45 protein-coding genes (2 of these 45 only partly in view) are annotated in these 57,671 nt (G+C 64.7%); 20 read left to right on the top strand and 25 right to left on the bottom strand.

The window, feature by feature from the left end; translation table 11 throughout:
- On the bottom strand, positions 1–1,132 hold the 5' portion of the coding sequence (locus BDD21_RS19615) for a Tex family protein (protein ID WP_120798596.1). Its footprint begins 1,250 nt before the window's first position; the window shows 1,132 of its 2,382 coding nt (coding positions 1–1,132); the start codon lies at positions 1,130–1,132; its stop codon lies off the left edge, out of view.
- A gap of 78 nt (positions 1,133–1,210) precedes the next feature.
- Positions 1,211–1,426, bottom strand: a complete 216-nt coding sequence (locus BDD21_RS19610; protein WP_120798595.1) for a hypothetical protein — start codon at positions 1,424–1,426, stop codon at positions 1,211–1,213.
- 139 nt (positions 1,427–1,565) lie between these two features.
- Between BDD21_RS19610 and BDD21_RS19605 the strand changes: the two genes are divergently transcribed.
- The 3 genes from BDD21_RS19605 (at position 1,566) to BDD21_RS19595 (ending at position 4,803) form a co-directional block, all read left to right on the top strand.
- Positions 1,566–2,297: a 4'-phosphopantetheinyl transferase family protein gene (locus BDD21_RS19605; RefSeq protein WP_120798594.1), complete on the top strand. Its 732-nt coding sequence runs from the start codon at positions 1,566–1,568 to the stop codon at positions 2,295–2,297.
- A gap of 235 nt (positions 2,298–2,532) precedes the next feature.
- A complete protein-coding gene (locus tag BDD21_RS19600) occupies positions 2,533–3,345 on the top strand; it encodes an undecaprenyl-diphosphate phosphatase (RefSeq protein WP_120798593.1) in 813 nt (270 codons plus the stop codon).
- A gap of 255 nt (positions 3,346–3,600) precedes the next feature.
- Positions 3,601–4,803 (top strand): alkaline phosphatase family protein, encoded by a 1,203-nt coding sequence (locus BDD21_RS19595; protein ID WP_120798592.1) that lies wholly within the window; start codon positions 3,601–3,603, stop codon positions 4,801–4,803.
- A gap of 196 nt (positions 4,804–4,999) precedes the next feature.
- On the opposite strand, the gene BDD21_RS19590 is transcribed toward BDD21_RS19595, so the two are convergent.
- From BDD21_RS19590 to sufB, 4 genes are all read right to left on the bottom strand, one after another.
- Positions 5,000–5,404 carry an SUF system Fe-S cluster assembly protein gene (locus BDD21_RS19590; RefSeq protein WP_120798591.1) on the bottom strand — a complete coding sequence of 135 codons (405 nt, stop codon included), beginning with the start codon at positions 5,402–5,404 and terminating at the stop codon, positions 5,000–5,002.
- Between the two features lie 109 nt (positions 5,405–5,513).
- Complete coding sequence (sufD, locus tag BDD21_RS19585) at positions 5,514–6,839, bottom strand: Fe-S cluster assembly protein SufD (RefSeq protein WP_120798590.1); 1,326 nt, start codon at positions 6,837–6,839, stop codon at positions 5,514–5,516.
- Complete coding sequence (gene sufC, locus BDD21_RS19580) at positions 6,836–7,591, bottom strand: Fe-S cluster assembly ATPase SufC (protein ID WP_120800025.1); 756 nt, start codon at positions 7,589–7,591, stop codon at positions 6,836–6,838. The genes sufD and sufC overlap by 4 nt, the downstream gene beginning before the upstream one ends.
- A gap of 227 nt (positions 7,592–7,818) precedes the next feature.
- Positions 7,819–9,264, bottom strand: a complete 1,446-nt coding sequence (gene sufB, locus BDD21_RS19575; protein WP_120798589.1) for a Fe-S cluster assembly protein SufB — start codon at positions 9,262–9,264, stop codon at positions 7,819–7,821.
- A 330-nt stretch (positions 9,265–9,594) separates the two neighbouring features.
- Here sufB and BDD21_RS19570 point away from each other — a divergent pair, with 330 nt between their 5' ends.
- The 7 genes from BDD21_RS19570 (at position 9,595) to BDD21_RS27535 (ending at position 15,670) form a co-directional block, all read left to right on the top strand.
- Positions 9,595–10,650: a Fe(3+) ABC transporter substrate-binding protein gene (locus BDD21_RS19570; RefSeq protein WP_120798588.1), complete on the top strand. Its 1,056-nt coding sequence runs from the start codon at positions 9,595–9,597 to the stop codon at positions 10,648–10,650.
- Positions 10,651–10,757: 107 nt separating this feature from the next.
- Entirely contained in the window at positions 10,758–12,398 is a 1,641-nt protein-coding gene (locus tag BDD21_RS19565) for an ABC transporter permease (RefSeq protein WP_120798587.1), read from the top strand.
- Entirely contained in the window at positions 12,382–13,506 is a 1,125-nt protein-coding gene (locus BDD21_RS19560; protein ID WP_120798586.1) for an ABC transporter ATP-binding protein, read from the top strand. Before BDD21_RS19565 ends, BDD21_RS19560 begins: the two co-directional genes overlap by 17 nt.
- A 281-nt stretch (positions 13,507–13,787) precedes the next feature.
- Positions 13,788–14,102 carry an SCO4225 family membrane protein gene (locus BDD21_RS19555; RefSeq protein ID WP_147431154.1) on the top strand — a complete coding sequence of 105 codons (315 nt, stop codon included), beginning with the start codon at positions 13,788–13,790 and terminating at the stop codon, positions 14,100–14,102.
- A 38-nt stretch (positions 14,103–14,140) separates the two neighbouring features.
- Positions 14,141–14,515, top strand: coding sequence for a hypothetical protein (locus BDD21_RS19550; RefSeq protein WP_120798584.1), 375 nt, complete (start codon positions 14,141–14,143; stop codon positions 14,513–14,515).
- 228 nt (positions 14,516–14,743) lie between these two features.
- A complete protein-coding gene (gene cysC / locus BDD21_RS19545; protein WP_120798583.1) occupies positions 14,744–15,403 on the top strand; it encodes an adenylyl-sulfate kinase in 660 nt (219 codons plus the stop codon).
- Between the two features lie 63 nt (positions 15,404–15,466).
- Entirely contained in the window at positions 15,467–15,670 is a 204-nt protein-coding gene (locus BDD21_RS27535; protein WP_147431152.1) for a hypothetical protein, read from the top strand.
- A 49-nt stretch (positions 15,671–15,719) separates the two neighbouring features.
- Here BDD21_RS27535 and BDD21_RS19540 read toward each other — a convergent pair whose 3' ends face one another.
- On the bottom strand, positions 15,720–16,784 hold the full coding sequence (locus BDD21_RS19540) for a DUF2333 family protein (protein WP_120798582.1): 1,065 nt from the start codon (positions 16,782–16,784) through the stop codon (positions 15,720–15,722).
- 156 nt (positions 16,785–16,940) lie between these two features.
- A complete protein-coding gene (locus BDD21_RS19535) occupies positions 16,941–18,494 on the bottom strand; it encodes a hypothetical protein (protein WP_120798581.1) in 1,554 nt (517 codons plus the stop codon).
- A 404-nt stretch (positions 18,495–18,898) separates the two neighbouring features.
- On the opposite strand from BDD21_RS19535, the gene cysZ reads away from it, so the two are divergent.
- From cysZ to BDD21_RS19520, 3 genes are all read left to right on the top strand, one after another.
- Positions 18,899–20,080: a sulfate transporter CysZ gene (gene cysZ / locus BDD21_RS19530; protein ID WP_120798580.1), complete on the top strand. Its 1,182-nt coding sequence runs from the start codon at positions 18,899–18,901 to the stop codon at positions 20,078–20,080.
- Positions 20,081–20,179: 99 nt separating this feature from the next.
- Positions 20,180–21,358, top strand: a complete 1,179-nt coding sequence (locus tag BDD21_RS19525) for an efflux RND transporter periplasmic adaptor subunit (protein WP_120798579.1) — start codon at positions 20,180–20,182, stop codon at positions 21,356–21,358.
- Positions 21,355–24,426 (top strand): efflux RND transporter permease subunit, encoded by a 3,072-nt coding sequence (locus BDD21_RS19520; protein ID WP_120798578.1) that lies wholly within the window; start codon positions 21,355–21,357, stop codon positions 24,424–24,426. Before BDD21_RS19525 ends, BDD21_RS19520 begins: the two co-directional genes overlap by 4 nt.
- 144 nt (positions 24,427–24,570) lie before the next feature.
- Here the strand turns inward: BDD21_RS19520 and BDD21_RS19515 are convergent, their stop codons facing one another.
- From BDD21_RS19515 to BDD21_RS19485, 7 genes are all read right to left on the bottom strand, one after another.
- On the bottom strand, positions 24,571–28,449 hold the full coding sequence (locus tag BDD21_RS19515) for a PAS domain-containing hybrid sensor histidine kinase/response regulator (protein WP_120798577.1): 3,879 nt from the start codon (positions 28,447–28,449) through the stop codon (positions 24,571–24,573).
- Positions 28,442–32,443 carry a CBS domain-containing protein gene (locus BDD21_RS19510; protein WP_120798576.1) on the bottom strand — a complete coding sequence of 1,334 codons (4,002 nt, stop codon included), beginning with the start codon at positions 32,441–32,443 and terminating at the stop codon, positions 28,442–28,444. The genes BDD21_RS19515 and BDD21_RS19510 overlap by 8 nt, the downstream gene beginning before the upstream one ends.
- Before the next feature lie 29 nt (positions 32,444–32,472).
- Positions 32,473–33,645: a response regulator gene (locus BDD21_RS19505; protein WP_211335103.1), complete on the bottom strand. Its 1,173-nt coding sequence runs from the start codon at positions 33,643–33,645 to the stop codon at positions 32,473–32,475.
- A gap of 77 nt (positions 33,646–33,722) precedes the next feature.
- Positions 33,723–34,367, bottom strand: coding sequence for a protein-methionine-sulfoxide reductase heme-binding subunit MsrQ (locus BDD21_RS19500; protein WP_120798575.1), 645 nt, complete (start codon positions 34,365–34,367; stop codon positions 33,723–33,725).
- A gap of 1 nt (position 34,368) precedes the next feature.
- Positions 34,369–35,328 (bottom strand): protein-methionine-sulfoxide reductase catalytic subunit MsrP, encoded by a 960-nt coding sequence (gene msrP / locus BDD21_RS19495; RefSeq protein ID WP_120800023.1) that lies wholly within the window; start codon positions 35,326–35,328, stop codon positions 34,369–34,371.
- Between the two features lie 227 nt (positions 35,329–35,555).
- Positions 35,556–36,461, bottom strand: a complete 906-nt coding sequence (locus BDD21_RS19490; RefSeq protein ID WP_120800022.1) for a bile acid:sodium symporter family protein — start codon at positions 36,459–36,461, stop codon at positions 35,556–35,558.
- 192 nt (positions 36,462–36,653) lie between these two features.
- Positions 36,654–37,931: an O-acetylhomoserine aminocarboxypropyltransferase/cysteine synthase family protein gene (locus tag BDD21_RS19485; RefSeq protein ID WP_120798574.1), complete on the bottom strand. Its 1,278-nt coding sequence runs from the start codon at positions 37,929–37,931 to the stop codon at positions 36,654–36,656.
- Between the two features lie 434 nt (positions 37,932–38,365).
- Here BDD21_RS19485 and BDD21_RS19480 point away from each other — a divergent pair, with 434 nt between their 5' ends.
- Genes BDD21_RS19480 through BDD21_RS19470 form a run of 3 tightly spaced genes read left to right on the top strand, consistent with a single transcriptional unit; the run spans position 38,366 to position 41,559 of the window.
- Entirely contained in the window at positions 38,366–39,220 is an 855-nt protein-coding gene (locus tag BDD21_RS19480; protein WP_120800021.1) for a pentapeptide repeat-containing protein, read from the top strand.
- Positions 39,221–39,223: 3 nt separating this feature from the next.
- Complete coding sequence (locus BDD21_RS19475) at positions 39,224–40,555, top strand: FAD-dependent oxidoreductase (protein WP_120798573.1); 1,332 nt, start codon at positions 39,224–39,226, stop codon at positions 40,553–40,555.
- Positions 40,552–41,559, top strand: a complete 1,008-nt coding sequence (locus tag BDD21_RS19470; protein WP_120798572.1) for a lysylphosphatidylglycerol synthase transmembrane domain-containing protein — start codon at positions 40,552–40,554, stop codon at positions 41,557–41,559. The genes BDD21_RS19475 and BDD21_RS19470 overlap by 4 nt, the downstream gene beginning before the upstream one ends.
- Before the next feature lie 244 nt (positions 41,560–41,803).
- Here BDD21_RS19470 and BDD21_RS19465 read toward each other — a convergent pair whose 3' ends face one another.
- Both BDD21_RS19465 and sat read right to left on the bottom strand, forming a co-directional pair.
- Positions 41,804–43,528 carry a hypothetical protein gene (locus BDD21_RS19465; RefSeq protein WP_120798571.1) on the bottom strand — a complete coding sequence of 575 codons (1,725 nt, stop codon included), beginning with the start codon at positions 43,526–43,528 and terminating at the stop codon, positions 41,804–41,806.
- A gap of 128 nt (positions 43,529–43,656) precedes the next feature.
- On the bottom strand, positions 43,657–44,844 hold the full coding sequence (gene sat / locus BDD21_RS19460) for a sulfate adenylyltransferase (protein WP_120798570.1): 1,188 nt from the start codon (positions 44,842–44,844) through the stop codon (positions 43,657–43,659).
- Between the two features lie 632 nt (positions 44,845–45,476).
- Between sat and BDD21_RS19455 the strand changes: the two genes are divergently transcribed.
- Positions 45,477–45,695 carry a hypothetical protein gene (locus BDD21_RS19455; protein ID WP_120798569.1) on the top strand — a complete coding sequence of 73 codons (219 nt, stop codon included), beginning with the start codon at positions 45,477–45,479 and terminating at the stop codon, positions 45,693–45,695.
- A gap of 171 nt (positions 45,696–45,866) precedes the next feature.
- Here the strand turns inward: BDD21_RS19455 and BDD21_RS19450 are convergent, their stop codons facing one another.
- The gene (locus tag BDD21_RS19450) at positions 45,867–46,562 is read right to left on the bottom strand and encodes a lytic transglycosylase domain-containing protein (protein ID WP_120798568.1); all 696 of its coding nucleotides are present in this window, start codon (positions 46,560–46,562) and stop codon (positions 45,867–45,869) included.
- Between the two features lie 461 nt (positions 46,563–47,023).
- Here BDD21_RS19450 and mepK point away from each other — a divergent pair, with 461 nt between their 5' ends.
- Positions 47,024–47,551 carry a peptidoglycan L,D-endopeptidase MepK gene (mepK, locus tag BDD21_RS19445; protein WP_120798567.1) on the top strand — a complete coding sequence of 176 codons (528 nt, stop codon included), beginning with the start codon at positions 47,024–47,026 and terminating at the stop codon, positions 47,549–47,551.
- A 107-nt stretch (positions 47,552–47,658) separates the two neighbouring features.
- On the opposite strand, the gene BDD21_RS19440 is transcribed toward mepK, so the two are convergent.
- Complete coding sequence (locus tag BDD21_RS19440) at positions 47,659–49,482, bottom strand: RNB domain-containing ribonuclease (RefSeq protein ID WP_120798566.1); 1,824 nt, start codon at positions 49,480–49,482, stop codon at positions 47,659–47,661.
- Positions 49,483–49,628: 146 nt separating this feature from the next.
- Here BDD21_RS19440 and ygfZ point away from each other — a divergent pair, with 146 nt between their 5' ends.
- Both ygfZ and BDD21_RS19430 read left to right on the top strand, forming a co-directional pair.
- Positions 49,629–50,666, top strand: coding sequence for a CAF17-like 4Fe-4S cluster assembly/insertion protein YgfZ (ygfZ, locus tag BDD21_RS19435; protein WP_120798565.1), 1,038 nt, complete (start codon positions 49,629–49,631; stop codon positions 50,664–50,666).
- Entirely contained in the window at positions 50,663–51,067 is a 405-nt protein-coding gene (locus BDD21_RS19430; protein WP_120798564.1) for a DUF1622 domain-containing protein, read from the top strand. The genes ygfZ and BDD21_RS19430 overlap by 4 nt, the downstream gene beginning before the upstream one ends.
- Before the next feature lie 253 nt (positions 51,068–51,320).
- On the opposite strand, the gene BDD21_RS19425 is transcribed toward BDD21_RS19430, so the two are convergent.
- The 6 genes from BDD21_RS19425 to BDD21_RS19400 all read right to left on the bottom strand — a co-directional run.
- On the bottom strand, positions 51,321–51,833 hold the full coding sequence (locus tag BDD21_RS19425) for a hypothetical protein (protein WP_120798563.1): 513 nt from the start codon (positions 51,831–51,833) through the stop codon (positions 51,321–51,323).
- Positions 51,834–51,860: 27 nt separating this feature from the next.
- Positions 51,861–52,595, bottom strand: a complete 735-nt coding sequence (locus tag BDD21_RS19420) for a YMGG-like glycine zipper-containing protein (protein WP_120798562.1) — start codon at positions 52,593–52,595, stop codon at positions 51,861–51,863.
- Positions 52,596–52,711: 116 nt separating this feature from the next.
- Entirely contained in the window at positions 52,712–54,313 is a 1,602-nt protein-coding gene (locus BDD21_RS19415; protein WP_170164827.1) for an SUMF1/EgtB/PvdO family nonheme iron enzyme, read from the bottom strand.
- Positions 54,314–54,548: 235 nt separating this feature from the next.
- Complete coding sequence (locus BDD21_RS19410) at positions 54,549–55,889, bottom strand: ABC transporter permease (protein ID WP_120798560.1); 1,341 nt, start codon at positions 55,887–55,889, stop codon at positions 54,549–54,551.
- 111 nt (positions 55,890–56,000) lie between these two features.
- Positions 56,001–56,741, bottom strand: coding sequence for an ABC transporter ATP-binding protein (locus BDD21_RS19405; protein WP_245969699.1), 741 nt, complete (start codon positions 56,739–56,741; stop codon positions 56,001–56,003).
- Between the two features lie 68 nt (positions 56,742–56,809).
- Positions 56,810–57,671 carry the 3' end of a vWA domain-containing protein gene (locus BDD21_RS19400; protein ID WP_120800020.1) on the bottom strand. The gene runs 1,175 nt beyond the window's last position, so only the last 862 of its 2,037 coding nucleotides appear in the window; the start codon falls outside the window, past its right edge; its stop codon occupies positions 56,810–56,812.

Here is a 57,671-nt window from a genome sequence, read left to right as displayed (position 1 = left end):
TCACCCCGTGCTCCTTCGCCAACTGGGCGAGACGCGCGATCGAGGCATCCCATTGGTTTTTGGGCACATGGGGATAGATGGTGTCGGTCGCCGCCACACGCCCGGTGCCGTCGACGATGGCGACCTTCACGCCGGTGCGCAGTCCGGGATCCAGCCCGAGGGTCGCAAGCCGACCCGCGGGGGCGGCCAGCAGGAGCGCCTTAAGGTTGAGCCCGAAGACGCGGATCGCCTCCTCTTCGGCCGCCTCCAGCATCCGCCCTTTGAGCTCCAGATCGAGACGTGTCAGCAGCTTGATCCGCCAGGCCTTGCGGACCGTCTCGATCAGCCAATCATCGGCGGGGCGCCCGGCTTGCCGCACCCCGAAGCGCGAGGCGATCAGACCGCGACAGACCGCATCCGGATCCTCGCCCTCCCCGGCCAGCAGCTCCAGGTGCAGGACGCCTTGGTTGCGCCCGCGGAACAAGGCCAGCGCACGGTGCGAGGGAATGCGCGCAAGCGGCTCGCGATAGTCGAAATAATCCGAGAACTTATTGCCCTCTTCTTCCTTGCCCGGCATCACCTTGGAGACCAGAATGCCCTTCTCCCAGAGGTGATCGCGCAGACGCCCGGTCAGCTCGGGATCCTCGGCGAAACGCTCCATCAGGATCTGACGGGCACCTTCCAAGGCCGCCGCGATGTCCGCCACACCCTTGGTCGAATCCACATAGGACGCCGCGCGCGACTCGGGCGCCTCGCCAGGATCGGCGAGCAGCACATCGGCGAGAGGCTCGAGCCCCGCCTCCCGAGCGATCTGGGCCTTTGTGCGCCGCTTGGGCTTAAACGGCAGGTAGAGATCTTCGAGGCGCTGCTTGGTCTCGGCGCCGACGATCTCGGCCTGGAGCTCCGGGGTCAACTTGCCCTGTTCCTCGATGCTCTTGAGCACGGTCGCGCGGCGCTCGTTCAAGTCGCGTAGATAAACCAGGCGCTCTTCGAGCAAGCGCAACTGGATATCGTCCAGCCCCCCGGTGGCCTCTTTGCGATAGCGTGCGATGAAGGGCACGGTCGCGCCCTCGTCGAGCAGTCGGATGGCGGCCTCGACCTGCTCGGGTCGAGCGGCAAGCTCTTGGCTGAGGGTCCGGGTGATGTCGGTCATGCGTGATGGATTCCGATGCGGCGGATCAGGATGGATGGCGGCGGCAGCATACACCCCCGACGGGAGGGGCGCAGGCGCTCAGGTCGACGGCAGCCGGCAGGCATCGCCGTAGACGGCCATGATCTGCTTGAGCTCGCGCAGCAGTGTGCCCCGCTCCTCCTCGCTCAGATCGCGCGTCTCGGGCAGCTGTGCTCCGGCCTCCAAGGCGGCGATGTCTTGCCTGACCTGGCTGCAACCCTTGCTGCACACCGCCTCGATGCGCGCATCCACACGACAGTGCTCGAGAGTCTGCAAGACCCTGACCTCCAGCGGTGAGCGAGATGGTCCGACACGCGCGCCTCGTCTCGATCGTCATCTTCCCGAACAAGATCGACGCACGCCATTTGTCGGGCGTTTGCCGATTATAGGAAGATGACGACGGAGGCCACAACGCATGTCGACGCAAAGACAGAATGATGAGGAGGCAATGACGGCCCCGCCGACGCTCGACTGGACCGCCGGTCCGAGCTGGTGCGAGATCCGATCGGGCGCCCTGCATCTGTGGCGGATCCGCACCGATTCAGCCGGAGCCGACCTCGCGCATGCCCTGAGTTTGCTCGGGGAGCGCCAGCGCACGCGCGCGGCGCGGATGCGCCATCAGCCCTATCGCGAGCGCTATGTGCGCGCCCATGCCGGACTGCGCGAGATCCTCTCGCGTTATCTCGAGGTACCGCCGGGGTCGCTGCGCTTCGACTACGGACCGGCCGGCAAACCCGCGCTTACCGGCGCAGCGCTGTCGCTGGGCTTTAATCTGACAACGACCGGCGATCTGGCCTTGGTCGCTGTTTGCGCCGGGGCCGGGCCGAGCACCGATGTCGGTGTGGACTGCGAGTGGATCCGACCGCGGCACAGCATCGAGGCGGTGGCGGAACGGATGTTCGCGCCCGAGGTGGTGCGAAAACTCGCATCGGCTCCCCAGGACGAGCGCCTCGCACGCTTCTACCGTGCCTGGACCGCACTGGAGGCAGATGCCAAGGCGGACGGCCGAGGACTCTTCCGGCCGCGACCCGACGGCGTGCAACCGCCTGCGGTTCTGCATTGCATCCCGGAGACGGGCTATATCGCTGCGGTCGCGCGCCCGACCCTGCCGCCGGTGTCGGACTGGTCGACATTCGATCTGCTCTAAACCGCGCCCGGTGCGATATGCGTGGTTTGTTGGATTGGCTTGGCCGCGCCGGCTCCGACAACTGTCGGAGCCGGCGCGGTTTAGGCGTGAAAAGCGCCTGCGAATGAAGAGCGTTGCCATCCTGCTCATAAGACCGTCGTTGATCACTCGGTAGGGCAGCGGAAGCACCGATCGCGGGGAAAAGGCCGGCACGCCGGGTATAATCCGGGCCTTTTATCCTGAGGAGCGCCGTTCGTTGGAAACCATTCAGATCGTCTTGCTCGCGTTCGTCCAGGGCCTTACCGAGTTCTTGCCGATCTCGAGCTCGGGACATCTCATCCTCACCCCGCTCCTGTTCGGTTACGAGCTGCAGAGTCTCGCCTTCGATGTCGCGCTGCATCTGGGCACGCTCGCTGCGGTGATGCTCTATTTCAGACGCGAGATCGCGACCATGACGATCGCGGTCCTGCAGTCGTTGCGAACGCGCCGATTCGACGCGCCCGATGCCCGCCTCGGCTGGATGATCATCCTCGCCACCCTGCCGGTGATCGTGCTGGGTCTGCCGCTGAAGTCCGTGCTCGAGGCCTTGCGCGACGACCCGACCCTGGTGGCCCTGGTGGTCGCGGCGACCAGCATCGGCTTCGGGCTGCTGCTGTGGTGGGCGGACTTCAGCGGAAAACGCGCCCGCGACGAGTACAGCCTCGGCTGGAAGGCGGCCCTCTTCGTCGGTGTCATGCAGGCGGTCGCCATCATCCCGGGGACCTCTCGATCGGGCATCACCATCACGGCGGCGCTCATGCTCGGGCTGACTCGTAAGGCGGCTTCGCGCTTTTCGTTTCTGCTTGCGATCCCGACCATCATCATGGCGGGCGGGCTCGAAACGCTCGATCTGCTGCAAGCCGGCGAGCCGGTCGACTGGATGTCGTTGTTGCTCGGAGCGGCCCTTTCGTTCGTCTTCGCCTACCTGACCATTCATTACTTTCTGAAATTCATCGAGCGCATCAGCATGCTACCCTTCGTCATCTACCGGGTGCTGCTGGGCGCCGTGATTCTGATGCTGGTGTGGTGACCATCCGTGAGGGTTGAAGGGGCTGCTCAATTTGGGTCGGCCCCTTCGGGTCCGGGGCCTACACCCTGAAGGAGGACTTCGAGCGCATCATCGACGTCATCGAGCCGCTCAGGACCGATGTCCTCGCCTTCTCGGCGGTCTTGATACTGGTGTTCATCGCGTTGCTGTTGCGCCGCAGATCGGCCAGCCAACGCGCGTGAGCCGCGTTCGCGCAGCCGCGTCCTGACCCAAGCACCAGTCAACGGGGGCGGAATCATGGTCAATTCCCAGCCACCGACCGCGCTCGCGATGGCGCGGCCGGACTATGACGGCGGCGGCATCGTCAATCTGATGAGCAGCATCATCCAGGCCCGCGGCGGGCGATCGGACGCCCCGAGCCTGCGCGATCTGCCGACGGAGGAGATGGCGCAAGCCACCAATCTCATCCTCCTCGTTATCGACGGCCTCGGCGCCGATTGGCTCGACAGGCAATCACCGGACGGGATCCTGAGTCGAGCCAGGCGCACGACCCTCACCTCGGTCTTCCCCTCGACAACGGCGGCCGCGATCCCGACCTTTCTCACCGGCGAAGCCCCGTCGGCACATGGGCTGACCGGTTGGCACACCTATTTCGGCGAGCTTGGATGCGTGATGACGGTGCTGCCGGGCACGCCGCGGTTCGGCGGCGTGCCCTATCGGAAGGCCGGGATCGATCCGATCAAGCTCTTCGGCACCACACCGATCGCCGATCGGATCGCCACCCGCAGCATTCTGGTCTCTCCGGCACACATCGCCCGATCCGACTTCAACCGCGCGCACCTCGGACGCGGCGACTTGGTGACCTTCAAGGGATTGCGCGACATGTTCGTGCGCACCGCCGGGGTTCTTCACGGCTGGGGGCGACGTCGCCGCGAACCCAAGTATCTCTATCTTTACTGGCCGAGATTGGACGCCATCGGTCACGAGCTGGGGATGGAGAGCCCGGCTGCACTGGCCCATCTGCGCGAGATCGAGCAGGAGATTGCGGCCTTCATGCACGAGATTGCCGATACGGACAGCCTGATGCTGGTCAGCGCGGATCACGGTCAAGTGGATACGCAGCCCTCGGATACGATCGACCTTACCGATCATCCGGAGCTCGAAAACCACCTCCTACTTCCGCTGTGCGGCGAGCCGCGTGCGGCCTTTTGCTATCTGCGCTCCGGCCGTGCGGACGCCTTTCACGACTATTGCCGCGATGTCCTGGCGGACCGAGTGGACCTGGTGCCGAGCGAGCAGCTCGTCGCGGAGGGGTTTTTCGGTGCGGGGAGGCGACACGCGCGATTGATGGAGCGTGTCGGGGATGCCTGTCTGCTTCCGAAGGGCAACGGCGTCATCCGACAGTGGCTGCCCTTCGAGCAGCCACACCGACAGATCGGGGTCCACGGCGGACTGACCGACGCCGAGCTTCGGGTTCCCTTGTGTCTGCTGCGCGCCTAAACCGCGTCCAGAGCGAAATGCTCACTTTCGCGTGAGTTCGACGTTGGGTGCATCCAGGGCCCTTAGCGGGGACGCGGTTTAGAATGTTATATTTTTGAATACTTTAAACCAGGCCGCCGCCGACAATGATCGGAGCCGGCGCGGCCAAGCCAATCCGACAAACGACGCATACCGCGCTGGGCGCGGTTTAGTGCCGTCACATCAAGCCGAGTTGGAGACGTGCCTCGTCGCTCATGTTCGCCTGGCTCCAAGGCGGATCCCACACCAGGTCGACCTGAATCAGGCCCACACCATCGACCTTGGAGACGGCGTCCTTGACCATGATCGGCATCATGCCGGCGACCGGGCAGGCCGGGGCGGTCAGCGTCATATCGATCGCGACGTCACCCGACTCGGAGATATCGACTCGGTAGATCAAGCCGAGATCATAGATGTTGATCGGGATCTCGGGATCCTGGACGCTGCGCAGCGCCTCGATGATGGGCTCGCGCAGCTCCTCGGCCTCCATCTGCTCGACCGCGACCTCCTCCGTGAGCACGGCCGTATCCGCACTCTCCTCGTCGTGCTTCCCGAAGCCGGCAAAGCGGGCCAGTCTGTTCATGCTCGACCTCTTGACTACAATTTCCGGTTAAACCGCGTCTGGTGCGACATGCAATGCTTTTGTTCGACTCGGCCCTCGCCAAGTCCATTGCCTCCGGAGCGGACGCGGTTTACGTTAAGGGAGCGGTTTCGAGTCGGCGCCCGACCTCCTCCGACACCGCCTCACGCAGTGCATCCGAGTGCAAGGCTTCGATGATCTCCTCGGCAAATCCGAGGCAAAGCATGCGACGTGCCAGCGGTGCGGAGATGCCGCGCGAGCGCAGATAAAAGAGCTTCTCGGGCTCGATCTGGCCAACCGTCGTGCCGTGGCTGCACTTCACATCGTCGGCGTTGATTTCGAGCTGGGGCTTGGTGTCGATCTCCGCACTCTGGGACAACATGAGGTTCTTGTTGGACATGGCCGCGTCGGTCTTCTGAGCGTCCTTGGCCACCACGACTCGGCCGTCGAAGACCGCTCGGCCCTTGCCGTAGAGAATGCCCTTGAAGGTCTCGCGGCTCGAACAGGACGGAACCGCATGATCCACGTCGATGTGGTAGTCCATCAGCTGACGATCGCCCGCGAGATAAAGCCCCTGCAGATCGCATTCGGCATGCTCGCCGCTGAAGCGGGTCACCAGATCGGTCCGTGCCCACGCGGCACCCAGCCCGATGTTGACGCCGACATAGCGGCTATTGGCGTCCTGGCTCAGGTAGAGGCCCGTGATGTGGAAGGCGTTCGGGCTCTCGATCTGGACCCGGTCGTGCTTCAGCACGGCGTCTCGACCGAGCGAAAGCTCCAACACCGAGTTGGTGCAATAGAGTGATTCGCCGAGACTGACATACCGCTCGATCAGGGTCGCCTGCGCACCGTCGGCGAGCGAGACCAGATGACGGGGTTGTGCGACGCGCGGCTCGTCCATCCCGACGGAGAGATGGATCAGCTCGATGGGACGCTCGAGGATTGCGCCGCGGTCGAGCAAGACCACCAGACCGTCGTCTAGACCTGCCGTGTTCAATGCTGCGAACAACGGCTGGCTCTCGCCCGCCACGCCGTTGAGGCGCTCGCGAAGGGCGTCGGGGTCGCTTGCCAACAAGGCCCGCAGTCCGGTCACGCGAACCCCGCGCGGCAGATCGCCGAGTGCGGACAGCGAAGGCGTATAACGGCCGTTCACCATGACCACGCGATGGCTGTCCAACTGCGGGATCAGCAGCTCCTCGATGTCGTGCAGCTGCAGTGCCGTAATCTCGTCCTCGACCCGAGCGAACCCCTGCTCGATCAGCCGCTTCAGACTGGTATAGCGCCAAGCCTCCTGCTTGGTGCCCGGCACGCCTTGCTCGCGCACTTGGTCCAGGGCGCTGCGCCGCTGCGCATCGAGCCAATCGAGCCCGGCGCCGACCTCGCCGTCCGCGCGGGCGGAAAGCCAGGTGTCGAAGCTGGTGGGCGCAGCGCCGTTCATGCCGCCTGCTCCTGCTCGAGGATCCAGCCGTAGCCCTTCTCTTCGAGTTCCAGCGCCAGCTCCTTGCCGCCCGAGCGGATGATCCGGCCTTTCGCCAGGACGTGGACACGATCGGGCTCGATGTAGTCGAGCAGACGCTGATAGTGGGTGACCACGATCATCGACCGCTCGGGGCTGCGCAGTGCATTCACGCCGTCCGCGACGACACGCAGGGCGTCGATGTCGAGCCCCGAGTCGGTCTCGTCGAGGATCGCGAGCTTGGGCTCGAGCAGCGCCATCTGGAAGATCTCGTTGCGCTTCTTCTCGCCGCCCGAGAATCCGGCGTTGACCGCGCGCTTGAGCAACGAGTCATTCAGATGCAGGATCTTGAGCTTCTCCTTGATCAGGCGCAGAAACGAGACCGCGTCCAACTCGCTCTCGCCGCGGGCCTTGCGGATGCTGTTGAGCGCCGCCTTGAGGAAATAGGTGTTGTTGACGCCGGGCAGCTCGACGGGATACTGAAAGGCCAGGAAGACGCCCAAGTGCGCGCGCTCCTCGGGCTCGAGCGCGAGCAGATCTTGCCCCTCGAAGGTGACCGAGCCAGACGTGACCTCGTAGCCCTCGCGTCCGGACAGGACATGCGAGAAGGTGCTCTTGCCCGAACCGTTCGGACCCATGATGGCGTGGATCTCACCGGGACCGACCTCCAGATCCAGCCCCGTCAGGATCTCGTTTTCACCCACATTGGCCCGAAGGCCCTTTACAGACAGCATCATACGTCTCCTGATCGATCGCGTCCGGTGTGACGTGCCGGAGCCGCGGGTTGGATCGGCCCGAGGGCCGGCCAAAGAACATCCGGGCCGACGCGATCGATATGTTTGAATGTCGTTTTAAAGACTTGAACCGCGTCGCGCGAACGGTGTTGATCGCCGCAAGACCGAACGCGTACGCCAAGCTCGCATGGTCATCCGAACGCGGTTCAATCGCGGTTCAAAAGAGTTCAACCGACCGCGCCCTCTAGGCTGATGCTCAAGAGCTTCTGTGCCTCGACGGCGAACTCCATCGGCAGCTCGTTGAAGACCTCCTTGCAGAAGCCGTTGACGATCATCGAGACCGCGTCTTCCTCGGTCAGTCCGCGCGAGCGACAGTAGAACAGCTGGTCGTCGCTGATCTTCGAGGTGGTCGCCTCGTGCTCCAAGTTGGCGCTCGGATGCTTGACCTCGATGTAGGGAAAGGTATTGGCGCTGCAGCGATCCCCGATCAGCAGGGAATCGCACTGGGTGTGGTTGCGCGCACCCTCTGCCCGCTGACTGATCCGTACCAGGCCGCGATAGGTTTGCTGGCCCTCGCCCGCCGAGATCCCCTTCGAGACGATCGTCGAGCGGGTGTTGCGCCCGAGATGGATCATCTTGGTGCCGGTATCGGCCTGCTGACGGCCTTTGGTCACGGCGACCGAGTAGAACTCGCCGATCGAATCGTCGCCGCGCAGGATGCAGCTGGGATACTTCCAGGTGATCGCCGACCCCGTCTCGACCTGGGTCCAGGAGATCTTGGAGCGCGCACCGCGACAGTCGCCGCGTTTGGTCACGAAGTTGTAGATACCGCCGCGGCCTTGGGCGTCGCCGGGATACCAGTTTTGGACGGTCGAATATTTGATCTCGGCATCGTCCATGGCGATCAGCTCGACGACCGCCGCATGGAGCTGGTTCTCGTCGCGCTGGGGTGCGGTGCAGCCTTCGAGATAGCTGACATAACTGCCGGCCTCGGCGATGATCAAGGTTCGCTCGAACTGGCCGGTGTTGCGCGCGTTGATTCTGAAGTAGGTGCTCAGCTCCATCGGGCAGCGCACGCCCTTCGGGACATAGACGAAGGTGCCGTCGCTGAAGACCGCGGCGTTGAGTCCGGCATAGTAATTATCAGTATGCGGAACCACCGAGCCCAGATACTGTTTGATCAGCTCCGGGTGCTCGTGAACAGCCTCGGAGATGGAACAGAAGATGACGCCCGCGTCGGCCAACGCGGCTCGGAAGGTCGTCGCGACCGAGACGCTGTCGAATACGGCGTCCACGGCGATCCCGGCGAGCGCCTTTTGCTCCTCGATCGGGATGCCGAGCTTCTCGTAAGTCTCGAGCAAGGCCGGATCGATCTCGTCGAGACTCTTGGGCATGTCTTCCGGGCGTTTCGGAGCCGAGAAGTAGGAAATCGACTGGAAATCGATCGGCGGATAGTGGACCGATGCCCAGTGCGGTGTCGGCATGGTCAGCCAATGCCGGTACGCCTTGAGCCGCAACTCGGTCATGAATTCGGGCTCGCCCTTGCGGGCGGAGATGGCTCGCACCACCCCTTCGTCGAGACCGGGCGGCAGGGTGTCGGACTCGATCTCGGTCACGAACCCATGCTCGTACTCGGATCGGACGATATCGTCAACAGCTTGGGTTGAGGTCATCTCTCCTGGCTCCGTTTTCTTGAGCGTTTTACTGGGTATTTACTATACGCCCTTCCAGGCGGGTTTCAACATCCCGCGGGACATCCGGAAGACATCGGATCAGTCGGGATCGAATCCCGACGGGACTCATGTCCGAGCGCCGCACCCCGGTTTCAAGGGGTTTTGCGCGGCCACTCACAATCACGGCAAGATTATATACCGACCACACGTGGGTTTTTCGCCGCATTCAGCACGGGCTTGTTAATGCGAACTGTTCCCATTATTCTGGATGCGAGGCGGAAACCCGCCGACTCCTCAAACCCCATTTGGCCCATCAGGAGGCCCTACCGCATGAAACCAGCACGCTGCCTGATCTCCTCGATCACCGCCCCGATCACCGTCGGAATCGCCGCGGCGCTCATCTTCGCCGTCCCGCCGAGCGTCGCTGCGGCCGACGAGGAGGTCAACCTCTACTCCGCGCGCAAGGAAGAGCTGATTAAACCCTTGCTGGACCGTTTCACCGAGCAGACCGGCATCAAGGTCAACATGGTCACGGACAAGGCCGAGACCTTGCTCAAGCGCCTGGAGAGCGAGGGCATCAACTCGCCGGCCGATCTGCTGGTGACGGTCGATGCCGGCAACCTCTATCGCGCCAAAGAGGCCGGAGTGACGCAGCCGATCGAGAGTCAGGTGCTGGTCGAGGCGATCCCGGAGACTTACCGCGACCCCGAGGGACATTGGTTCGGTCTGTCGCTGCGCGCGCGCCCGATCATGTACGTCGAGGGGAAGATCGATCCGACCAGCCTCACGACCTACGAGGCGCTCGCCGAGCCCGAATGGAAGGGTCGCATCTGTATCCGCTCTTCGGACAATGTGTACAACCAGTCGCTGGTTGCCTCCATGATCGCCGCCGACGGGGTCGAGGCCACCGAGGCGTGGGCGAAGGGTCTCGTCGCCAACATGGCGCGTCCGCCCAAAGGCGGCGATCGGGATCAGATCGCAGCTGCGGCGGCCGGGCAATGCGACATCGCCATCGCCAACACCTACTATCTTGCCGGGATGCTGACCTCGGGCGATCCGAGCCAGGTCTCCGCGGCGGAGGCGATCAGGGTCTTCTGGCCGAACCAGGACGGGCGCGGAGCCCACGTCAACATCAGCGGCATCGCCATGACCGGCGCAGCGAAGAACAAGGAGACGGCGATCAAGCTCGCGGAATTCCTCGTCAGCCCGGAATCTCAGGCCTGGTACGCGGAGGTCAACGGAGAGTACCCGGTCGTTCCGGACGCTCAGGTCAGCGAGCTTCTGCAATCCTGGGGCGAGTTCAAAGCCGACGACATTCAACTGTCCAAACTCGGCGAGCTCGGCCCGGATGCCGTGCGCCTGATGGACCGCGCCGGCTGGAAATAGACGGGAGACCGTCCGAGACGCGATAATGAGGGGCCGGCGGGTGCCGATCTCGCCGGCCATCCCCAACCCAGGAGGCAGTCCTTCTTCACCATGAGGCGATCGTGAGCATGCAGGAGCGCCGGGGGTTGTGGTCGGCGAGCATCGTTGCGATCGCACTCTTGACCGGACTGCCGGTGCTGGTGATCGTCGGCTTCATCCTGGTTCCCGCCGGCGATGTCTGGCAGCACCTCCTCGACACGGTGCTCGCCGATTATGTGCTCAACACGCTGCTGTTGATGCTCGGAGTCGCCGTCGGAACCCTGATCGGCGGCGTCGGCACGGCCTGGCTGACCAGCATGTGTCGCTTTCCCGGACGCGGCCTGTTCGAGTGGGCGCTGATCCTGCCCATGGCGATGCCCGCCTACATCATCGCCTACACCTACACCGGCATGCTGGATTTCGCCGGACCGGTTCAGACCACGCTCAGGGACTGGACCGGATGGGGGTTCGGAGACTACTGGTTTCCCGAGATCCGTTCGCTCGAAGGGGCCGCCCTGATGCTGGCGCTGGTCCTCTACCCCTATGTCTATCTGCTCAGCCGAGCCGCCTTTCTCAGCCAGTCGCTGTGCGTGCTCGATGTCAGCCGCACACTCGGCAACGGTCCCTGGCGCACCTTCTTCTCGGTCGCACTGCCCCTGGCACGCCCGGCCATCGTCGCCGGGCTGACCCTGGCCCTGATGGAGACCCTGGCCGACTACGGTACGGTTCAGTATTTCGGCGTCCAAACCTTCACCACCGGCATCTTCCGCACCTGGTTCGGCCTGAACAACGCCGCGGCCGCCGCCCAACTCTCGGCGATGCTGCTCGGCTTCGTCTTGGTGCTGATCGCGTTGGAGCGGATCTCGCGCAGCCAGGCGCGATACGACGACACGAGTCGGCGGCATCAATCGATCCGCCGTTACCACCTGACCGGCTGGCGCGCAGCCGCAGCCGTCGTCTTTTGCCTGATCCCGCTGATGCTCGGGTTCCTGATCCCCGCCGGGCAGCTCGCAGCGTGGGCACTGACGATCGCCGAGGGTGCCTACGACGCGGCCTTCTGGCGCCTGGTCCGCAACAGCCTCGAACTCGCGGCAATCGCCGCATTGATCGCCTTGCTGCTGGCCCTGGTGCTGGGCTACGGCAAACGTCTGCATCCGACGCGTGCGGTGACCGGAGCCGTGAAGGTCGCCGGTCTGGGCTACGCCGTGCCCGGTACGGTCATCGCCATCGGCGTCATCATCCCCTTCGCCTGGTTCGACAACACCCTGGACGCCTGGATGCGCCAGACCTTCGATGTCTCGACCGGTCTGTTGTTGAGCGGGACCCTGGCTGCCCTGGTCTTCGCCTACCTGACACGCTTTCTGGCCGTCGCGCTTCAGACGGTCGAGGCGGGGCTCGGGCGCATCCGACCGTCCATGGACGAGGCCGGTCGCGCTATGGGCTATCGGCCTGGGCAGGTGTTGCGGCGCATCCACATCCCGATGCTCAGGGGCAGCCTGCTTACCGCGGTGCTCTTGGTCTTCGTGGATGTGCTCAAAGAGCTCCCGGCGACCCTGATCCTGCGACCCTTTAATTTCAACACACTCGCGGTGCGCGCCTACGAGCTGGCCTCCGACGAGCGCCTGGCGGACACCGCGCCTGCCGCACTGACCATCGTGCTTGCAGGCTTGGTTCCGGTTATCCTGCTGAGCCGTTCCATCACCAAGTCCCGCAATGCCGACACAGCTTGAGGTCAGAGACGTCAGCGTCGCCTATGGCGGCACCACGATCGTGCGCGATGTATCCTTCGTCCTCGAGCAAGGCATCATCGGGTGTCTGCTCGGGCCGAGCGGCTGCGGCAAGACGACCTTGCTGCGTGCGATCGCCGGGTTCGAGCCGATCAGTCGCGGCGAGGTCTTGTTGCACGGGCGTCGCGTCTCGGTGCCCGGCGACACCCTCCCCCCGGAGCAACGGCGGGTCGGCATGGTCTTTCAGGACTTCGCCCTGTTCCCGCACCTCACGGTTGCCCGCAACGTCGCGTTCGGGCTGCGCGGACTCAAACGTGCGGAGCGCGAGTATCGCGTCGCCGAGCTTCTGGACCTTGTGGACCTGCGCCAGGCGGCATCGCAGTATCCGCACGAGCTCTCCGGAGGGATGCAACAGCGGGTCGCACTCGCCCGCGCCATGGCACCGCGCCCCGAGATTCTCTTGCTCGACGAGCCCTTTTCCAGCATGGACGCGGAGCTGCGCGAGCAGCTCGCACGCGAGGTCCGGGATTTACTCAGACGCGAGGGCGTGACGGCGATCCTGGTCACGCATGACCAGCTCGAAGCCTTCGCCATGGCCGATCAGATCGGGGTGATCGCGAACGGGAGCATTCGGCAATGGGGAACCGGATTCGGGCTCTACCATGAACCGGCGGACCGCTTCGTGGCCGATTTCATCGGCCAAGGCGTGTTGCTCCCGGCAGTCGTGGTGGACGAGACACGCGTGAAGACGGAGCTCGGGCGCGTCGCCGGGAGCAAGCCGCATGGTCTGGCACCAGGAACGGCGGCGGAGGTGTTGATCCGACCCGACGACATGCTCTACGACGAGACCAGCCCGAGACGGGCGGTCGTGGTCGAACGCGCATTCCGCGGCGCCGAATACCTCTACCAGCTCAGGTTGGAAAGCGGAACCGAGGTGCTCTGCTTGGTCCCGAGCCATCACCAACACGCGGTCGGGGAGGACATCGGGATCCGACTCGAAGCGGATCATCTCGTGGTCTTTCCCTGCGCAAGTGCCGAGCCGGATGCGCCGGAAGACCCTGCGATCAGCAGCGTGCTTCCGGCGCAGAGCGAGCCCGCAGATGGGGCCTGAGCCCCGCGATGCGGGAGCCCTTGCACTCAGCCGCTTCGGCCGCCCTTCTTGGCCTTCTTCTCCGCCCGCTTCTCCTTCATGTTCTTCAGCGGCTGCTTCTTGGCTTCCTTCTTTTTGTCTTCGCCTTTGCTCATCTGTGTCTCTCCACGGCCCGTCGTCGATCGATCGCGTATCGGTGATCGGTCGGGACGCTCGAACGGTATGGTCGGATGGGCCCTGTACCGGCCCGGCTCTGCCCGATGATCGTCGGCGTTCAATCCTCGAATCGGCAGGAGGTTATCATGCCACAAGCCCCCCGTAAGGCCAGAGCCGCGCACAACGAGATCCCGACGGCGATGCGCAATCTCATCGCCGGCTATCTGGCCGTCTCGGTCGGTGCGATCGCCCTGCTGCTGTTCGGCGGCGATCCATCGTCCGGGATATTTCTCGTCATCTTTGCGCTACCATGGAGCCTGTTCGTCAGCCAGGTCAGCGGCCTGTTGGGAATCGACTCCGCCGCACTCAACCTGGCATTGCTTGCGATCGGCGTCGGCATCAACGGCGCGCTGCTGTATCTCCTCGGTCGCCGCTTGCGCAGACGACAATCGCCTTCTTGACCAACGCGAGATCACCGATGTCACCCTGGACCCTTTCCATGCGAGTTCCGCACCTTTTGATCGGCGTCTTGGCGATCCTTGCCGCCGCCGGATGCACCAATCACCTGCAGGAACGACAGCTGATCACGCCCACCGACCCGCGAGCAGAGGCTTGCGTGGCGAGCTGCGACTTGGGCCAAAGCCAGTGCGAGCAGCGCCAACGGGTGCGCGAGGAGGAGTGTCGGATGCATTACGAGCGACTGTCGGCGGATCACGAGACCTGTCTCGCCACGCCGGGGGCGCTCTGCATCAAACCCGACACCTGCCCTGCTGCGGAGATGACGATCTGCACGATTCAGTACGAGGAATGCATCGTCGGCTGCGGCGGCACCGTCGAGACACGGTTCTCGATGCCTCGTGTGTCCGGAGGCTGATCGCAGGCGTTCGGATACGCTCCGAGACTCTAAGCGCGATTGCTTAGGCTCGCGTTTTCTCGCGAAGCATCCGCCTGGAGTTCACCGCACGGTCGACCGCGTCGGGTGCCTTGGGCCGCCGCTTCGTATCGCACCCCATTGGATACGATACGCCCCCGGAATCGCGTACACGGCATTACTTTTGCTTGGCTTTGTTCGGAACCCCTAATACAGTCTCGAGGATAGACCATGAACGACACCAATGTGACCTGGCACGAACATCAGGTCTCTCGCGTTGACCGCGAAGCGATGAAAGGACACAAGGGCTGCGTGATCTGGTTTACCGGGCTCAGCGGCTCGGGAAAAAGCACGATCGCCAATACGCTGGACCATCGGCTCCACCAGCAAGGCATCCACAGCGCGGTGCTGGACGGCGATAATGTCCGTCACGCGCTCAATGCAGGCCCGGGCATGCTTCGCGATGTCCATGGCGAGGAGTTCGCGCAGCGCTTCGGCCTCGGATTCTCCGCGATCGATCGCGAAGAAAACATTCGACGCATCGGCGCGGTCGCACATCTGTTCGCGCAAGCCGGCATGATCGCCCTGACCGCCTTCATCAGTCCCTACCGCGCGGACCGTGACCGGGTCCGGCGCGCCATGCCGGAAGGCGATTTCATCGAGGTCTTTGTCGATACCCCGATCGAGATCTGCGAGACCCGCGACCCCAAGGGACTCTACAAGAAGGCACGCGCCGGCGAGATCAAGGGATTCACCGGGATCGACGATCCCTACGAAGAACCAACCGCACCGGAGCTGCAACTCCATGCCGGCCGGAACCCGCCCGATGTCCTGGCCGATGAGGTGATCGCCTACCTGCGCACGAGCGGGATCATCCTGCCGAGATCCTAACGCCACGGGCCGCGATGCAGTCGAAGTTAAACCGCGCCCCGCTAAGGGCCGTGGATGCACCAAATGTCGAGTTCACTCGAAGATGAGCATCTCGCTCTCGACGTCGTAGGATGGGTAGAGCGCAGCGAAACCCATCCTCCCCACGCCGATGTCGTCGGATACAGATCGCGGCTTGGATGTTGGTTTTCGCTGCGCCGCTTCGTCAAGGAGATGTTGTTGCTTGGGGGATGGGTTTCGCTGCGCCGCTTCGTCAAGGAGACGTTGTAGCTTGGAGGATGGGTTTCGCTGAAGCTCTACCCATCCTACGTTTTGGCGGTCAGCCCTTCTCGAGTAGGCTTCGGAGATCGATGATCGCGGCGTTTGCGCGCGAGATGTAGGAGGCCATCACGAGAGAATGGTTACCCATCGGACCGAATCCGGTGCCGTTCAGGATCATCGGGCTCCAGATCGGATCCTGGGTGTTCTTAAGCTCCCGGATGATCTGCTGGACAGAGACCAGCGCGTTCTTGTCCTTAAGCACCTTCTCGAAATCGATCGACAGGGCTTCCAGGGTATGCAGCAAGGCCCAGGTATAGCCACGCGCCTCGAAAAAAACGTCGTCGATCTCCATCCACGGCGTCTTGTTCTCGCGCTCGCCGACGGCCGGGCTTGCCTGCTGTGCGCTTGGGTCACCCGCGAGTGACGTATCCAAATGGGCCTGTCCGACGGCATAGGAGAGACGCTGCGCCAGGCTTCCCAGACGTTTCTCCGCCACCGCGAGATACGATCTCAGATTGTCGGAGCGCGCAAAAAACTGCCCGTCCGAGGTCTTGTCATCGCCGAGACGGTGGAAGTACCGCGTCATGGCAGCGATGCCGGTGCGGTATTCGGATTCTGTCGACGGCAGGATCCAGGACTCGGAATCGTAGCTGAACTGTGGCTCGGCCACCTGAAGATCCTTGTCCTCGACCGATTGAGTCTGGGAGCGGGAAAACTCGTTGCGCATCGCTCGCGACAGATCCCTCAGCTCGGTGAGTGCGCCGAACTCCCAATTTGGAATGTTATCGAGGAAGACGCCAGGCGGGGTCATATCGTTGCTCAGATATCCGCCGGGTTTATTCAGGAGTGTCTCGGCGATGCCGATCACGGTCGCCGTCGTGTAGCTGCCGGTCACGAGTCGCGCCGACTCGCTCCCGTCGCTGCCCGCCAAGCTGGCTGCCTTTTCCCGCACGTCGAAGGTCGCCGGCGAGCGCGACCAGAAGATCGCGAGGATCGTGACCACCAGGATGTAGGTGACGACGAACAATCCCGCGGTCCACCACAATCCTTTCTCGCGCCAGGTCCGCGGATCGTACAGCTTGACGACTTCGGTCACCGACTTCGGCAGGTGCGGCTTTTCCATCACATTCTCCGTGTTTTCTTGAGCTTGTGCATTCGCAGGCCGGCGATGCCGTTCAGGATACTCGAATCGATGTCGGCCTCGAGGCCCTGCCGTTGTTTAGCTGTCGGCTAAGGCCCGCATCGGCCCATCGCGCTGGGCCGATGCGGAAACCTCGGTCTAGCGCATGGGAGTGAAGTGATTCATCCAACGCGGCATCGGTTGGACAGCAGGCGGTGTCGGAGTCACCTCTGTTGCCGGAGCAGGCGCAACCGGCGCGATCGCGGCCGGTGCCGGGGTCGGCACAGGTGCCACTGCCGGGGCGGGTGCCTCGGCCGGGACGGGTGCCGCCACAGTGGCAGGTGCCTCTGCAGGGACGGGCGCCGCCGCCGGGGCGGGTGCCTCTGCAGGTGCAGGAACGGGTGCCTCGGCCGGGACGGGTGCCGCCACAGGGGCAGGTGCCTCTGCAGGTGCAGGAACGGGCGCCTCTGCCGGAGCAGGTTCCTCAGCCGGAACGGGTGCAGCCATCGGAGCAGGTGCCTCGGCCGGAACGGGCGTCTCCGGCGACTCGGAAAGCGCTGGAGTCTCGGCCGGCGTCGTCTCGACGACCTCCGCCTCGATCATGTGCGCTTCGGCCGATGGCCGCTCCGTCGCCGGAGGCTCGGCAACAGGCTCAGCGGTCACCGGCAGGACGACCACCGGCACCTCGATGAGGGCGTCCGGGGTCGTGGGCGCGGGATCAGCCGGCGCAGCCGGCTCCTCGGGCATGCTCTCCGCGACGGCAGGCTCCTCGACGGGCGCATCGGCCGGCGAGGCCGAGACGACCGGGGCAGGCGCTTCCGGGAGGGCCGGAAGCGTCGGATGCGCAAGCGAGGGCGCTGCCGCTGGGCTCGGCGGAGCGGTCATCGCCGAACCCGGTAAGGGAGCGAAATGCGGCATCCGATGCTCTTTCGGCGGGCGGACCGCCGGAGTCGCGGGCGCCGTCGGTGCCGGCTCTGCGGCAACCTCGGCGGCCGGCTCGGCGACGGGCGTAGGCACCTCGGCCTCTGCTTCGACCTCGGGGACGGCTGCGATCTCGGCCTCGGCCTCGGTCTCGACCGCGGGCACAATTGCGACCTCGGATTCGGCCTCGACCTCGGGGGCAACCTCGGAAGCGGGCTCGACCGCAGCGGACTCCACCGCCGGTGCGGATTCAGGCGCCGACGCGGGGGCTACCGGCAGAGGCGCAAAATGGCTGACGCCAGCTGCCTCCGACCGAGCGGTCTCGGTCTTCGGGGCTGCGTCTGCCTCGTCGGCAATGACTTGTTCTGCCGGCTCGGGCGCAATGTCCGGTTGCGCAGTCGTCGCTGCAGGCGCTGCCCGCAACGGGGCGAAGTGTGGCGCGCCGGCTGCCGTCGACGGAGCGGCCTCGGGCTCCGCGGGCACCTCCTCGGCAGGTGCCTGCGCGACCGGCTCGGGCTCGGGCTCGGGCGCCGGCTCGGCAGCGCTCACTGCGGGCGCAGGCTCGGCAGCCGGCGGTGGCGGCGCCGTCAAGGTCACGGTCCCGATCGGGGCGAGATTGGCAGCGACTTGAATCGGGGACAGCGGTGCTGGTTCCGCGAAAGGGTCGGCAAGCGTGACGTACAGGGTTCCGACAACGGTCACGACGGCCACGGTCCAGACGGACGTCTTACCGATATCGATAGCCGCCAGTTTTGCTCGTGCTTGTGCGAGCGTGGCCACGACCTCTTTCATCAGGTTGTTCCTCGTGTGGGACGGTTAAAAATGGATTTGGTCATAAAACCTGCTTAGGCTGCCTGAATAGGCGCGCCGGTTCAAGGGAGAACCACACTCGAGCTGCAATCATGCCGGTCGCGAAGATATCCTGCTCGGGCTCCGGGCGCGTGGCGACGCACGCCCGGCCGGGCCGGCGAGCGGCTCAACGACAGCCCCGGCCGCCTTCACACGGTGTGCATCGTCACGCGGGAAACGCGGTTCGCCTGCCGCATACCGGGCGCCCCGGATATACTGCGTCCGATGTCGCCGGCCCGCCGCGACCTGTACCGACGCCCGAGCCGACCCGTGGATTCGGGACCCGGTTGCGCACTTACCCGATTAGACCCCGATAAGACATAAGGCTGCGGCCGCCCGTGATCGCTATGGCAACCAACCCTCTCTTAGGTGCCGGATACCTGCTCCAGGGCATCCGGCTGATCACCCGACCCGGGTTGCGACGGTTCGTCGTTGTCCCGCTCGCGGTCAATACTCTCATCTTTTCGGCCGCCATCGCCCTGGGCTTGAGCCTGTTCGGGAAGGTCCTCGCGACTCTCGATGCTCGCCTTCCGAGCTGGCTCGCCTGGCTGGACTGGGTTCTTTGGCCCCTGTTCGTCCTGGTCCTGCTTGTCGTGGTCTTCAGCCTCTTCGCGCTGGTGGCGAACCTGATCGCGTCGCCCTTCAACGGCCTCTTGGCCGAGAAGGTCGAGCGGATGCTCACCGGACGCCCGCTCGATGAGGGCGCCACCCTTGCCGGCGTCATGGCCGACATCGTGCCGACGCTCGTCGATGAGATGCGGAAACTCCTTTATGCCGTTGTTCTTGCGATTCCTTTCCTGCTGTTGCTGCTTGTGCCCATTGTCGGACAGATCCTCTGGTTTCTGTACATTGCCTGGGTGTTGGCCGTTCAGTATTCGGATTATCCGATGGGAAACCACGGGATGAAGTTTCGCGAGATGCGCCGACGCCTCGGTCGGCAGCGCGGGATGAGCCTTGGTTTCGGCGCTTCCGCGGCCATGCTGAGCATGGTGCCGCTGGTCAATTTCATCCTCATGCCGAGCGCCGTGGCAGGCGCCACCGCCATGTGGGTCCGGGAGCTCAAGGGCGCGACCAACTATCAGAGTCCGACCCGATCTCGTGTCGCGACGCGCTGCGTCCTGCTCGAAATCGACCATCTCTCGGGCCGGATCGGCGGCGAGATGCTGGCCGGACCCTATTCCGGGGTCTCTCTCGATCAGGTGCCGACGGAGGATCTCGTCGAGATGCTCGAGAGCTGCTACGCAAGCGACCCCGAGTCAGTCGAGGCGCTCGAGGTCTACCTCGATCGCGAGCGCGGACGCAAGACCTCGGAGGCACCGCACCGCCGACACGCCGAGACACCGCGCGCACCGATCGAGCAGATGCCGCCGGACGAAGCCCGCGCTATCCTCGGTATCGGCCCCGACGCCGGTCCGCAAGAGGTTAGGAGCGCGCATCGGCGCCTGATCCAGCGCCTGCATCCGGACCGCGGCGGCTCGGACTATCTGGCTTCCAAGATCAACGAAGCGAAACAGGTCCTGTTGGACTAAACCACGCAGGCTCAAGCGGCCGTCAAGTCTGCCGGGGCCGATACCGTCCAATAAACAACGCATACCGCGCCGGGCGCGGTTTAGAGGCACAGCTCGCCCATGTTCGTTCGAATCCTGCTTGTGTTGATGGTGCTGGCCGCAGTGATCGGCGCCCTCGCCTATGTCAAATACAGTCAGATCCAGTCTGAGATGGCCATGTTCTCGCAACCCATGCCGGCACCGACGGTGACCGCCGTGACGGTCGAGGCGACGGCGTGGGAGCCAACCCTGGAGGCGGTCGGCACCCTGCAGGCGTTCCAGGGCGTAGAGGTGAACAACGAGGTCGCCGGGCAGGTGACGGCGATCGAGCTCGAATCGGGCGCGATGGTCAAAAAAGGCGACATCCTGGTCCGGCTGGCCGATGACGTCGATCGCGCCGACTTGGAGGGACTGCAGGCGGCGGAGCGCCTCGCGCAGATCAAGGTCGACCGCAACCGCTCGCTGCTCAAGGACCGTGCCGTCGCTCAAGGCGACTTCGACGAGCTCAGCGCGCAGCTCGATCAGGCCCGCGCGCAGGTCAAAGCCAAACAGGCGACGATCGAGAAGAAGACCATCCGCGCGCCGTTCGACGGACAACTCGGCATCCGTCGGATCGACCTCGGGCAGTTCCTCGCCGAAGGCTCATCGATCGTGCCGCTTCAGACCCTGGATCCGATTTATCTCGACTACGCTCTACCCGAGCGGCACTTGGGGCTCCTGCAGGTCGGTCAACAGGTGCAGGTGCGCGTCTCCGCGCATCCGGACCGGATCTTCGACGGGGTCATCCAGGTCATCAGCCCCGGGATCGACCAGGGCACGCGCAACGTCCGTGTCCGTGCGGGCCTGAGCAATCCGGACCTGGTGCTCCGCCCCGGCATGTTTGCGCGGGTCGCGACCCTCTTGCCGCGCGAGGACGCCGTGCTGACCATCCCGCGTGAAGCCATCGCCTTCAACACCTACGGCGACGCGGTCTTCGTCATCCGCGAGGAGGACGGCAAGACGCTCGTCGAGCGCCGCCAAGTGCGCACCGGCGCGGTGCGCGGGGATGAGATCGCAGTCCTGGATGGACTTGCGGAGGGCGACCGCGTCGTCTTGTCCGGCCAAGTGAAGCTCAGCAACGGGCAAGAGGTCCGAATCGTCGATGCAGGGGACGAGGCGCCCGCGGCCGGCACATCCGAGCCCGAGCCCACGCCTGAATCCGAATCCGCGCCCCAATCCGAGCCCACAGCCGAACGGGATCCCGAGGCCACGGCGACATGACATTCACCGACATCTTCGTCCACCGTCCGGTCCTGGCCACCGTCGTCAGCTTGCTGATCTTCATCCTCGGCATTCGCGCCTTCCTCGACCTGGAGATCCGCCAGTACCCGGCGACCCAAAACACCGTCGTCACCATCACCACGGCCTACCCCGGCGCCAGCAGCGAACTGGTGCAGGGTTTCATCACCACGCCGCTGCAGCAGGCGGTGGCCGAGGCCAACGGGATCGAGTATCTGGTCGGCACCAGCACGGCCGGCGTGTCAGTCATCGAGGCGAACATGCGCCTCAACTATGACCCCAACGCGGCCGTCGCCGAGATCCAGGCGAAGGTCGCCAGCCGTCTCAACGTGCTGCCCGAGGCCGCGCAGAACCCGGTCATCGACTCCACGACCGGCGACTCCACGGCACTCATGTACCTCGCCTTCTACAGCGAGGAGATGACGCTGCCGCAGATCACCGACTACCTCATCCGGGTCGTGCAGCCTCAGCTCCAAGCCCTTGAAGGCATAGCCAAAGCCGAGATCTTCGGCGACCAGACCTTTGCGATGCGGATCTGGCTCGACCCCGCGCGTATGGCCTCGCTGGGTGTCAGCGGCGACGAGGTCGCCCGTGTGCTCGCCGAGAACAACTATCTCGCCGGCATCGGGCGGCTGCGCGGCAACCAGGTCCAGATCGATCTGTCGGCGACCACGGACGTGAGCCGCGTGGAGGATTTCCAACGCCTGGTCGTGCGCACCCAAGACGACACCCTGATCCGTCTCGACGACATCGCCGAGGTCGAGATGGGTGCCAAGACCTATGATTCGGCCACGCTTTACAAGGGTATCCCGGCCATCTTCATCGGCATCGAGCCCGCGCCCGGCTCCAATCCGCTCGACGTCGCCGCACGGGTGCGCGACCTCATGCCCGAGCTCGAGACCCAGTTCCCGGAAGGGCTGAAGGCGTTCGTGCCCTACGACGCCAGCGAGTTCATCGAGGAATCCATCACGGAGGTCTTCAAGACGCTCGCCGAGGCGGTGCTGATCGTGCTGCTCGTCATCTTTCTGTCGCTCGGCTCGTTCCGTGCCGCACTGGTCCCCTCGGTCGCGGTGCCGCTCTCGATCGTCGGGGCAGGCTTCCTCATGTTGCTCCTTGGTTTCTCGATCAACCTCCTGACATTGCTCGCAATGGTTCTGGCCATCGGGCTTGTCGTCGACGACGCCATCATCGTGGTCGAGAACGTGCACCGACACATCGAGATGGGCAAGAGCGGAACCCAGGCAGCGATCGACGGCGCGCGCGAGCTGGCCATGCCCATCATCGCAATGACCACGACGCTGGTTGCCGTCTACGCGCCCATCGGCTTCATGGGCGGGCTGGTCGGATCACTCTTCACCGAGTTCGCCTTTACACTCGCCGGCGCCGTGGTGGTCTCGGGCGTGGTGGCCCTCACGCTCTCCCCGATGCTCGCCGGGCGCGTCCTGCGCGCGGGCAGCGAGCAAGGCCGTTTCGAGCAAGGTGTGGAGCATGCTTTTACGAATCTTGCACAGGGTTATCGGCGCCTGCTGCATGGTTGGCTCGAGTATCCGGGCGTCACCCTCTTGGTCGCCGTCGTCATCCTGGGCGCCATCTACGGCATGTACAGCATGACCAAAAAGGAGCTGGCCCCGACCGAGGATCAGAGCATCCTCTTTTTTATGGGCACCACGCCCCAGACCGCGACCGTCGATCTCAACCTGCGTTATATCGACGAGATGCTGCCGATCTTCGAATCCTTTCCCGAATATAAGGAGAGCTTCATCATCGCCGGCATGGGCGGCGACCAAAGCATGACCTTCGGCGGCTTCAAGATGTCGCCGCCCTCGGAGCGCGAGCGCGGTCAGATGGAGATCCAGCCGCAGCTCCAAGGCATGCTCGGCGAGATCACCGGCATGCAGACCGTTGTCTTCCCGCGGCCGAGCCTACCCACACCGGGCAACGGCATTCCGGTCGAGTTCGTCGTCCTCTCGGACCGCCCAGTCGCCGAGCTCGACGGCCTCGCGGATCAACTGCTCGGCAAGGCAATGGCCAGCGGCAATTTCATGTTCCTGAGCAAGGACATCAAATACGAGCGGCCGCGCAACGTCTTGGAGATCGATCGCGACCTCGCAGGTGATCTGGGGATCAGCATGGCCGATCTCGGCCGCAGCCTCTCGGTGATGCTCAACGAAGACTATGTGAACTGGTTCAGTCTGGAAGGCCGCAGCTATCAAGTGATTCCTCAGGTTGCGCAACGTTTCCGAAACGATATCGGAGAGTTGCAGGATTTTTATGTCCGCAACGCCGCGGGCGACCTCATCCCGCTGTCCGCCCTGGTCGAGATCCGCGACGAGGTCGAGCCCTCCAAGCGCGTCCAGTTCCAGCAGCTCAACGCCATCACGCTCTCCGGCGTCATGACACCCGGCGTGCCCTTGGGCGCCGCACTCGCCTATCTGGAGCAAGAGGCATCCGCACTCTTCCCGCGCGGCGTGCGCTGGGACTACAAGGGCGAGTCGCGTCAGTTCAAGACCGAGGGCGCGGCACTCGAGGTCACCTTCTTCCTCTCGCTCCTGATCATCTATCTGGTACTGGCGGCCCAGTTCGAGAGCTGGCGCGACCCCTTCGTCATCCTCATGTCGGTGCCGCTCACCATCGCAGGCGCCCTCGCCTTTCTCTTTCTCGGCTTCGCGAGCGTCAACATCTACACCCAGGTCGGGCTCATCACACTCATCGGTCTGATCGCCAAGAACGGCATCCTGATCGTCGAGTTCTCCAACCAGTTGCGCGAGCGCGAGGGACTCTCAAAACGCGATGCGGTGGAGCAAGCCTCGGCGATCCGGCTTCGCCCGATCCTGATGACCACGGTCGCCATGCTGGTCGCCATGATCCCGCTCCTCACCGCGAGCGGTCCAGGTGCGGTCAGCCGCTTCGACATCGGGTTGGTGATCGTCACCGGACTGGGCATCGGCACGCTCTTCACCCTCTTCGTGGTGCCGGCCTTCTACATGCTGCTCTCGCCGGATCAGCATCGGACCATCGGCGTCGTCCGTCCCGAGATCGATACGGCTTAAAGCGCGCCCGGCGCGGTATGCGATGTGTTCGGATGTGATCGGCCCCGGCAGACTTGACAACCGTTGGAGTCGGCGCGGTTTAAGATCACAATCCGGATTCCTGCGTCCGCCCGGCGCGAATCGCCGGAGCACAGCCACCGCGACTCACTCCCGAAGGGCGCGACGCAAGGTCTCCAAGGCCCGGGCGTAAGACCCGCGCGCGATATCCTCGCGGACCGTTCGGGCATCCTCCCCGAGGATGGGCGCGACCAGGGTCCCGAGCTCGGCCCAGACCTGCAAGGCCCGCGGATCGCCTTCGGAGAGCAGGAACTCCAAGTGGGCCAGGAGGACCTGCGCGATGGCCGGATCCGCGTTCGAGGTCGCGCCATCGACCTCCGCCGGCTCGGCCGTCGCGCCGCTGTCCGCGACCGAGGGCTCCGGGGGCACGGCGGGCAACCAGTGCAGCAGGGCGGCGTACAAGCGCGCCGGCTCGACGGGCTTGCCGATGAAGTCGTTCATACCGGCATCCAGGCAACGTGCACGATCGTCCTCGAAGGTTCCCGCCGAGATGGCCAGGATCGGCAGATCCGCCCGGCCGGGGAGCGCGCGTATGGCGCGGGTTGCCGCCAATCCGTCCATCCGCGGCATCTGAACATCCATGATGACCAAGGCATAATCGCGCTCGCGCACCCGCTCGACGGCGGCTGAACCATCCTCGGCCACATCCACGCAGAGTCCCGTCTCCCCGAGCAGATCCAGGGCGACGTCTCGATTGATCGGGTCGTCCTCGACCAAGAGGATCGGCGTGCCGGAATGACGCCGAGCGATAAGCTGTTCCGGGATGGCAACAGGCGTCGTTGTCGACAACAACGCCATGCCGGACGTCGGCAGCGCCGCCCGGTCGTCCCGGCGCAGACGCGCGGTCATCCAGAAGAGACTGCCTTGCCCTGCGGTGCTCGTCACACCGACCGCGCCGCCCATGAGTGTCGCCAGTCGCTTGACGATCGCGAGGCCGAGTCCGGTCCCGCCATGGCGACGTGTGGTCGAGTCGTCGGCTTGGGTGAAGGGCTGGAACAGACGCCCCTGCTGATCCGGCGTCAAACCCATCCCTTGGTCCTCGACCTCCAGACGGAAGAGAATGCTGTCCGCGCTCTCCTCGGCCAGAATCCCCCGCACCTGGATCTCGCCTTGCTCGGAGAACTTGATCGCATTGGCGAGAAAGTTGACCAGGACCTGCTCCAGACGCAGGGGATCCCCGATCACCCGTGCCGGCAGGCGCGGATCGATCGTCGTCAGAAGCCGAAGATCCTTCTCGGACGCACGCTCGCCGAGCAGGCCGACAACCCGCTCGATCGCCGTCGCCGGCGAGAACGGCGTCTCCTCCAAGACCAGTCGACCGGACTCGATCTTCGACAGATCGAGGATATCGTCGATGATGAGCAGTAGATGAGACGCGGCTTCGCCGAGCTTGTGCAGCCTGGTTCGGGCCACGGGCGCGGTCACCTCCTTCAGCAGCAGATGATTCAGGCCGAGAATGGCGTTCATGGGGGTGCGAATCTCATGGGTCATGTTGGCCAGGAAGCGCGTCTTGGCCCGGTTTGCGGCATCCGCCGCATCGCGTGCCTCGGCGAGCTCCGAGGTCCGCTCCGCGACTAGATCCTCCAGGCGATGGCGATACTGCTCGAGCTCGGTCTCGGCCGCCTTGCGCCGAGAGATATCGAAGAAGGTCACGACGATCCTCCGCATCCGACCCTGCTCGTCATGCAGTGGATGCGCCTCGCAATGCACCCACACGGGATCCGCGCGATCGGGTCTGACAATCCCCAGTGTCACGCTCTGGAGAGCCTGTCCGGTCTCGGCGACACGCTGGACCGGATACGCGTCGACCGACATCCGGGTGCCGTCCTCGTGAATGAAATGCCACCTCGGGTCAACGGCGGCGAGTCCCTGCATCTGCTCGACCGTCAGACCCAGGAGATGCGATGCCATCGGGTTGGCGTAAAGAATCCGTGCATCCGGTGCATGGACGACCAAGCCGGCATACAGGTTGTCGACGAGAGTGCGGGAGTTGCGCTCGCTCTCGCGCAAGGCGGCCTGGGCGTCCAGGCGCATCATGGAGTCGGCCGCGGTATCCGCGACTGTCTGCAGCATTCCCACCCACTCGGACGCCTCCGGGCGTCGCCGCACATCGCCGAGCGAGAGGGTTCCCAGCACCCGCTCGCCGATCTTGAGCGGGATGCAGACGAAGCTCACCACGCCGAGTGCCCGCAATGCCGGCATGGCGTACTCGGGTCGCCGATCGGCATCGAGCTCCACCAATGCCGCGCCGCGTGTCGCAACCCAACCGGATAGGGTCTGATCGACCGGGACACGCAATGGCCCGTCCGGCGGCCGCGGAACTCCGACGGCGCCGACAAAGACCATCTCCGCGGATGCGCGGTCGTAGGTCTCGATCGCGACGACCGGACACGCGATGCGCTTAGACAGCAGCTCGGCGAGGGCTTGGCAGAAATCCGCCGCGGCCTCCGAAGACACCGCCAGTCGGGCGGCGGCGCTGAGCGTCTCGCGCGCCTGCTGGGCCAGGACCCGCTCGGTGATGTCGGCGTAGGTGACGACCACGCCGTAACCGGCCAAGGGCAGATGCGTGGCCACCACGCTGAGCCAGGTGACCCGGCCATCCGGCTTGCGGATCCCCATGTCGGCGCGATGCAATCCTCTTGGGTTCTGCAACGCCAAAACACTCGGGTATTCCGATGAGGGCATAGGGGTCCCGTTCGGACGGAGCAGGTCCCACGCGGCGCCTCCGAGCGTGCGTCGCAGCTGCTCTTCACGCGAAATCCCGAGGATGGACTCGGCGATGGGATTGGCCTCGACGATCGCACCGTCCTCGTCGGCGACCGTGATCCCGAGCGGAAAACTGTCGAACAGGGTTCTGTACTTGGTCAAAGCGACATCGAGGGACCCTTCAGTGCGTCTGTGCGCATCGAGTTCGACGACCAAACGTTCGGTCTGCGCACGCGACTTGGCGATCGTATGCACGAGGCCGGCCAGGAGAAGACTGATCAGGGTCCCGACGACGGCGGTCGACCAAAACTTCAGGGCCCCGACGGACAGCCCGCCGGTCGCCTGGCTCGAGAACACCAGGAACCAACGGTGGCCATTGAAATCGAGCGGAATGCGGACAACGCCGGCTCCATCCGGTGCCTCGGCAATCGATGCCGCGGGCTGACTGTCGTAGAGTAAGGTTTCGGGTGCAACGGCATCCCCGTGGTAGACGGCGAGACGGATCCGCGTGCCATCCCTTTGCTCCCATCCGCCCAGAATGCCGCGCATCAGGTCGTTCATGCGGTAGGGGCTGTAGACCCATCCCCTCAGTGCCGCCCGACGCTCCTCGATGGTCTCCACGGGCATCCCGTCATGATAGACAGGCACATACATGAGCGCGCCGGCCTGGACGTCCTCGTCGGTCTCCTGGACCAGACGGACCCGTCCCGACAGTGCCGCGATGTCCCGATCGCGTGCCTCCTCCATCGCGGCCCGTCGCACCGGCTCGGAAAACATGTCATACCCGAACGCGCGCAGATTGCGACCGCTGAAGGGCTCCAGATAGACGATCGAGGAGTAGAGCGAGCGCTCGCCCTCGGGCCAGACACGGTAGTCCGGAAACCCCTCTCGACGTATCGCATCGACATGCGCCGGCAACTGTTCAGGCGTGATCAGGAGAGAGAATCCGACACCCTGGATCCCGGGCAGCTGGTCGTCGAGCCGCAGACCGGCAACAAAGGTCTGCCATTCCTCGCGCGTGACCTCCTCGGAGGCAGCGAACAGGGCCGCACCGCTGCGCAGGATCTGCGCATGCGCGGCGAGTCGGGTCTGAATGCGATCGGCGATCTCCCCCGCCACGAAGGTCAGCTCGTACTTGGCGAGTGCCTCGACCTCGGCTCGAACCACGAGGGTGAGCAGCGCAGTGCACAGCAGCCCCGAGACCAGTGTCGCCCACACCGGCCACGCCGAGCGGCGCGGGATGTGTCTCGGATCATCCATCGCGCGTGTGGATCACCAGACGCAGCGTGTTCAGCGCCTGCTCGAAATCGAAATTCTCGACCTGGGACCGGAACCGTGCGGCATGCGTCCCCAAGATCGCCTCGATCAGGGGTGCGGACTCAAGCACGAGGTCTTTGGCGCGCGTGTTGTCTTCGGCCAAGAGCGTTTCCAACCGGGCCAGGACGATCGGTGCCTGCGACCAATCCAGATCGGGGGTCGCACTCGCTGCCGGGCTCGACACCGAGCGGATGCCCTCGAGAAGCGGAGTCAGAACAGAGTCCAAGGCGACAATGCCGGTCTCCAAGTCCGACGTCGATGCACCTGTCTCGACACGCTCCGCAAGCTCGCCCGCGCGGGCACCCAAGGCTGTCGCACCCAGCGTCGTCGAGAGTCGTTTCAGCGTTCGCGCCAGACGCGCGACCTCCAGGAGCTCACCCGCCGCCAAGCGTCGGCGCAGCACCGCCGCGACGTCACCGTGCGCCCGGGCAAACAAGTCGAGCACGCGCCGATATCCGGCATGATCGGAGCCGACGGCACGCAGACCCGCAGCAGTGTCGAGACCGGGAATCATCGCCAACGCGCCGGTCAGTGCGACCTCGTCGACGCGGCTTGCGGTCGGCTCCCCGTCCACTCCGTGCGCCCCCGGCATCGGCGGAAGCCAGCGCAGGAGTGCGCTGTAGAGGCGTTCCGGCTGCACCGGTTTGCCGACGTGATCGTTCATCCCGGCGTCCAGGCAGGCCTGACGATCTTCCTCGAAGGCGTTGGCAGTCATGGCCAGGATCGGCAGATTCTCGCGACCGGGCAGGCGACGAATCTTTCGGGTCGCTGACAAGCCATCCATCATCGGCATCTGCACGTCCATCAGCACCAGCGCATAGTCACGCTCGCGTGCCAAGTCCACCGCCTCTTGTCCATTCTCGGCAATGTCCACAACCAGTCCGAGTCGGCACAACAGCTCGCAGGCGACCTCGGCATTGAGCGGATCGTCCTCGACCACGAGCAGCCGAACCCCGCGATAGCGTCGCGCCAGACGTTCCTCCAAGTCAGCGGACGGCCGCAGGTGCAGATCATTCACGGCCCCCGGAGTCGACCCCTTGTCGTAGCGCAGCGGCACCTCGACCCGAAATCGGCTGCCCTGCCCCGGCGCGCTCTCGACGCCGACCTCGCCGCCCATGAGCTCGGCCAACCGCTTGCAGATGACCAGGCCGAGACCGGTGCCGCCGTAACGACGCGTCGTGGAATCGTCGCCTTGGGTGAAGGGTTTGAAGAGTCGCTCGCATTGGCTCGGGGTCAGACCGATGCCCTCGTCCGCAACCTCGAGGCAGAGCAGGAGTCGACGGCCGTCGTCTCCGCTGGCCATGGCGCTGACCCGAATCGTCCCCTGCTCGGAAAACTTGATCGCGTTGCCGAGATAGTTCAGCAGGATCTGGCCGAGCCGGTGGGCATCGCCGTACAGCACGACCGGGATGCGCGGATCCACTGACTGCTCGAGGGTCAGTTCCTTCGCCGATGCGCGCTCGCCGAGGATACTGAAGGCGTGTTGAATCAGCGCAACGGGCGAGAAGCCGGTCTCCTCGAGCGTCAACTGACCGGCCTCGATCTTGGAGAGGTCGAGGATGTCGTTGATGATCGACAGGAGATGTCGGGCCGCATCCATGACCTTCCCGACCTGAGCGCGCGGCTTGGGGTCGGTCACCTCGCGCTCGAGCAGGTGGCCCAGACCGATGATGGCGTTCATCGGGGTGCGAATCTCGTGACTCATGTTGGCCAGGAAGGCACTCTTGGAGCGGTTGGCCGACTCGGCGCTCTCCTTGGCCTCGGCCAGCGCAAGCTCGGTACGCCGACGCATGACGATCCGCCACAGATCGTCGCCGACCAACTGAAGCTGCAGGCGGTCGGATTCGTCGTAGTCGATCGGTTTGTTGCCCACGCCGATGAGCATCCGCACGCGCCCGTCCTCCTTGACGGGCACACCGAGATGACGCGCGAGCACGGCATGCCCCTCGGGATAACCGCGTCGGTCGGGCACGGCCTGAAAATCGTTGTGGATGACCGCTTGCCCGGAGCGCAGTGAATCCGCCCAGACGCCGGCCTTGGACACCGAATAGTGCCCCCCGTGCTCGGCCGTGCAATAGGCAAGCGTCCCGCGGGACCAGGTGCAGAGTTGAATGGCCTCCTGGTCATCGTCCACGAAATGCAGGTAGCCGACGAGGCTGTCGGTGAGGGCGACCGCGGTGTCGATACCCGCCTGCAGGAGCTCGGGCTCGCTCAAGGTCGGCGCAGCCTGACTCAAGTCGAACAGCGCCTTCAGACGCCGGTCGCTGCGCATGAGATCGCGGTTGGCGGCATCCAGCTCGGCGGTCCTGGCATCGACGAGCGCCCGCAAATGATGCCGGTGCAGATCCAGCTCCGCTTGGGCGAGGGTGCGCTCGGTGATGTCCGTCACGATCGCGACAACATAGGGATGCCCCTCGATCTCGATCGCACGATTACCCACCCGAACATGACGCATGCTGCCGTCTTTGTGACGATGCAGGGTGTCGAAGTCGCCCCGGCCTTCTTTGAGGATCGTGCGCAGGCCATTCCACACGCCGGCCGGATCGCGCTCGGCCTGGACATCCGCGATTCCGAGCCGGGCGAACTCCTCGCGGCTGTAGCCGAGCGCCTCGCAGGCGGCATCGTTGAACTCGACGAAACGGGCTGTCTCGGCGTCGACCAGAATGATGCCGTCGCTCGCCTGGACAAAGATGGCGCGATAGACCTCCTCGCGCTCGCTCAGCGCATCCTGGGCCTCGCGCAGCGTGGTGATGTCCATTGAGGTTCCGACGGCGAGAACGGGGCGTCCGCCGGCGTCTCGGCTTACCACGCGCCCGCGCGTTTGGAGCCACACCCAACGGCCGTCGCGGTGGCGGCTACGGTACTCGCATTCGATCGGAGGATCACCCGGTGCGAAGGCCGCCTGGAAGGCATGCATCGCGGCGTCGCGGTCGTTCGGATGCACGGACTCCAGCCAAGCGGACCGATCGAGCGGGGTTGCAACGTCCCGAAGGCCGAGCAGATCGCGCAGCGTCTCGTCGCGATAGAGCTGATCCGCGGCCAGGTCGAACTCCCAGAAACCGATGCCGGATGCCTCGACGGCCATTCGCAGCCGCTGCTCGGTATGGGCTTGCACCCCCAACAAGCGCTCGGTTCGGCGCTTGGTATCGTCGTGCAGGAGGTTGAACCCGATCCGCTCCATCAGGTTATGCAGCGTCAACATCCCCAAGACCATTCCGTCGGCATCCACGACCGCGAGATGCCGCAGACCCTCCTGCTGCATCAGACCAGCGGCATCCGACACGGGGCTGTCGTCGCGGATCATCCGCACGGGCGATCGCATCACATCGCGCACGATCAAATCCCGAGCCTGTGCGCCCCGCCTTGCCAAGAGATCGGGAATGTCGCGCTCGGTGAGGATGCCCAGCGGGCGACGTCCCTCCGCGATGAGCACGTAGGAGGCACGGTACTGCAGCATGAGCCTGCGCGCCTGCGCGACGGACGCATCCGGCAGCATGAGCGGCAGGTCGCGATCCATCACGGCGCTCAGGTCATCGAGCTGCTTGAGCAGACGCAGCGTCAAATAGCGACGAAAGTCGGTCTCGCTCGCGACCCCGACCGCCTTACCGCTCGCGTCAACCGCCACCAGGTGGCGAACCTGGTGATCGAGGGCCTGGAGGTAAGCGGAGGCGAAATCGGTTTCCATGGGGATGGCGAGCACCGGGGTGCTCATCACCTCGGCAACCGGCCGATCGAGATCGACCTCCCGATCCAGCAGTCGCAGCAGATCACGCTCGGTCAGGATACCCACGGGCTGCTCATTCTCGAGCACGAGGATGCATGAGAGTCTTTCCCGGGCCATGGTCCGGACGGCATCGCCGAGCGGGCTGTCCGGTACAACGGACTGCAGCGCCCGCGACATGATATCGGCGAGCGTCAGCTCGATGGCATCCGACATCGACACACTCCTTGAACGATACGGGTGGGTCAGGCCGATCCCGGGCAGGCAGGCACGGGCGCGATTGATTCGCGCAGCCGCTCGACCTGCTCGAGGCGGCGCGAGTCGCTGTCGGCAAAGCGCACGGCAATGTTCTGGAATGCCTCGCGCCGCAGCATAAAGGCGTCGACCACATCCGGATCGAAATGGGTGCCGCGGCCTTGCTCGATGATGGTCACGGTCTCTTTGAACGGGCAGGCCAGCTTGTAGACACGCTGGCACATCAACGCGTCGAAGACGTCCGCCAGCGCCATCAACCGGGCGGCGATCGGGATCGCGTCGCCCTCGAGACCCTCCGGATACCCGGAGCCGTCCCATTTCTCATGGTGATAGTGCGCGATATCCTTGGCGATCGCCAGGAAGGCAAGCGGGCACTCGGCATCGCGCTCGGCCAGCTCGATCGCCTCGCGGCCCAGACGGCTATGTGTCTTCATGATCTCCCACTCCTCGGGCGTGAGCTTGCCGGGCTTGAGCAGGATGTAGTCCGGCACGCCGACCTTGCCGATGTCGTGCAGAGGTGCGGATTTGACCAGAAGATCGATGGTCTGCGCGGTCAGGAAAGGCGCGAAACGCGGGTGCGTTCGCAAGGCTTCGGCAAGCAGCCCGACATAGCCTTGGGTGCGACGCAGATGGTTGCCGGTCTCGGGATCCCGGATCTCCGCCAGATGCGCCAGTGCGCGAATGCTCGCGTCCTGGATCAGGATGTTCTCCTGCATGCGACGCGACACCTCGGCCTCGAGCAGCAGGTTCTCGTTGCGCAGACGATCCCGAGCGGCCTTGAGTTCCAGCTGTGTCTTGATTCTGGCAAGAACGATCGCCGGCTTGATCGGCTTGGTGATGTAGTCCACCGCTCCGAGCGCGAGACCGCGCTCCTCGTCCATCGCCGCATCCAATGCCGTGACGAAGATCACCGGAATGTCCGCGGTTGCCGGGTCGGCATGCAACCGGCTCATCACCTCGTAGCCATCCATCTCCGGCATCATGACGTCGAGCAGGATCAGATCGGGACGCGGCTCGGCAAGCGCCTGCAGCGCTCGCCGGCCGGAGCGAACCGCGCGGACACAATAAGCAGGACTCAAGAGATCGGTCAGAACGGCCAGGTTCTCGACCGTGTCGTCGACAACGAGGATCGTCGGCACAACCGCACGGGCATCCATCGACATGACGGCCGACTCCTTGAGCGTAGTGATCCTGTTATTGTAGAACGTCCCGGATCCTTCGACGACAGACGTGTCACATTTCACCGACGCTCGGGCGCCATCCAGGGGTATCGACGCGATGCCGAACGGAGCCGGGTGGCGAGATCGCGCCAGGGTACGCGCATGCCGAGCAAGACCGCGAGGATGACCCCGTAGATCGCAGGCTCCAAGAGATCCGCCTTCACCAGCCAAAGATAATGCAGCACGCCGAGCACGCCGATGGCGTAGACGGCCCGATGCAGAGTCTTCCAACGCCGCCCGAGACGCCGGATCCAGCCTTGGGTCGAGGTGATCGCCAAGGGCACTAGCAAGACGAAGGCCGCGAAGCCGACCGTGATGTAGGGCCGCTTGAGCACATCCTCGGCGATGGTCTCCAGGTCGAAGGACCGATCCAGCCAGAGATAGGTTGCGAAGTGCAGGACCGCATAGAAGAATGCGAAGAGGCCCAGCATGCGGCGAAAGCGTACGAGCCAGGCTTGCCCGGTCAGACGTCGCAACGGGGTCACCGCGAGCGTGACCAAGAGCAGCCGCAAGGCCCAATCACCCGTGAAATGGGTGATCGCCTCGACCGGATTCGGCCCGAGCGCCCCGCTCGCCCCCCGCGCGATCAAGACACCGAACGGCACCAGGCAGAGCAGGAAAACCAATGGTTTGCCGTAGCGCACACGCATCTCGATTCGAGTCATCTCAGTAGAACCGCTTCAGATCCATCCCGGCGTACAGCTCGGCCACCTGATCGCCGTAGCCGTTGAACGGCAAGGTCTCACGCTTCTTCGCCAGCCAGCCGTCGCCGATCATGCGATGGGTCCTCTGGCTCCAGCGCGGATGGTCCACGGCCGGGTTCACGTTGGCATAGAACCCGTACTCGTTTGCCTGCATGCGGTTCCAGGTCGCCGGCGGCTCCTTTTCGGTAAAGCTGATCCGCACGATCGACTTGATGCTCTTGAACCCGTATTTCCAGGGGACGACGAGGCGCAAGGGTGCGCCGTTTTGATTCGGCAGCAGCTCGCCGTAGAGACCCGTGGAGAGGATCGTCAAAGGGTGCATCGCCTCGTCCATACGCAACCCTTCGCGATACGGCCAGTCGAGCACCTTGCGTTTCTGACCAGGCATCTGCTCCGGGTCATAAAGCGTTTCGAAGGCGACATATTTCGCCTTGGAGGTCGGCTCGAAGCGCTTGAGCAGATCGCCGAGCGGGAATCCGACCCAGGGCACCACCATGGCCCACGCCTCGACACAGCGCAGCCGATAGATGCGTTCCTCCTGCGTGAAGGACGACAGGATGTCCTCGATCCCGATCTCACCGGGCGCGGCACATTCGCCATCGACGGTGACGCTCCAGGGACGCGGCTTGAGAAACTTCGCATTGGCCTTCGGATCGGTCTTGTCCGTGCCCAGCTCATAGAAATTGTTGTAGCTGGTGATGTCTTCGAGACTGGTCAGCGGCTCGTCCGTGCTGAAGGGACTCGGCTGAATATTCGGGATCGGATCCCCCGCGAGCACGCGAGTCGGCGCGGTGCCGACCAGGCCAAGCGCCGCGAGACCCATCCCGGATGCGGAAGCCTTCAGGAACTCCCGTCGACGCCGCCAGACCTGCGGCGGCGTGATCTCGGAGGGTAGAATATCGGCGGGTTTCTTGATCAGCATGTCGTCTCCGGTGTTGGGGGATGCGCCCGCGCCGTTCGGCATCGGATCGCACGTTCGAGAGACCCGGCAACGCGCCGGACTCTTTCATGCCGGTTAGATGGGGACGAGATCGGTCGGTTCGCGAGGGCGAAGCCGAATCCGGGATTGCCCTTCGGGATGGATTTCGAGGCGCAGGACGTCAGTCCGATTCCCGTGGCGGTGCGCACTTCGGCGTTTGCTGACCCGCTTCAGGTCGCTCGGCGCGCCCACCAAGACGCCAGCGCCGCCCCCGAAAGGTTATGCCAGATCGAAAAGACTGCACCAGGCAGCGCCGCCGCCGGGCCGAAGAACTTGACCGCAAGGGCGACGGCCAGTCCGGAGTTCTGCATGCCGACCTCGATCGCGAGGGTGCGAGCGGTGGTTTCGTCCCGACCGAGCAGCCGTGCCGACCAATAGCCGGCGGCAAGTCCGATCCCATTGTGCAGGACGACAGCGATGACCACTGCAATGCCGACATGCGCGAGGTTGCCGGCATTCAGTGCGACGATGATGGCGATGATGAGGACAATGGCTGCGACCGAGATGAGCGGAAAGACCGCCTTCACGGGTCCGATTCGGGCTCCGAGCCACTGGTTCAGGAGAAGGCCCAAGGCCACGGGTGCCAGGACGACCTGAGCGATGGAAATCAACATCTCCAGGGCGGGAACCGGGACCCGCTCGCCGAGATAGAGCCAGGTCAAGGCCGGCGTCAGCATCACAGCGGCGAGCGTCGAGGCGGTCGTGAGCGTGATGGAGAGTGCGACATCGCCCTTGGCGAGATAGCAGACGACGTTCGAGGCTGTCCCGCCCGGGGCCGTCCCCACCAGGATCAGGCCCGCGAGCAGCTCGGGCGGGAGTCCCATCGCCATGCCGATCGACCAAGCCGCGAGGGGCATCACGCCGAACTGGAGCGCTAACCCGAGTCCGACGAGGCCCGGACGCCGCAGGACAGCCGCAAACTGACTCAGGGTCAGGGTGACGCCCATCCCGAACATCACCAGCCCGAGCAAGGGCAGGATTGCCGGTTTTAGCCCGACGAGCGCTTCCGGGAAGAGGTAGGCGAAGAGCGCGCCCAAGAGGGCCCAGAGCGGAAACCATGTCGTGATACGCGTCATGAGTAAACCGCGTCCGGAGTGATCTGGATGGTGGTCGGATTGCATCTGCCTTGATCGTATCCACCAACATCGGAGCAGACGCGGCTTAAGATGATCTATTTTTTAACATCTTAAACCGCGCCGACTCCAGCGGTCGTGAAGTCTGCCGGGGCCGATCCAATCCAAAACATCACATACCGCACGGGGCGCGGTTTAACCCGCCGCCGCCAGCGCCTGCTCCAAATCGTCAATGATGTCGTCGATATGCTCGATGCCGATCGACAGGCGAATCAGGTCCTCGGAGACGCCGGCGCGGGCCAGTTCCTCGGGGGACAACTGGCGATGCGTGGTGGTGGCCGGATGACAGGCGAGCGTCTTGGCATCGCCGATGTTGACCAGACGTACCGTGAGCTTGAGCGCATCGATAAAGCGGGCACCGGCCTCGCGTCCGCCCTTGATGCCGAAGGACAGGATGGAGCTGGCCTTGGCGCCGTCCATGTACTTCTGCACCAATGGATAATCCGGGCTGTCGGGGAGTCCGGCATAGCGGACCCACTCGACCTGGGGTTTGGACTTGAGGTACTCGGCCACAGCGATCGCGTTCTCGCAGTGCCGGTCCATGCGCACATGCAGTGTCTCGATGCCTTGGAGGATCAGGAAGCTGTTAAAGGGCGAGATGGCCGCCCCCATGTTGCGCAGAGGCACGACGCGCGCACGGGCGATGTAGGCCGCCGCGCCGAGCGTCTCGGTGTAGACCACGCCGTGATAAGAGATGTCCGGCTCGTTGAGCATCGGGAAGCGGCTTGCGTGCTCGGCCCAGGGGAATTTGCCCGAGTCGACCAGGACCCCGCCGATCGTGGTCCCGTGTCCGCCCATGTATTTCGTTGCGGCGTGGACGACGATGTCGCAACCGTGCTCGAATGGACGGCACAGGTAGGGGCTGGGTACCGTGTTGTCGACGATGACGGGCACGCCCCGGGCATGGGCCATGTCCGAGATCGCGCGCAGGTCCGCCACGTTGCCGGCGGGGTTGCCGATGGACTCGCAGAAGACCGCCTTGGTCTTGTCGTCGATCAGCGCATCCATGCCCTCGATGTCGTTGGGTGCGGCGAAACGCACCTGGATCCCGAGCCGGGGCAAGGTGTGGGCGAAGAGGTTGTAGCTCCCGCCGTAGAGGGTCGAGACCGCGACGATGTTGTCCCCTGCCTGGGCGATGGTGAAGATGGACGCGGTCACTGCGGCCATACCCGAGGCGAGCGCCAAACCCCCGACCCCGCCTTCCATCGCCGCGACACGCTGCTCAAGCACGTCGCTGGTGGGATTCATGATGCGGGTGTAGATGTTGCCGGCGACCTTCAGGTCGAAGAGATCGGCGCCGTGCTGGGTGTCGTCGAAGGCGTAGCTGGTGGTCTGATAGATGGGAGTCGCCACCGCCTTGGTGGTCGGGTCGGGCGCAAAACCGGCGTGAATCGCAAGGGTCTCGATCTTCATGGTCGCTCCTGATGGTGGTGTCGTGCGATGGCTGCCCCGGTGAGGAGCGCCGCCTTCTACGGGCATTCGGGGTCAGGCCCGCCGATGGTATCCATCAGGTCCGAAGCTGTCGATCGGTGCGGACCCGGAACATCGCGACGATCCGCTTGGAGGATCTCTCACGGAGACACGGAGAAAGGAGAAAAGAGAAGCGAAGAAAAAGGGGAGGAGGCACGCGGAGATGTCTTCTCCGTATCTCCGTGCCTCCGTGTCTCCGTGAGAGCCTGTCCGACCTGAACTCTCGGGCTGACGACATCAAGGGTCAGGGCCAATGAGCCAAAGCACTCGGAAGACGATCGATGTCATCCTCCGATTCAGCGGCTTCTGTTAGATTTAACGGGGCGGCCGCGGCGATTCGGTCAGCGAAAACACAACAACAGCGGAGGATGGACGAGATGGTCGAGATCAAGCATCGCGAGACTGGGCAGGTCCTCGAGCGGATCGACGCGCACACCCTCGCGGGTGCGGACCTGCGCGACATGCAACTGAACGGGGCCGACCTGCGCAACGCCGATCTGACCGGCGCAAACCTGGAATCGAGCGACCTGGTCGGCGCGCTGCTGAGCGGTGCGCGGCTGGTCGATGCCGTCCTGGTCGCGACCGATCTGAGCAACGCCGACCTCAGCTCCGCGGATCTCACGCAGGCGCATCTGGGCGCGGAGCGACCCTCGCGTGCGGCGACCCTGCACGGCGCGAACCTGTCGCAGGCCACGCTCGAGCGCGCCGATCTGCGTCATGCGGATGTCAGAAGGGCCAACTTGCGAGGCGCCAACCTCGGACATGCAGACATGCGCGGCACCGATTTTCAGGGCAGCGATTTGTGTCACGTGGTTGCACCCAAGGCGCTCTTTATCCGCGCCAATCTGCGCGAGGCCAATCTCTGCGGTGCGGATCTGCGTGATTGTCACCTCAACGACGCCAATCTAGCAGGCGCCAGCATGCACGCGGCCGACCTGACCAGCGCCCTGCCCGGCGGCTTCACGGTCATCAACCTGGCCAACTTCGAGGGCGCCGACCTGCGCGGATCCAAGCTGCGCAGCGTCTCGGCTCAGGAGACCAATTTCCGCAACGCCAACCTGACCGACGTCGATCTGACCAACGCCGTGCTCGGAGGGGCTATCCTGCGCCGAGCCGACGTCACAAACGCCGATTTCTCGGGCGTCGAGCTGGCGAGTGTCACGATGGAGTTCGCCAACTTTTCAAAGGCGCGCAACGCCGTCTATCCGTCCTACAAGAAAAATCTTAGGTAAATTATGGTTAAAGAAGGAAGTCGTGAGGAACGGATTGCCATCCTCGGTGCCGGGATCTCCGGGCTGAGTCTGGGTTGGTTGCTCTCGCGGATCGGCAAGCAGGTCACGCTCTTCGAATCTACCGATCGGATCGGTGGACTGGCGCGGACATTCGATTGGCACGGCGTGCCCTGCGATATCGCGCCCCATCGGCTCTACACGCAGGATCAGGCGCTCGTCGCGATGATCGAGTCCCTGGTGCCGCTGCGCGAGCATCGCCGCAACAGCCGCATCCTGATGAAGGACAAGGTGATCGCGGACCCGATCAACCCGATCGAGCTGATCCTGAAGTTCGATCCCAAGACCGCGGCCAGCTTGATCATGGGCTTTCTCGCACGTCCGAAGCTCCCGGAGGACTCCTTCGAGGCGCTGGCCCTGAATCGCTATGGGAGAGGGCTTTACGATTTCTTTTTCGAGCCCTATACGAAAAAGATGTTCGGCGTCCCGCCCAGCGAGATCTCGGTGACCTGGGGGCGAGAGAAACTGCGCTCGTCCGGACTCCTCGACACGATCCGGCGCAGCTCCAAGACCTTCTTCAGCACCTTTCACTACCCGGCCGACGGCGGTTACGGACAGATTGCCGACGCCATGCATGCGCACATCCGCGGCGAGGTCATGCTCGAATCCAAGGTCACGGGGCTCGAGCGCACCGAGAATCGGGTGACGGCGATCCAGTACCGCCGGCACGGCGAGGCACACCGCTTCGAGTGCGACCGCGTCTTCACCACCCTGCCGGCTACACTGCTCGGGCGGATGCTCGGGGAGGACTTCAACCTCAGATATCGCGGGATCGAGCTGGTCTATCTGCATGTCAAAAAACCACGCGTTATGCCCTACCAGTGGGTCTATTTCGGTGACGGCGATGTCGTGATCAACCGAATGGCGGAGTTTCGCAACTTCCATGACCCGGAGGCACAGGTCGACAATACGGTGCTCTGCGCCGAGGTGACCGCCGAAACCGATCGACCCGTCGAGGATGTCCTCAGCGCATTGGAGCGTTATGGTTTGGTCGACCGGGCCGAGGTGGACGACGTGATGGTCCTGCCCGAGGGCTTCGGCTACCCGGTCTACGACCGTGGATTCGAGGCGGTGAAGGCGCGCGCGGAGGCCGTGCTCGGTCGGTACGAGAACCTCCATTCGGTCGGTCGCAACGCCGAATTCCGTCACATCGAGGTCGACGAGGATCTGGAGTCGGCGCTGGCGACCGTGCGTCGCCTTTATCCCGACGCCACGCCCAACGCCGCGCCAGACGCCATGCCCGAAGCCATCATGCCCGAAGCAAGACCCGGCGCATGAAGCGGCTCCTCGCACTGCTGCTCCCGATCCTCTTTACGATCGGGCTGCTCGTCTATGCACTGAGTGGCGTCGATCTGGTAACGCTGCGCAGCACGCTGCTCGAAGGCGAGTTCTGGGTCATCCCGCCATTCCTGCTCCTGCTGGCGATTTTTTTCTTTTCCAATGCGGTACGTTGGACGCTGATCCTCAAGCCATTTGGTCACTTCTCGGCGCGGCAGGTCGCGCCCTCTATGATGATCGGCTTTGCCGGGAACAATGTGCTGCCGCTGCGCATCGGCGAGTTGATCCGCACCGTCATCTTCGCAAAGGAATCGGGATGCTCGCGCAGCGGGGTTCTGATGACACTGGTGGTCGAGCGGGCGCTCGATCTGGTGGGCATCCTGCTGGTCTTCGTCACGGGTGCGGTCCTGGTCGGCGAACTCCCGCCCGGCTGGGGCTACGGTCTCGCCGTCGCGCTCGCCGGGATCCTGGCGCTGATGACGGTGCTGGTGCTGCTCGGGCGATTCCCGCATGCCTCGCTGGGCCTGTGGAGACGTTTGAGTCCGTCCCTTCCCGCCCTCCTCGCCGAGCGGGGACAGACCTATCTCACCGAGCTGACGCGCGGTCTCGCGGCGCTCGCCACGCCGTCGACGGCCACGGCGCTGCTGGCGCAGTCGCTCATGCGCTGGTATCTCGCATCAGCCCTGGTCTGGCTGAGCCTCGTGGGCTATGGCGTGTCCGTATCACCCGGCGTGGCGATGCTGGTGGTCGGCGTCACCGCGGCGGCCGTGTCGCTGCCGAGCGTGCCCGGATTCGTCGGCCCGGTGCAGGCCGCTTTCGTCTTCGCCTTGACACCCTTCGGCATCAGCCAAGAGGTCGCACTCGCCGCCAGTATCCTCTTCCTCGTCGGCCACTGGGTGCCGGTGACCCTCACGGGCGCCCTCTACTTCGTCTCGCGCCATTACTCCTACCGTCAAGTTCGCCGAGAGGCAGCCTCGCTGAGCGATGGCGCGGAAACACCCTAAACCACCCGAACCATGCGGCCCTGACAAAACCCGAAGCCCACACCCGTAGGATGGGTAGAGCGAAGCGAAACCCATCCTCCCCGCTCCAACGCCCCGGTTCCGGCACCGGTCGAGCGCAGCGAAACCCATCCTCCCCGCTCCAACGCCCCGGTTCCGGCACCGGTCGAGCGCAGCGAAACCCTTCCTCCCAGCTCCGACGCCCCGGTTCCGGCACCCGTCGAGCGAAGCGAAACCCTTCCTCCCCCTACCGACGAATCGGGCAGCGTGCCCCGGGCGGCTCATCCCCTGAACCCGCACCGGTTTCGGACTCCGCATCCTCCTCTTCCGGAGGAAGCCGGATCACCTGTAGAGCCGCAACCCCGAGTGCCGCCTTCAATGCCTCCAGTTGCGAGTCAAGCCGCGCATCCGGGCCATCGGGCAAGGCCCAACGTCGGCGGTCTCGAATGACTGTGCGATCGGACCCGCAATCGTCCTTCATCGTAAAGACGTCCCAGTCCCGCGGATGGATCAAGCCGTTGAACCAACCCGTTCCGTACGGAACCTCGACGGGCACACCGTCTTGATCGGTCAGGGTCGTTCGGAATGCGATCCCCTTGGCATAGGCAGCGGCATAGAGCGGATATAACGCGCGCCCTTCGATGTAGACGGCCTGCTGCCCCGAATCGCACGCGAACGCGGCCGTGATCTCGGGACGCACACCGCCGGTGTGGGCCTCGCCGACGGGATCGGTCGCGTGGGCACGAAAGAGCCCGAACAAGGCAAACCCGACCACCGCAAGGCTGAACGCCTGCTGGAGGCGCCGGGAATGCAGATGCGACCAGACAAGATCGAGCGCCAAGACGATGATCGCGAGATAAAGCGGCAACAGCATCGATTGATGCCGCATCAGTCCGCCGAAGGGATAGGCGCCGGCGACCCCTGCCACAAAGACCAAAGCGGTCGCGATGACGGCCGCCAGAACCATCAGCACCCGCGCGCTCTGCCGCCGCCACAATCCGACCGCCAGTACGAGGACTGCAGCCGTCCAGAAGAGCGCCACGGCGAGTATTTGCCCCGGATCCGTCGCCGAAAATTGCGGGGTCAGCCAGCCGGCGTTGCCGACTAGACCGCACCAGGCAAAATGGAGAATCGAATCGCCCTCGCACAGCGTGAAGGACTCGAGATGCATGGGTGCCACGGCCCCGCGCCCGCGCCCGTACCCGAGCGCAAACCACAGCAGCACCGAGAGGCTGCCGATCACCAAAACAACGAAGGCGAGCCAATCCAAAAATCGCCAAGTCCGCAACCATTCGAGCGGACGCACGAAACGGCGTCCGGCCCGAACCGCCCACAGCAGCGCCAAGGCCAGGATCAAGCCGACGGTGACGAAGAGTGCCGAGTAGATGAAGGCGAAGGCGAGGGTGAGCCCCAACGCGGCCATCAGTGGCTGCGGTTCGGGCGCAGTCCCGAGATCGTTCGCGCCCGAGGCGGTCCGCGGGACAAGCGTCGTCGCCGCGAGCAGTCCGATGACCAAGAACAGCAGTCCGAAGCTGTAGGAGCGCACCGAGACCGCAAGCTCGAGGAAGGCGAAGCTCGTCACCAGCAGCACCACCCCGAGCAAGGCCATCTCCCGGACAACATGCAGACGCCGCAGCAGCAGATACCACAACGGAACAGTCGCCACGGCGGCCAAGACCGACGGGAGCCGGAACCAGAAGGAATCCGGGCCGAGCCGGGCCATCGGCATGAGCAGGAGATGATGCAGCGGCGGATGGGCGTCGACCAGGCCCTCCTCGAGTGCCTTGGTCCAGGGCGAGACGGTGCTCAGATAGAGGTGCCAAGCCTCGTCGTAACCCCAGCGCGGATCGAGCGCGAAGAGCAGCCCGATCCCGAGTGTCGCAATGGTCAGCAGGACAAGTGTCAGGATGGACTCGCGCTCCGACACCCCATCGCGGAGTCCTGTCTCGTGCGGAAGGTTGGATGTGGACATGGATCTCTCGGTCACGCAGGAATCACCCGCCCCTGCGTCGACACCGTCTCGTCATCATTGAAGAATCCGCTGTCTGAGCCCTGTCGGCGCCGACGTGGTTTGTCCGCGTGGATCGCCGAGCGCGTGGCTCAACCGAGCGAGCGATAGTAATCCATCAGGATCTGCGCGACCTCGGGTCGAGAGAACTCGGGCGGCGGTGCGATCCCGTTGCCGAGCATCTCGCGGACCTTGGTACCGGAGAGCAGGACGAAGTCCTCCTTGCTGTGATCCGGGGCCTCGCACATCATCACAACCCGGTTGAGCTTCTTCGAGTAAGCGGTATGGTCTGCCTTGAAGATCTCGATCTGCAGGGCGTCTGCGGGAACCTCTTCATCGAAGATCGTTTGGGCATCGAAGGCGCCGTAATAATCGCCGACACCGGCATGATCGCGGCCGATGATGAAGTGGGTCGCACCCATGTTCTGCCTAAAGTAGGCGTGCAGCACCGCCTCACGCGGCCCGGCATAGAGCATGTCGAAACCGTAGCCCGTCACCATGGCGCTGTTGGGCGCGAAGTAGAGCTCGACCATCTTGCGGATCGCCGCATCCCGCACCGGGGCCGGGATATCGCCGGGCTTGAGCTTGCCGAGCAGCATGTGGATCACCAGGCCGTCGCAGTCGAGCCGCTTCATGGCCATGTGACACAGCTCCTCGTGAGCCAGATGCATGGGGTTGCGGGTCTGGAAGGCGACGACGCGCTTCCAACCTCGCTCGGCGATCTCGTTGCGGATCTCCACGGCAGTGCGGAAGGTGTCCGGGAAATCGTCCTGGAAATAGGAGAAATGCAGAACCTGGATGGGACCCGAGACCGCGAATCGACCCTGGCTGTTGAAGGTCTGGACGCCCGGGTGCTCCGGGTCCGAGGTGCGGTAGACCTTCTCGGTCATGAGCGCCATCTGCGCGTCGCTCACCTGCTCGATCGCCTCGACATCCATCACGGCAAGTACCGGATTGCCCTCGACATTGGGGTCGCGCAAGGCGATCCGCTTGGCCTCGGCGATCCCGTTGGCGCTCTCCAGCAGGCAGAGAATCGGCACCGGGAAGAAGAGCCCGCCGGTGGTCCGCATCCCCTCCGCCACGGCGATGGCGTCCTCAACGGTCATGAACCCGGGCAGCGGACTGAAATACCCGCCGCCCAACATCACGGCATTGGCGGCCGCCTGCGAGCTGATGATGACTGAGGGCAGGGTCTCGGCCTCGCGCATCAGGGCATGGTGGGAATCCGGGTCGTAGACGAACAAGGGCTTCAACGCTTCGGAACCGACGGGGTTGATCATCTTCTTCTGCCTCTCGTGATGGGGTCCATCGCGCCTGTCGATACTCGACCGAGGAGGACGATGAGACGACTGAGGGAACTGAATTCTTCTGGAGCGTATCGCCGGGGTTCACGCACGAGAACAGCTCGCGCCTAACCGGAGGCGACCGCGTTTCGGCCGGACGTCCTCACGCGGGCATGCGGTCCGATCCGCTCGCGTCGCGCTTGCCCAAACCGACCGATCTGCTCCACCGATCCCGGAAACCATACCACGGACCTTGAAATTCCTTGCCCAGAGGATCCTTATGCAACGAACAAATTCTCTTGGAGTAAGGGCGGTCTCGCGCCGAAGCCTGGAGGCTGCGAGTGCGCTAAACCGCGTCCAAAGCGAAATGCGTCATTTTTGTTTTGTGTTCAGCGTCGGAGACTTCCTTGATCTTGGTGAGACGCGGTTTAAAATTTAATTTTTTTCAATACTTTAAACCGCGCCAGCTCCGACAGTCTTCGACGCTGTCGCAGCCAAGCCATTCCAACAAACTACGCATACCGCACCGGGCGCGGTTTAGACTTGCACCCCGCGCGGGCGGTCCCATCTTCTGCCACGAGCAACCGACCGGAACCCGGAAAACAGATACCGCGAAGGATACCCCGACCATGCCCTACTTCGTTTACAAGATCTCACCGCCGCTGCAGCTGGAATACGTCGACACCATCGAGCGCTATCAGGACGCCCGCGCACTGGTGCGGCTGCGCCGCGAGGAGGAAGGCACCGGGAGCGACATCCAGTACCGGCTCGTCTTCGCACGTCAGCAAGGCGAGGCGGAGAAACTGCTCTCGACCCCGCGCGACGATCGCGTCATCGGGGAGGACTAGTACAGCACGGCAAATGTGTCGAGACCGTCCGTTGTCGTTGTCGTAATCGACCATCGATTACGACAACGACAACGAAAATGCTCTCGGACAATCTCGGAATCGCTGCACCGCTCCAATAGCCCGCAGGCCCGGTGGATCTTGAGCGGCCCGACGATGAATCCCTTCCGCACGTCAGCGCACCGACATCACCACGCCGCTGCCGGCGTCCTTCTCGGCCCAAAGAAACTGACGCACCTTGCGCACGTAAGCCTGTGTCTCCGCATAGGGCGGGATCTTGCGTCCGTGTTTGATCACGGCCCCCTCGCCCGCGTTGTAGCCGGCGAGGGCAAGCTCGAGGTCCCAATCGAACATGTCCATCAGATCGCGCAGATAGGCCGTACCGCCGCGGATATTCTCGACCGGATTGAAGCTGTCGGAGACCCCGTAGCGGGCCGCAGTCCCGGGCATCAACTGCATCAGCCCTTGAGCACCGGCACGCGACACCGCCGACGGATTGTAGGCGGACTCGGCTCTCACGACGGCATGGATCAGCGCGGGGGACAGTCCGTAACGGCGGGCATTGGCAGCGATCAGCGTCTCGTAGGCGGCGCGGCGCGTTGCCAACGATCCCGTGATGGGGGCAGCCGCCTTGGCACGCTCCCCGGTCAGTAACTTGGGCTGCTTGAGGCCGGCCGAACGCGTTTCGCTCTCCCGGACCAGCTTCTTCGTCTCGCGCTTCCACTCGAGCCGATACTTGCTGCCTTTCAGCGGTGCGTCGGTAAAATAGACCTTGCCCGCGGCATCGACGTACTTGTAGATATCCGCCTGAGCCGCGCCTGCGACGCCGCACGCAGCCAAGACCACGAAGGTCGCCAGGAGTCCTCGCATCTCATCCCCCCTCGAACGGTGCCGAACCCGGTGCATGCTAGAGCAAGACGGCCGGAGACGTCAGCCCCTTCGCCGTCGGCGGCAAACCCGTTGTCTGCCGATTTGCACTCTATATCCGCACCCGCATTCTTTGACGGAACCTGCATGGCTGCATTATCGCCGAGCGCGCGCGATTGTAAACGTACATAAAAATCTTCGAATCGGTTCTCGAAATGCGATCGAAATAGCGTCCAAATCACGCCCGATCCATTTGAAAAACGCCTCTCATGAGTCATCACGTCATCTGTTAGGTCATAAAAAAACAAATCATTTCAACAGCATCTTATCATTGATATCTTGTGTAAAATTTTAAGTTCGACACTGAATCGACACGATGAGAAATTTTCGATTGCTTTTGGGCGACCTCTTCCTATACTCTGCCCCTGCCTACAGGCAAAAACGTCCAATGTACCGGGGGGAACATGAATCGACGTTACTTTCTAGGCGCAGCCTTGTCTGTTGTCGCCGTACCTGCATTCGCAAAGAAACCGGCCGATCGTCCGCGTGTCCTGGCCTTCAAACATCTCCACACCGACGAACGTCTTGCGGTGACCTATCGGGTCGGAGACCGCTACCAACGCACGGCCCTTCAGGAGGTCAATCACTTCTTCCGAGACTTTCGGACCGGTGACCAAACCTCGATGGACCCTCAACTACTCGACATCCTTTACGACATCAAGACCCGCCTCGGCGACCTCGACGCCCGCTTCGACGTCATCAGCGGATACCGCTCGCCACGCACCAACAAGATGCTCCGGGAGACCTCCGGCGGCGTCGCCAAAAATAGCCTGCACCTCACCGGACAGGCCATCGATGTTCGCTTCCCCGACCTTCCGACACGCCATATCCGAGACGCAGCGGTTGCCCTCGGGCGCGGCGGTGTCGGCTATTATCGTCGTTCGGACTTCGTCCACCTCGACACGGGTGCCGTCCGGCGCTGGGGCGCCTGAACGGGACCGATCCGCGTCGATTCCCCGAGCGGCCATTCGTCGGTCGAGGAATCGGCGCCTTCGAACAGACCGACGAGCGCACCGCACTGGGCGCGGTTTAAGCCCGATCAGCCGAGAATCCGAAATCCGGAGGTGAGCGCCGGAACATCGACCTCGGTCACCGTCAGTCGCAGTCGTTCGTTCAGTCCGGCCGCATCGCGCGAGCGAACCCGCGCCTCAAACGCCAGATCCGGGATCACGACAGTCACCTTTCGCTCGTCACTATCCACGACGACGCCATCGCCCCGCCACGCTTGATTCTCGCGCAGGAAGACATGTTTCCAGTGCTGGTTGGAAAGCCGCTCCCCGCGCCGAACCGATGCCGCGGCAAGCTCCGCCTGCGCGACGCGGGCGCTGACCTCCTCTTCCGACAGACCGGATCCTCCGCTGAGCTCGGCCCTGATCTGCTGGTGCACCAAGAGGTCCGAGTAACGGCGAAGCGGGCTTGTTGCTCGGGTGTAGATCGGGAGCCCGAGCCCGGCATGCAGCTCCGGCGTGCCCGTCAGGCGGGTCGGCTTGAAACGGCGGCGCCGCGCATACATGGCGGCGAGATCGGTGGCGGTATCCAGCCCCTCGGGGAGTGCCTGAGTCGCGTAAGGGATCGGGATCCCACGCTCCAGACAGAAGCGTCCCGCGGCCACCCCGGCCATCAGCATGGCATCCGTGACCATGGCGCGGCTGCCGAGCCGCAGGAGCGGACGGATCCGCACCTGACCGTCTTCGACCCGGATGCTCACCTCGGGCAGGTCCAAGCCGGTCGCGCCGTCGGCATGACGGCGGGCACGAAATGGCTCGACCAAGGATCGAATCGCCGCGAAGGGGCCTTCCTGGAGACGCTCCTCCACCCAGTCGTAGCTCAGACGCTCGACCCGCACCCAGGTGCGGTGGACCTGAATGTCCTCGATCTCGCCCGCAGCGTTGCAGAGCATGCCGAAGGAAAGCGCCGGGGAGATCGGCTGCAGCCCGAGCCCGAGCGCATCCGTCACCCTCGCCGGCAGCATGTTGACCACGCCCTCGGGGAGATACAGGTTCGCTCCGCGCGCCCTCGCCTCGCGCTCGATCTCGGACTCGGCGTCGATCAGGGCGGCGACGTCTGCAACATGGACCCAGAGGCGATCGCCATCCACACTGATCGCGTCGTCCGGATCCTGATTGCCTTCATCGTCAATGGCGTAGGCCGCAAGGTGTGTCAGATCGAGCCGGTCCTCCTCGACAAGCGCAGGGACCGGCAGCTCCGGATCGCGGGTCGGCACCCCGCAACGCGCGGGATAGGGGTTGTAGCTGGCGTGCCAGTGCCCGACCTGCACCAGCGCGCGGTGGGCGTTTTCGGGGGTCTGCTGATGGCCGAGCGCAGCAAGGATCCGGCTGTGCTCGGACTGCCCGTGGGCCAGGCGCTCGATCTCGCCAAGTCGATCCCGGTCCTCGGGGGCCGGCGCCGCCGCGGCCATACGTTCGAGGAACGCGTGCCAATCGCGCTCCTCCGCCGCCTTCGCCTCGCGCTCCGCCCGCTCCCGCTCGACGGCCTCGCGGGGCCGAGCCTGGATCTGCTCGGGGGTCCCGCTGAAGGTCAGTCCCTCGGAGACCAACTGCCAGGCCGCCCAAGCCGTGGCCGGGGTGAAGGCATCGAACGCCAGCTCGGCGAGATCCTTGAGGTTGGTCTCAGACCCCTCCAGCAACTCCCACGCCGCGTGCAGCTCGCCCTCTTGCGGCGCGAGATCGGCAAGACGATGCAGTGGACCCGGATGCAGAAGCGCGACATCCTTCGGTCGAACGCGTTTGTGACCGCCGTCCAGCTCGATCTCGATCTTCTCCCCCACGCTGACCACGCGTGCGGGGCGAACCTTGTAAAGCACCAGGCTATTGACCGGCGGACTGCATTGATATGTCGACAAGCTGCTGTGATCTCCCCTGCACCATTGCGCGATCGATCCCTCTCGAGCGCGGTTTTCGCGGCACCTGTTGGTTATGATACCGGAACCAGCCGCATCTCGACGCAGCATCGTGCGGCCTCACGGAATTCAGCCCGAGGTAACTCAGCATGCATCCAGTTTGGCGAGATCATCTCACCGCAAGCTCCGCTCGGATCGACGAAGACGGCATCCCCCGTTTCCCCGACCCCGGTCCGGACGCCGCCGACGGTTGTCGTCTCTTCGATCTTTCGCATCTTGGGCTTCTCGCCGTACGCGGCGAGGACGCCTTCGGCTTCCTCCAAGGCCAACTCAGCAACGATCTGCGCGAGCTCTCGGAAAGCCATGTGCAGTGGAGCAGTCACTGCAGCCAGAAGGGACGCATGCTGGCCAACTTTCTGGTGATGCGGGTCGGCGACACCTTTTATCTCCAACTGCCGTCGCAACGCATCCCGGACCTCCTGAAGCGGCTGCGGATGTTCGTGCTGCGCAGTCGGGTGAGTATCGCGGATGCAAGCGACGACCTGGCTCGCATCGCGATTGCCGGTGATTGTGCACCGTCCGCCGTGAGCGCCTGCGGTCTCCCGGTGCCCGAGTCCGAGAACGGCCTCGCCGTCGCCGACGCAATCGCCGTGATTCGCCTGTCGGGTCCGACGCCGCGCATCGAGATCATCGGCCCGCCCGAGCCGCTGCGCGCGCATTGGGACGCGCTGCGCGCCCAAGCCGCACCCGCAAACACCGACGCCTGGACGCTCCTCGATATCCGCGCCGGCATCCCGAGCGTTTACAACGAAACGGCGGACACCTTCGTGCCCCAGATGGCCAACATGCAGCTCATCGACGGCGTCAGCTTCCACAAGGGGTGCTACACCGGCCAGGAGGTCGTGGCCCGGATGCAGTATCTCGGCAAGCTCAAGCGCCGGATGTACATCGGCGAGGTTGCAAGCGAGACGCCGCCGCTACCGGGCGACGCGATCTTCTCGCCGGACAGCACCTCGCAGCAGGGCAGCGGGACTGTCGTCGCGGCCAGCCCGGTCGCCACCGGTCGCTACGCGCTGCTCGCCGTCGTCGAGATCAAGGCGGCCGAAGCCGGCGAGGTCAGGCTCAGCGAAGGCGGGCCTCTGTTGCGTCTGGAGGCCCCGCCTTACGGATTCCCGGTTGAGGAATGAGCGCGAGCCTCGATGGTCTTCCGGAAGCGACATCGGGAATCTGGCTTCCAGATCCGGGTGCGCTCGGCGTCGAGGAATGGGTGCTGACTGCGGTCCTGTGGCTCAAGTTGGGTGTGGAGGCGATGGGGGCGCTGATCATCGGCATCGGCGTGCTCGTGGCGAGCTACCAGTTCATCCGCGCCTTGTTCTCATCCGGCATCAGAGACTACAACCCGATCCGCCTCACGCTGGCGCGCTACCTGGCGTTGGCGCTCGAATTCCAGGTCGGTGCCGACATCCTGTCCACCGCGGTGGCGCCGAGCTGGGATCAGCTCGGCAAGCTGGCGGCCATCGTCGTCATCCGCACGGTGCTGAACTACTTCCTGATGCGCGAGATGCAGGAGGAGCACCGGGGCCGGTAGGGTGGACGAGCGAGAGCGAAGTTCACCGAGTTCGGCGCCGCGGCTGTTGCAGAATTTTTCGTTGTTGTTGTCGTTGTCGTTGTCGTACGGAATCCGATTACGACAACGACAACGACAACGACAACGATTACGACAACGACAACGAGGGCGTAGGTTGCGCCGAGCAGTAGCGAGGGACAACCCGCAGAGCTGTGTTGTGCTTCCTGTCGTCGGCACAGATTAAAACATTTAGCCTTGCGCAAATTACCTAGGGCTATTCGTAAACCCCTGCCGCCAACTCCTTCTCCAACATGGAAACCTTGAGCTTGAGGTCGTCGCGGGCCGCCTGCTTCGCGGCAACATCGGTACCGGCGTCGGCGGCCTTGCGGGCCTGAACGCTGCTGTCGATCGCCGACACCCGCGCGGCGAGTTCCCGGTTGGCCTTGGTCTCGGCGGCGAGGCTTCGCTTCAGATCGCCCCAAGCGGCGTCGAGCCGAGCATAGTCGGCTTGCCGGCTGCTCAGCTCGCCCTTCACCTTGGACTGCTCGGCCTGAAGCTCGGAGAGTACGGAGCGGAACGAGGCGTTTAGACGCTGCTCTTGGGCGAGCGTCGCCTGCATCGTACGCTGGCGTTCGCCGTAGGCGCCGGAAGCGAGACACCCGGTGTTCTTGAAGAAATCCCGCGAGGTCGGATCGCACTCGCCCGGCGTCGTGGCGCAGCCGGCGAGGATCGCCGCGAAGGCCATTGAAAAGGCGGCGAGCGCCGGCCTATGAGTCATTGCGGTCATTCGGGTGATCTCCATGCCCATATGCGCTCAGCCCGCCACCGGCGACGCATTGATCTGTTTGTCCATGAGCGCGACCTCTTGCTCCAAGCCCGAGATCCGCTTCTTCAGAACCCCGATCTCCTGATCCAACTGAGCGGTATTGGTGCCGGTCTGTCGCTCCAGGTTGGAGATCTCGACCCAATCGCTCTGCTTGTCCTTGAGCGCGTTGACCGTGCTCTGCATCTGATCGCGATTGGCCTTCACACCGGCGAGATCGCGCCTTGCCTGCTCGCTCGAGATGGCCTTGTTGCGATAGGCCGCGTTGACCTGCGCAAGACGCTTGCTGTCGGCGGCGATCACCTCCTCGGTGGTCGCAATCAGGCTCGAAATGCGCGCGTTCTCCGCCCGGACGTCCGCGGTCATGGCCGCGATACGCTGCTCGTCGTTCTGATACTGCTGACGCTTGGATTGCACATAGGCATTGGCTGCAAGCCCGACCGCACAGCCCGCGGCGGCACCGATCATCATGTTGTTGCTGCGTTTGCCGTCCGACAACATCCCGAGCAAGGCGCCCGCGACCGCACCGGCAGCGCAACCTTGGATCGAGGTCTTGGCATCGAGCCCGGAGGATTGCTGGCGCATGCGCTGCTCGGCGGGCGTCAGCGGCATGCTTGAAGCGTTCCCTCCGCTCATGGTCGGGTTGCTGACGCAACCGGCCTGGAGAAGGGCCAAGGACAGGCTGACGACGACGATGCTCTTACCTGTTCGACGCGCGATCAACATCTGGATGCTCCTTATGAATGGTTCCGCTCGGATGGTTCCGCGGGTGTGCAACCCTGCACGTCCGTCGCCTGAGTTTAGCCGATCGCGCCGCGCTCGAGCGCCGAAAAATGTTGCCCTCAACGCAGCTCGCGACACCCGTTGAACCAGTCGTCGCGTGCGACGCCGCCTGTTCGCGCATAGTCCAAGACCTGCCGATGGAAGCGCTCGGGATAGATCCCCAGATCCCCGTAGCCACGCGCGCTCAGCTCGGAGCGTAGTCCGCCGAGTTCCGTGTCGAGAACGGCCAGGTCGTCCGGATAGGTCTGCGCGGTGCGGACGATCGAGTCGGCATAGACGCCGACATTGGCCTCGAGCACCGCATCGTCGCGCGCCAGATCCTCGGCGAGTCGGCGACAGCGCGGATGCGCGGCGTCCTCGTTCTTTTTGCAGAGGTCGTAGCGCTGGCGGAGCAGATCGATGTTGTAGCCCTCGACCGAGAGCTTCTCGCACAGCAGTCCGCCGAAGCGCAGGGCCTCCCGGGCGCTGCGGGCGCGCTGCTCGTAGAGGCGCTGGTTCGTGCCGGCGACCACGCTGCGCAGCCGCTCCAGGCGCTGCTTCATCTCGGGCTCGCCGCTCGCCCGGGCGAGTGCGGTCAGCTCCAAGACCGGATCCTCGAAGGGACGATCCGACAGCACCGGACGCGGCGGCGGCGTCTCTTGCGGCCGGGCGACATCACTGCCGAGCCGCTCCCAGGCGGCGCGTACGGCGTCGATGCGCTGGTTGGAGGTCAGGACAGGTGCCGCGAGCAGGACGCGAAAACCCGTGTCCGCTGTCCCCACGGCACCGCGATCATCGTAGAACGGAACCTCGCGCCGTAGCGAGCTGCGCAGATCCTCGGCACTGGAATGGAGACTGCCGCCGCGCACCACCGCCGCACCGGGTTGGCCGTGTCGACGCTCCACCCGGTGCAGCCGAAAGGGGTCGAGGACATACTCCTCGAGATTTCCCATGACATCGTGAAGGCCGACCGGGTTCGGCTCGAGCACGCCGATCGGACGCACCTGACCCTGCGCGTTCTGGTTGAACCAGGCGTGGCGCGCGGGTCCGTCCGGCATCGGATAGAGCATCTCGCGAAACACCGCCGGGCTGACCCGATCGCCGCCGCGCGCCGCATATTCCCACTCGGACTCCGTCGGCAGACGCACGAAGGCCGGCACTCCGTCGGCACGGGGCAGACAGGGCGTCGCGGTCGTGTCGCAATCGGCGATGGCACCGGCCTCCGCGCGCAGCCAGAGCGAGTAGCGATGCGCGAAGTCCAGCGCATCGTGCCAGCCGATACCGCCCTTGGGGAGTCGCGCCGTCGCGCCCTTGCCCGGTTCCGGACAGGCCGCACCGGACGCGGCGGCGAGGACCGCGTCGTATTGCAGCGCGGTGACCTCGTACTTGCCGATCAGGAAGCGACGCCGCTCGCCCTCGGGCACCTCGAAGCTGCCCGCGAGATGGTCGAGATAGCGATGCTCGGCATAGCCTTGGCTCTCGGTCTCGCTGCCCAGCTCCACCTCGGTATCGGCGAGCGGATCGGTGCCCGCCGTGCCGACCGGCCGGAAGGCCATGGCGCCACCGCACGGCAGCGGGACGATGACGTCCTCGGGTGCCGGCTTGGGGTTGTAGAGCGCCTCGGGCCAGGTCACCGCGACCTCGGCGACGCCGCGTGCGGCAAAGGTACACAGAATAACCACGAACGCGAGGACCATCCCTGGACGACAGAGGCGACTTCTCCCGCAGGGTACTTGTCGGTCCAGGGAAAAGACTCTCACGGAGACACGGAGAGCACGGAGGAACAGCAAGAGCAGGGCGGCAAGGCTATCGGTTATCGAATCTCCGTGATCTCCGTGTCTCCGTGAGAGATTTGAAAGCACCGATCGGCCCTGCCACGTCTGTCCAACGGGTCCGACCCGGCCGATTCGCCCCGACTCATCGTATGGCTTCACGCAAACCCTCCGCCGGACTCACGCGCCCGGCCCGTATCGCCCCGGCCGTGGATGCGACCAGCGCCACCAGCATGACCAACCCGGCCGCCACACCCAGGTCTTGGATGCCGAGCTGGGTCAAATAACCCCCGCCGGCCAGATTCCCGCCCATGACGGCGTCGAACGCATGCGCGCCCGCCAGATAGCCGGCACCCGCAAAAAGCAGCCCGAGCCCGGCGATGAGCGACCCTTGGATCACCGGCAGCGCTGCGACCGCGCAGGGTCCGAATCCAAACAACCGCAGCAGCGCCAACTGACGGCGCTTGCGCTCCACGCCCACCCAGAGCGCGCCGCCCAAGGCCAGCGCACAGCCCGCCCCGCCAATCAACGCGATGACCCGAAACAGGAACGACAGGGTCCGATCGACCGCCTGTACGGAGGCGATCCGCTCGGCTTGGGTGCGGACCTCGATCCCCTCGGCACTGACCGCAGCGGCCAGGGGGCCGACCTGATCCAACCCGGTCGCATAAAGCCGGGCGTTGGCGAAGCGCGTCTGGCGCTCCGCGTAATCGATCGGGACGGCGCCGTCGGGCGGCAGATCCAGGGTGCCGTCACGATAGTCCTCGGCGGCGACCAAGAGGTCCAGGCTGGTGAAGAGCGCATCGCGCGCGAACCGCGCCTCGGGCACGATGCCGATCACCGAGAGCGGCAGCCGCATGTGCTCGGAGACGCCGTCGCGGGTGCGCTTCACGACGGCGACTACGGCAGCCGGATCGGCCTGCGTGGGAACGCCCTCCTCCGCCCCGGAGGCAGGCGCCCCCGGCACTGGCTCGGCGGGCATCAGGCCCAGCCGGCGTGCCAAGGTCGCGGTCACCAGGACCTCGCCGGGATGGCGCGGCAGCGCGGTGCCCGGCGGCAGAAGCGGATCGCCGAGCGCGGTCGGGATCACCTCGACCGCAGGCAGCAGGCGTCGCGCGGAGTCCAGCAGATCCACACTGGCATTGATGGTCCGTGTCTTGGGGATCAGGAAGGCGACGTCCGGCCGCGCCGCGGTCTCGGCGAGCCAGTCGCGATTCAGCCGGGCGCTGCCGTAGATGACCACCTCCAGGTTACGCGGATCGCGCAACAGCGTTTCGCGCAGGGTCTCGACGACACCGTTCTTGAGTCCGAGCAGCAGGAGCAACGGGGCCAGGATTGCGGCGACCGTCAGCACGAACACCAGCGTGGTGTGCCGATCATGGCGCAGATCCTTCCAGGCCAAGGACCAGACCTCGGCGGCGACGGGGCCGAAGGGCTGCGGGACAGATCGATTGAGTAAGCAACCGTTCACTAACAAGTGATCCATCTTAGCCCCTCTCCCCTCGCGGGAGAGGGGTTGGGGAGAGGGGGAATGAACCGGAATGGCTAAGTCGTTCCTGAACCGTGACTAAGCCGTGTCCCCGGCGATCCGTACCGTTCAACGTGCGTCCTCGAAGCTGTAGCCGAGCCGCTCGGGCGTATCGAGCGTATCGAGCGGACGCGCCTGGATCTCGCGCAGGCCGAGCGCGCGCACGCGCCCCTGCTCGTGTGTCGCGATCACCACCGCGGCCCCGCTCTCGACCGCCAGATCACGCAACAGGCCCAGCACACGGTCGGCAAGCCGCGGATCGAGCGCCGAGGAAGGCTCGTCGGCCAGCACCAGGGCCGGCCCATGGGCCAGTGCGCGCCCGATCGCGACACGCTGCTGCTGGCCGACCGAGAGCTGCGCCGGCCGTCGGTCCAGCAGCGCACCGATCTCGAGCGCCGCCACCAGGTGTGCGATCCGCGCGTCTTCGACGGGAAGCCCGAGCAGGCGGCGGTTGATGCCGATGTTTTCGCGCACGGTGAGAAAGGGCAAGAGCCCGCCGGTCTGCATCACGAATCCGATCGAGCGGGCGCGCATCCGCGCGAGTGCGCCCTCGGCGCGGGCACGCCACAGTGCAGCCACATCCACCGGCGCCGCCGCCGCATGCCAGAGAAAGTGCGCGCCCGGCAACGGCGGCGCGGCGAGCCCGAGCAGCTCCAGCACCGTGCTCTTGCCGCTGCCGCTCTCCCCGGTGAGGGCCAGTGTCTCGCCGCGGGCGATCATCAAGCTCGGCACCCTGACCTCGAAGGACCCGCCGCCGTGCCCGTAGCGATAGCCCAGTCCGGTCGTCTCGATCAGCGGGCCCGCGGTCAACGCTTCGGGAACATCGGGCGATATCGCCCGAGCGGGCACGGAATCGACAGGCGCCATCCCCGGACACATCAGGGCAGATCGCGCAGCGGCACCGGATAGACCCATTCGCCCGCCGGGCTACCCTCGGCCAAACTGACCCAGCGATCCGTGTCGGCGTTGTAGCGCTCGTAGAGCTTGATCTTGCCCTTGAGCCGGCTGACGAACTCGAACTGCCGCTGCGTACCCCAGCGCGACCAGGTGTCCTGATCCAGCGTCATGACGTCGCTCTTGTAGGGCAGGCCGTCGAGGTATTCCCCGAGCAGACCGAGGTCGGCCAGCTTGGTCGCCTGCGGGCTTGCGGCGAGCGCCGGATCGCGCCCGTATTGGGCGGCGATGGAGCGCAGGCTGTCGAAGAAGGCGTCGGGCTTCAACATCCCGGCATCGGCGGCATCGACGATCTGCTTGAGGATCCCGTGCAGATCGCTCAGTTGGTCCTTGGTGATCAGCACCCGCTCGTCGACCGTGCGCACCGTAGGGTCCGCAAGATCGCTGTCGCTGATCCAGCCCTCGAAGACCGACGGGGCGCGAGTGCCCTCCTCCCGGCCCAGATAGGCAAGCTGCATGGCATGACCGAGCGCGCGTGTCGCCTCCCGAAGCGAGGCCGTCTCCGGGTCTTGTGCAACGGCAGGGCTCGGCGGCGGGTTCGCAGGACTTGGGATTCCGGTCGCGGCACGCGCACTGCCCGCCGCGAGATCGCCGCGTGCAGACGCTTCGATGCTTTCGATCACCGTGTCGGACAGCGTCGCGACCGCCTTGCCCAGCGCCGCGGCAGAGCCGTCCTGCACCGAGAAGTAGAGGCTGCGCTGGATCGCCGCGTTGTTGGCCAGGGTCCGATACTGCGCCTCGGCGGCGGCGTGATTGGCCTTGCCCATCGCTGTTTTGAGATGCAGC

Origin of the sequence: Thiocapsa rosea (assembly GCF_003634315.1) — a bacterium.
Taxonomy (GTDB): Bacteria; Pseudomonadota; Gammaproteobacteria; order Chromatiales; family Chromatiaceae; genus Thiocapsa; species Thiocapsa rosea.
Note: the sequence above shows the minus strand (reverse complement) of the source record. Positions and strands in the feature narration are given on the sequence as shown.

What these genes read in the sequence shown, in the direction of transcription:
- BDD21_RS19605 (WP_120798594.1), top strand. Translation starts at nt 1,566, where the DNA reads ATGTCGACGCAAAGACAGAATGATGAGGAGGCAATGACGGCCCCGCCG.
- BDD21_RS19595 (WP_120798592.1), top strand. Translation starts at nt 3,601, where the DNA reads ATGGTCAATTCCCAGCCACCGACCGCGCTCGCGATGGCGCGGCCGGAC.
- BDD21_RS19590 (WP_120798591.1), bottom strand. Translation starts at nt 5,404, where the DNA reads ATGAACAGACTGGCCCGCTTTGCCGGCTTCGGGAAGCACGACGAGGAG.
- sufD (WP_120798590.1), bottom strand. Translation starts at nt 6,839, where the DNA reads ATGAACGGCGCTGCGCCCACCAGCTTCGACACCTGGCTTTCCGCCCGC.
- sufC (WP_120800025.1), bottom strand. Translation starts at nt 7,591, where the DNA reads ATGCTGTCTGTAAAGGGCCTTCGGGCCAATGTGGGTGAAAACGAGATC.
- sufB (WP_120798589.1), bottom strand. Translation starts at nt 9,264, where the DNA reads ATGACCTCAACCCAAGCTGTTGACGATATCGTCCGATCCGAGTACGAG.
- BDD21_RS19570 (WP_120798588.1), top strand. Translation starts at nt 9,595, where the DNA reads ATGAAACCAGCACGCTGCCTGATCTCCTCGATCACCGCCCCGATCACC.
- BDD21_RS19565 (WP_120798587.1), top strand. Translation starts at nt 10,758, where the DNA reads ATGCAGGAGCGCCGGGGGTTGTGGTCGGCGAGCATCGTTGCGATCGCA.
- BDD21_RS19560 (WP_120798586.1), top strand. Translation starts at nt 12,382, where the DNA reads ATGCCGACACAGCTTGAGGTCAGAGACGTCAGCGTCGCCTATGGCGGC.
- BDD21_RS19555 (WP_147431154.1), top strand. Translation starts at nt 13,788, where the DNA reads ATGCCACAAGCCCCCCGTAAGGCCAGAGCCGCGCACAACGAGATCCCG.
- BDD21_RS19550 (WP_120798584.1), top strand. Translation starts at nt 14,141, where the DNA reads ATGCGAGTTCCGCACCTTTTGATCGGCGTCTTGGCGATCCTTGCCGCC.
- cysC (WP_120798583.1), top strand. Translation starts at nt 14,744, where the DNA reads ATGAACGACACCAATGTGACCTGGCACGAACATCAGGTCTCTCGCGTT.
- BDD21_RS27535 (WP_147431152.1), top strand. Translation starts at nt 15,467, where the DNA reads ATGTCGAGTTCACTCGAAGATGAGCATCTCGCTCTCGACGTCGTAGGA.
- BDD21_RS19540 (WP_120798582.1), bottom strand. Translation starts at nt 16,784, where the DNA reads ATGGAAAAGCCGCACCTGCCGAAGTCGGTGACCGAAGTCGTCAAGCTG.
- BDD21_RS19535 (WP_120798581.1), bottom strand. Translation starts at nt 18,494, where the DNA reads ATGAAAGAGGTCGTGGCCACGCTCGCACAAGCACGAGCAAAACTGGCG.
- cysZ (WP_120798580.1), top strand. Translation starts at nt 18,899, where the DNA reads ATGGCAACCAACCCTCTCTTAGGTGCCGGATACCTGCTCCAGGGCATC.
- BDD21_RS19525 (WP_120798579.1), top strand. Translation starts at nt 20,180, where the DNA reads ATGTTCGTTCGAATCCTGCTTGTGTTGATGGTGCTGGCCGCAGTGATC.
- BDD21_RS19520 (WP_120798578.1), top strand. Translation starts at nt 21,355, where the DNA reads ATGACATTCACCGACATCTTCGTCCACCGTCCGGTCCTGGCCACCGTC.
- BDD21_RS19515 (WP_120798577.1), bottom strand. Translation starts at nt 28,449, where the DNA reads ATGGATGATCCGAGACACATCCCGCGCCGCTCGGCGTGGCCGGTGTGG.
- BDD21_RS19510 (WP_120798576.1), bottom strand. Translation starts at nt 32,443, where the DNA reads ATGTCGGATGCCATCGAGCTGACGCTCGCCGATATCATGTCGCGGGCG.
- BDD21_RS19505 (WP_211335103.1), bottom strand. Translation starts at nt 33,645, where the DNA reads ATGTCGATGGATGCCCGTGCGGTTGTGCCGACGATCCTCGTTGTCGAC.
- BDD21_RS19500 (WP_120798575.1), bottom strand. Translation starts at nt 34,367, where the DNA reads ATGACTCGAATCGAGATGCGTGTGCGCTACGGCAAACCATTGGTTTTC.
- msrP (WP_120800023.1), bottom strand. Translation starts at nt 35,328, where the DNA reads ATGCTGATCAAGAAACCCGCCGATATTCTACCCTCCGAGATCACGCCG.
- BDD21_RS19490 (WP_120800022.1), bottom strand. Translation starts at nt 36,461, where the DNA reads ATGACGCGTATCACGACATGGTTTCCGCTCTGGGCCCTCTTGGGCGCG.
- BDD21_RS19485 (WP_120798574.1), bottom strand. Translation starts at nt 37,931, where the DNA reads ATGAAGATCGAGACCCTTGCGATTCACGCCGGTTTTGCGCCCGACCCG.
- BDD21_RS19480 (WP_120800021.1), top strand. Translation starts at nt 38,366, where the DNA reads ATGGTCGAGATCAAGCATCGCGAGACTGGGCAGGTCCTCGAGCGGATC.
- BDD21_RS19475 (WP_120798573.1), top strand. Translation starts at nt 39,224, where the DNA reads ATGGTTAAAGAAGGAAGTCGTGAGGAACGGATTGCCATCCTCGGTGCC.
- BDD21_RS19470 (WP_120798572.1), top strand. Translation starts at nt 40,552, where the DNA reads ATGAAGCGGCTCCTCGCACTGCTGCTCCCGATCCTCTTTACGATCGGG.
- BDD21_RS19465 (WP_120798571.1), bottom strand. Translation starts at nt 43,528, where the DNA reads ATGTCCACATCCAACCTTCCGCACGAGACAGGACTCCGCGATGGGGTG.
- sat (WP_120798570.1), bottom strand. Translation starts at nt 44,844, where the DNA reads ATGATCAACCCCGTCGGTTCCGAAGCGTTGAAGCCCTTGTTCGTCTAC.
- BDD21_RS19455 (WP_120798569.1), top strand. Translation starts at nt 45,477, where the DNA reads ATGCCCTACTTCGTTTACAAGATCTCACCGCCGCTGCAGCTGGAATAC.
- BDD21_RS19450 (WP_120798568.1), bottom strand. Translation starts at nt 46,562, where the DNA reads ATGCGAGGACTCCTGGCGACCTTCGTGGTCTTGGCTGCGTGCGGCGTC.
- mepK (WP_120798567.1), top strand. Translation starts at nt 47,024, where the DNA reads ATGAATCGACGTTACTTTCTAGGCGCAGCCTTGTCTGTTGTCGCCGTA.
- ygfZ (WP_120798565.1), top strand. Translation starts at nt 49,629, where the DNA reads ATGCATCCAGTTTGGCGAGATCATCTCACCGCAAGCTCCGCTCGGATC.
- BDD21_RS19430 (WP_120798564.1), top strand. Translation starts at nt 50,663, where the DNA reads ATGAGCGCGAGCCTCGATGGTCTTCCGGAAGCGACATCGGGAATCTGG.
- BDD21_RS19425 (WP_120798563.1), bottom strand. Translation starts at nt 51,833, where the DNA reads ATGACCGCAATGACTCATAGGCCGGCGCTCGCCGCCTTTTCAATGGCC.
- BDD21_RS19420 (WP_120798562.1), bottom strand. Translation starts at nt 52,595, where the DNA reads ATGTTGATCGCGCGTCGAACAGGTAAGAGCATCGTCGTCGTCAGCCTG.
- BDD21_RS19410 (WP_120798560.1), bottom strand. Translation starts at nt 55,889, where the DNA reads ATGGATCACTTGTTAGTGAACGGTTGCTTACTCAATCGATCTGTCCCG.